Source organism: Mesorhizobium sp. M1273 (assembly GCF_040318195.1).
Lineage (GTDB): Bacteria > Pseudomonadota > Alphaproteobacteria > Rhizobiales > Rhizobiaceae > Mesorhizobium.
In genome coordinates this window covers 57672-114352 of the sequence record NZ_JAMYLV010000001.1, presented here as the reverse complement: position 1 = coordinate 114352, position 56681 = coordinate 57672, and the positions used below count along the sequence as shown (strand labels likewise).

General features: G+C 63.0%; 56 protein-coding genes and 1 pseudogene (2 of these 57 cut by a window edge). 38 read left to right on the top strand and 19 right to left on the bottom strand.

The features are described from left to right. Positions 1-564 carry the 5' portion of an adenosine deaminase gene (add, locus tag NKH30_RS00505; protein WP_352993776.1) on the bottom strand. The gene continues 477 nt to the left of window position 1, outside the view, so only the first 564 of its 1041 coding nucleotides appear in the window; the start codon lies at positions 562-564; its stop codon lies beyond the left edge, outside the window. A gap of 223 nt (positions 565-787) precedes the next feature. Here add and NKH30_RS00500 point away from each other — a divergent pair, with 223 nt between their 5' ends. The 21 genes from NKH30_RS00500 (at position 788) to NKH30_RS00400 (ending at position 23541) form a co-directional block, all read left to right on the top strand. Beyond that, the gene (locus NKH30_RS00500; protein ID WP_352470594.1) at positions 788-1090 is read left to right on the top strand and encodes a hypothetical protein; all 303 of its coding nucleotides are present in this window, start codon (positions 788-790) and stop codon (positions 1088-1090) included. Then, on the top strand, positions 1087-1809 hold the full coding sequence (locus NKH30_RS00495; RefSeq protein ID WP_352470593.1) for a Rieske 2Fe-2S domain-containing protein: 723 nt from the start codon (positions 1087-1089) through the stop codon (positions 1807-1809). Before NKH30_RS00500 ends, NKH30_RS00495 begins: the two co-directional genes overlap by 4 nt. Further along, a complete protein-coding gene (locus tag NKH30_RS00490; protein ID WP_352849849.1) occupies positions 1806-2441 on the top strand; it encodes a glutathione S-transferase family protein in 636 nt (211 codons plus the stop codon). The genes NKH30_RS00495 and NKH30_RS00490 overlap by 4 nt, the downstream gene beginning before the upstream one ends. A gap of 36 nt (positions 2442-2477) precedes the next feature. Beyond that, positions 2478-4280 carry an adenine deaminase gene (locus tag NKH30_RS00485; RefSeq protein WP_352993772.1) on the top strand — a complete coding sequence of 601 codons (1803 nt, stop codon included), beginning with the start codon at positions 2478-2480 and terminating at the stop codon, positions 4278-4280. Continuing rightward, positions 4281-5201 (top strand): LysR family transcriptional regulator, encoded by a 921-nt coding sequence (locus NKH30_RS00480; RefSeq protein WP_352470590.1) that lies wholly within the window; start codon positions 4281-4283, stop codon positions 5199-5201. 90 nt (positions 5202-5291) lie between these two features. Next, positions 5292-5792 carry a thiamine pyrophosphate-binding protein gene (locus NKH30_RS00475; protein WP_352470589.1) on the top strand — a complete coding sequence of 167 codons (501 nt, stop codon included), beginning with the start codon at positions 5292-5294 and terminating at the stop codon, positions 5790-5792. Beyond that, positions 5789-6397 carry a thiamine pyrophosphate-dependent enzyme gene (locus NKH30_RS00470; RefSeq protein ID WP_352993769.1) on the top strand — a complete coding sequence of 203 codons (609 nt, stop codon included), beginning with the start codon at positions 5789-5791 and terminating at the stop codon, positions 6395-6397. The genes NKH30_RS00475 and NKH30_RS00470 overlap by 4 nt, the downstream gene beginning before the upstream one ends. 7 nt (positions 6398-6404) lie before the next feature. Further along, positions 6405-7973, top strand: a complete 1569-nt coding sequence (locus NKH30_RS00465; RefSeq protein WP_352993766.1) for a GMC family oxidoreductase — start codon at positions 6405-6407, stop codon at positions 7971-7973. A 39-nt stretch (positions 7974-8012) separates the two neighbouring features. Continuing rightward, positions 8013-9386 carry an amidohydrolase family protein gene (locus NKH30_RS00460; protein ID WP_352540083.1) on the top strand — a complete coding sequence of 458 codons (1374 nt, stop codon included), beginning with the start codon at positions 8013-8015 and terminating at the stop codon, positions 9384-9386. A gap of 14 nt (positions 9387-9400) precedes the next feature. Continuing rightward, the gene (locus NKH30_RS00455) at positions 9401-10267 is read left to right on the top strand and encodes an aromatic ring-hydroxylating dioxygenase subunit alpha (RefSeq protein ID WP_352470585.1); all 867 of its coding nucleotides are present in this window, start codon (positions 9401-9403) and stop codon (positions 10265-10267) included. Next, a complete protein-coding gene (locus NKH30_RS00450; RefSeq protein WP_352993763.1) occupies positions 10264-13410 on the top strand; it encodes a molybdopterin cofactor-binding domain-containing protein in 3147 nt (1048 codons plus the stop codon). Before NKH30_RS00455 ends, NKH30_RS00450 begins: the two co-directional genes overlap by 4 nt. After that, positions 13407-13895 carry a (2Fe-2S)-binding protein gene (locus tag NKH30_RS00445; RefSeq protein WP_352470583.1) on the top strand — a complete coding sequence of 163 codons (489 nt, stop codon included), beginning with the start codon at positions 13407-13409 and terminating at the stop codon, positions 13893-13895. The genes NKH30_RS00450 and NKH30_RS00445 overlap by 4 nt, the downstream gene beginning before the upstream one ends. Next, positions 13892-15397 carry an aldehyde dehydrogenase family protein gene (locus tag NKH30_RS00440; RefSeq protein ID WP_352470582.1) on the top strand — a complete coding sequence of 502 codons (1506 nt, stop codon included), beginning with the start codon at positions 13892-13894 and terminating at the stop codon, positions 15395-15397. The genes NKH30_RS00445 and NKH30_RS00440 overlap by 4 nt, the downstream gene beginning before the upstream one ends. Before the next feature lie 207 nt (positions 15398-15604). After that, positions 15605-16777: a galactonate dehydratase gene (gene dgoD / locus NKH30_RS00435; protein ID WP_352470581.1), complete on the top strand. Its 1173-nt coding sequence runs from the start codon at positions 15605-15607 to the stop codon at positions 16775-16777. A gap of 5 nt (positions 16778-16782) precedes the next feature. Then, positions 16783-17559: an SDR family oxidoreductase gene (locus tag NKH30_RS00430; RefSeq protein WP_352470580.1), complete on the top strand. Its 777-nt coding sequence runs from the start codon at positions 16783-16785 to the stop codon at positions 17557-17559. A gap of 30 nt (positions 17560-17589) precedes the next feature. Further along, positions 17590-18573 carry a substrate-binding domain-containing protein gene (locus NKH30_RS00425; RefSeq protein ID WP_352470579.1) on the top strand — a complete coding sequence of 328 codons (984 nt, stop codon included), beginning with the start codon at positions 17590-17592 and terminating at the stop codon, positions 18571-18573. A 94-nt stretch (positions 18574-18667) separates the two neighbouring features. After that, positions 18668-20191 carry a sugar ABC transporter ATP-binding protein gene (locus NKH30_RS00420; RefSeq protein WP_352470578.1) on the top strand — a complete coding sequence of 508 codons (1524 nt, stop codon included), beginning with the start codon at positions 18668-18670 and terminating at the stop codon, positions 20189-20191. Between the two features lie 53 nt (positions 20192-20244). Next, positions 20245-21189, top strand: a complete 945-nt coding sequence (locus NKH30_RS00415) for an ABC transporter permease (RefSeq protein ID WP_352540082.1) — start codon at positions 20245-20247, stop codon at positions 21187-21189. Between the two features lie 2 nt (positions 21190-21191). After that, complete coding sequence (locus NKH30_RS00410; RefSeq protein WP_352470576.1) at positions 21192-21992, top strand: FadR/GntR family transcriptional regulator; 801 nt, start codon at positions 21192-21194, stop codon at positions 21990-21992. A 5-nt stretch (positions 21993-21997) separates the two neighbouring features. Further along, positions 21998-22873 (top strand): aldose 1-epimerase, encoded by an 876-nt coding sequence (locus NKH30_RS00405; protein ID WP_352470575.1) that lies wholly within the window; start codon positions 21998-22000, stop codon positions 22871-22873. A gap of 203 nt (positions 22874-23076) precedes the next feature. Next, positions 23077-23541: a cupin domain-containing protein gene (locus NKH30_RS00400; RefSeq protein ID WP_352470574.1), complete on the top strand. Its 465-nt coding sequence runs from the start codon at positions 23077-23079 to the stop codon at positions 23539-23541. A 65-nt stretch (positions 23542-23606) separates the two neighbouring features. On the opposite strand, the gene NKH30_RS00395 is transcribed toward NKH30_RS00400, so the two are convergent. The 6 genes from NKH30_RS00395 to NKH30_RS00370 form a co-directional block, all read right to left on the bottom strand. Next, complete coding sequence (locus NKH30_RS00395; RefSeq protein ID WP_352993760.1) at positions 23607-24110, bottom strand: aminomethyltransferase family protein; 504 nt, start codon at positions 24108-24110, stop codon at positions 23607-23609. Beyond that, on the bottom strand, positions 24103-27057 hold the full coding sequence (locus NKH30_RS00390; RefSeq protein WP_352540081.1) for a sarcosine oxidase subunit alpha family protein: 2955 nt from the start codon (positions 27055-27057) through the stop codon (positions 24103-24105). Before NKH30_RS00390 ends, NKH30_RS00395 begins: the two co-directional genes overlap by 8 nt. Then, a complete protein-coding gene (locus NKH30_RS00385; protein ID WP_352470571.1) occupies positions 27054-27335 on the bottom strand; it encodes a sarcosine oxidase subunit delta in 282 nt (93 codons plus the stop codon). Before NKH30_RS00385 ends, NKH30_RS00390 begins: the two co-directional genes overlap by 4 nt. Before the next feature lie 13 nt (positions 27336-27348). Then, entirely contained in the window at positions 27349-28605 is a 1257-nt protein-coding gene (locus tag NKH30_RS00380; protein ID WP_352470570.1) for a sarcosine oxidase subunit beta family protein, read from the bottom strand. Positions 28606-28615: 10 nt separating this feature from the next. Further along, on the bottom strand, positions 28616-29764 hold the full coding sequence (locus tag NKH30_RS00375; protein ID WP_352470569.1) for a M24 family metallopeptidase: 1149 nt from the start codon (positions 29762-29764) through the stop codon (positions 28616-28618). Between the two features lie 74 nt (positions 29765-29838). Next, positions 29839-31029, bottom strand: a complete 1191-nt coding sequence (locus NKH30_RS00370; RefSeq protein WP_352470568.1) for a M24 family metallopeptidase — start codon at positions 31027-31029, stop codon at positions 29839-29841. A 242-nt stretch (positions 31030-31271) separates the two neighbouring features. Here NKH30_RS00370 and ehuB point away from each other — a divergent pair, with 242 nt between their 5' ends. The 5 genes from ehuB to NKH30_RS00345 are packed head-to-tail and all read left to right on the top strand — an operon-like array spanning position 31272 to position 35084. After that, a complete protein-coding gene (gene ehuB / locus NKH30_RS00365) occupies positions 31272-32141 on the top strand; it encodes an ectoine/hydroxyectoine ABC transporter substrate-binding protein EhuB (protein WP_352470567.1) in 870 nt (289 codons plus the stop codon). A gap of 54 nt (positions 32142-32195) precedes the next feature. Further along, on the top strand, positions 32196-32924 hold the full coding sequence (gene ehuC, locus NKH30_RS00360) for an ectoine/hydroxyectoine ABC transporter permease subunit EhuC (RefSeq protein ID WP_352993756.1): 729 nt from the start codon (positions 32196-32198) through the stop codon (positions 32922-32924). Continuing rightward, the gene (ehuD, locus tag NKH30_RS00355) at positions 32921-33580 is read left to right on the top strand and encodes an ectoine/hydroxyectoine ABC transporter permease subunit EhuD (RefSeq protein ID WP_023674259.1); all 660 of its coding nucleotides are present in this window, start codon (positions 32921-32923) and stop codon (positions 33578-33580) included. Before ehuC ends, ehuD begins: the two co-directional genes overlap by 4 nt. Then, on the top strand, positions 33577-34356 hold the full coding sequence (gene ehuA / locus NKH30_RS00350) for an ectoine/hydroxyectoine ABC transporter ATP-binding protein EhuA (RefSeq protein WP_023717024.1): 780 nt from the start codon (positions 33577-33579) through the stop codon (positions 34354-34356). The genes ehuD and ehuA overlap by 4 nt, the downstream gene beginning before the upstream one ends. Continuing rightward, entirely contained in the window at positions 34353-35084 is a 732-nt protein-coding gene (locus NKH30_RS00345; protein WP_352470565.1) for a GntR family transcriptional regulator, read from the top strand. Before ehuA ends, NKH30_RS00345 begins: the two co-directional genes overlap by 4 nt. 145 nt (positions 35085-35229) lie before the next feature. On the opposite strand, the gene NKH30_RS00340 is transcribed toward NKH30_RS00345, so the two are convergent. Together NKH30_RS00340 and NKH30_RS00335 are read right to left on the bottom strand one after the other, a co-directional pair. Further along, on the bottom strand, positions 35230-35661 hold the full coding sequence (locus tag NKH30_RS00340) for a VOC family protein (RefSeq protein ID WP_352470564.1): 432 nt from the start codon (positions 35659-35661) through the stop codon (positions 35230-35232). A gap of 92 nt (positions 35662-35753) precedes the next feature. Then, positions 35754-36425: a helix-turn-helix domain-containing protein gene (locus tag NKH30_RS00335; RefSeq protein ID WP_352470563.1), complete on the bottom strand. Its 672-nt coding sequence runs from the start codon at positions 36423-36425 to the stop codon at positions 35754-35756. A 380-nt stretch (positions 36426-36805) separates the two neighbouring features. On the opposite strand from NKH30_RS00335, the gene NKH30_RS00330 reads away from it, so the two are divergent. Further along, positions 36806-37171: a VOC family protein gene (locus tag NKH30_RS00330; RefSeq protein ID WP_352470699.1), complete on the top strand. Its 366-nt coding sequence runs from the start codon at positions 36806-36808 to the stop codon at positions 37169-37171. After that, a complete protein-coding gene (locus tag NKH30_RS00325) occupies positions 37168-37533 on the top strand; it encodes a DoxX family protein (RefSeq protein WP_352470562.1) in 366 nt (121 codons plus the stop codon). The genes NKH30_RS00330 and NKH30_RS00325 overlap by 4 nt, the downstream gene beginning before the upstream one ends. A 379-nt stretch (positions 37534-37912) precedes the next feature. Here the strand turns inward: NKH30_RS00325 and NKH30_RS00320 are convergent, their stop codons facing one another. Together NKH30_RS00320 and NKH30_RS00315 are read right to left on the bottom strand one after the other, a co-directional pair. Then, positions 37913-38305 (bottom strand): GFA family protein, encoded by a 393-nt coding sequence (locus tag NKH30_RS00320; RefSeq protein ID WP_352452141.1) that lies wholly within the window; start codon positions 38303-38305, stop codon positions 37913-37915. A gap of 167 nt (positions 38306-38472) precedes the next feature. Continuing rightward, positions 38473-39321: a beta-keto acid cleavage family enzyme gene (locus tag NKH30_RS00315; RefSeq protein ID WP_352470561.1), complete on the bottom strand. Its 849-nt coding sequence runs from the start codon at positions 39319-39321 to the stop codon at positions 38473-38475. A gap of 96 nt (positions 39322-39417) precedes the next feature. Between NKH30_RS00315 and NKH30_RS00310 the strand changes: the two genes are divergently transcribed. The 10 genes from NKH30_RS00310 to NKH30_RS00265 all read left to right on the top strand — a co-directional run bounded on the left by NKH30_RS00310 (position 39418) and on the right by NKH30_RS00265 (position 51415). Next, on the top strand, positions 39418-40323 hold the full coding sequence (locus NKH30_RS00310; protein ID WP_352470560.1) for a MurR/RpiR family transcriptional regulator: 906 nt from the start codon (positions 39418-39420) through the stop codon (positions 40321-40323). Beyond that, positions 40320-41651 carry an aspartate aminotransferase family protein gene (locus tag NKH30_RS00305; RefSeq protein WP_352470559.1) on the top strand — a complete coding sequence of 444 codons (1332 nt, stop codon included), beginning with the start codon at positions 40320-40322 and terminating at the stop codon, positions 41649-41651. The genes NKH30_RS00310 and NKH30_RS00305 overlap by 4 nt, the downstream gene beginning before the upstream one ends. Before the next feature lie 93 nt (positions 41652-41744). Further along, positions 41745-42698 (top strand): TAXI family TRAP transporter solute-binding subunit, encoded by a 954-nt coding sequence (locus tag NKH30_RS00300; protein WP_352502597.1) that lies wholly within the window; start codon positions 41745-41747, stop codon positions 42696-42698. 56 nt (positions 42699-42754) lie between these two features. Beyond that, positions 42755-45355 (top strand): TRAP transporter permease, encoded by a 2601-nt coding sequence (locus NKH30_RS00295; RefSeq protein ID WP_352993753.1) that lies wholly within the window; start codon positions 42755-42757, stop codon positions 45353-45355. An 82-nt stretch (positions 45356-45437) separates the two neighbouring features. Next, a complete protein-coding gene (locus tag NKH30_RS00290) occupies positions 45438-46349 on the top strand; it encodes a DMT family transporter (RefSeq protein WP_352502598.1) in 912 nt (303 codons plus the stop codon). A 147-nt stretch (positions 46350-46496) separates the two neighbouring features. Further along, positions 46497-47216 (top strand): FadR/GntR family transcriptional regulator, encoded by a 720-nt coding sequence (locus tag NKH30_RS00285; protein WP_352470556.1) that lies wholly within the window; start codon positions 46497-46499, stop codon positions 47214-47216. A 51-nt stretch (positions 47217-47267) separates the two neighbouring features. After that, entirely contained in the window at positions 47268-48242 is a 975-nt protein-coding gene (locus NKH30_RS00280) for a sialic acid TRAP transporter substrate-binding protein SiaP (protein WP_023717039.1), read from the top strand. A gap of 144 nt (positions 48243-48386) precedes the next feature. Further along, positions 48387-48959, top strand: coding sequence for a TRAP transporter small permease (locus NKH30_RS00275; RefSeq protein ID WP_352470555.1), 573 nt, complete (start codon positions 48387-48389; stop codon positions 48957-48959). A 3-nt stretch (positions 48960-48962) separates the two neighbouring features. Beyond that, positions 48963-50369 (top strand): TRAP transporter large permease, encoded by a 1407-nt coding sequence (locus tag NKH30_RS00270; protein WP_352455844.1) that lies wholly within the window; start codon positions 48963-48965, stop codon positions 50367-50369. Beyond that, the gene (locus NKH30_RS00265) at positions 50366-51415 is read left to right on the top strand and encodes an L-idonate 5-dehydrogenase (protein WP_352470554.1); all 1050 of its coding nucleotides are present in this window, start codon (positions 50366-50368) and stop codon (positions 51413-51415) included. Before NKH30_RS00270 ends, NKH30_RS00265 begins: the two co-directional genes overlap by 4 nt. Positions 51416-51604: 189 nt before the next feature. On the opposite strand, the gene NKH30_RS00260 is transcribed toward NKH30_RS00265, so the two are convergent. The 8 genes and pseudogenes from NKH30_RS00260 to NKH30_RS00225 form a co-directional block, all read right to left on the bottom strand. Next, positions 51605-51913 carry a type II toxin-antitoxin system RelE/ParE family toxin gene (locus NKH30_RS00260; protein ID WP_352470553.1) on the bottom strand — a complete coding sequence of 103 codons (309 nt, stop codon included), beginning with the start codon at positions 51911-51913 and terminating at the stop codon, positions 51605-51607. A gap of 21 nt (positions 51914-51934) precedes the next feature. Next, a pseudogene (locus NKH30_RS00255) lies at positions 51935-52172 on the bottom strand (CopG family ribbon-helix-helix protein). A gap of 453 nt (positions 52173-52625) precedes the next feature. After that, complete coding sequence (locus NKH30_RS00250) at positions 52626-54368, bottom strand: relaxase/mobilization nuclease domain-containing protein (RefSeq protein WP_352993748.1); 1743 nt, start codon at positions 54366-54368, stop codon at positions 52626-52628. Further along, entirely contained in the window at positions 54365-54616 is a 252-nt protein-coding gene (locus NKH30_RS00245) for a hypothetical protein (protein WP_352470551.1), read from the bottom strand. Before NKH30_RS00245 ends, NKH30_RS00250 begins: the two co-directional genes overlap by 4 nt. Positions 54617-54682: 66 nt before the next feature. Next, positions 54683-55654: a lytic transglycosylase domain-containing protein gene (locus NKH30_RS00240; protein ID WP_352993745.1), complete on the bottom strand. Its 972-nt coding sequence runs from the start codon at positions 55652-55654 to the stop codon at positions 54683-54685. A 4-nt stretch (positions 55655-55658) separates the two neighbouring features. Then, complete coding sequence (locus tag NKH30_RS00235) at positions 55659-55985, bottom strand: DUF736 domain-containing protein (protein WP_352470549.1); 327 nt, start codon at positions 55983-55985, stop codon at positions 55659-55661. 44 nt (positions 55986-56029) lie between these two features. Continuing rightward, the gene (locus NKH30_RS00230) at positions 56030-56590 is read right to left on the bottom strand and encodes a S26 family signal peptidase (RefSeq protein ID WP_352993741.1); all 561 of its coding nucleotides are present in this window, start codon (positions 56588-56590) and stop codon (positions 56030-56032) included. Next, positions 56587-56681, bottom strand: the end of a protein-coding gene (locus NKH30_RS00225) for a replication initiator protein A (RefSeq protein ID WP_352470547.1). 337 nt of this gene lie beyond the right edge of the window; only the last 95 of its 432 coding nucleotides appear in the window; the start codon falls outside the window, past its right edge; it ends in the stop codon at positions 56587-56589. Before NKH30_RS00225 ends, NKH30_RS00230 begins: the two co-directional genes overlap by 4 nt.

Here is a 56681-nt window from a genome sequence, read left to right as displayed (position 1 = left end):
GGCAGCCCGCGCTCGCTCGACGATGCGCGCAAACATCGGCGGTGGGTTCGGGCGTTCGTCGTAATCGAAGCCGATGCCGATCACCTCAGCCGGGCGCTCGGCCAGAACCATGTCCAGGAAGCGCTCGCCACCTGCCGCGCCGAGCGGCTTCGCATGCGCCGGTATCAGCTTTGCCATAAGCCCATAGCGCTCCTTTGCGCGGTGAAAGCCGTCGAGGATGCCTTCGAGCATAGTCGAATAGGCCACGCCATGAGCCAGATGCGCATGCGGGCTGAAGAACAGTTCGACGTAGCGCGCACCGGCTTTAGCGCAGCGCTCCAGTGCCTCGAAGGTGATGCGAGAGAAATCGTCCGCAGTCCTGATCGAGGCGCAAACCAGATCGTAAATCTTCAGGAAATCCAGCAGGTTGCCGTAGCTGTAGAGCTCCGATGTCGGTCTGCCGTCCGGCAGCGGCACCGCGTTCAGCGCCGCCAGCTCGGCGAATGTCTCTGTGGATACGGCGCCCTCGAGGTGCAAGTGCAACTCGACCTTCGGCATGAGCTGAATGAAACTTGACAACGACATCGACGCTCACTCGCCCGGATTGGCAATCCCAAGCCGCACCTGGTTTTCTTGGGCGACGGACGGCTGCCGAGTTGTTCGATAATCGCGGCTTTTTCCAACTGTCCGATCACCTGATACGCAACAGATGTCAGGGAAACGGGGCTTGCACAAGCCAAAAAATGATGCCTAACTAGACACATTCTAAAACTGCTTAAAAAATGTGCAGGCCGGGAGAAATATAGGCATGAAGCACCTACGGGAAGCGCAGAACCCTGCGCCTCCGCCTCAAACAACGCGCCTGCGCTTCATCGGCCGACTGGTGTCGTCGAGCTTTGGCGAGTTCGCCGACAGGCGTGCCGCTCGGCTCAATCTCGATCTGCTGGTGCACGAAGCCGCGGACGATTTTTTTGTCGTCCAGGTTTCGGGCCAGCCCGATCTCATCGATGCCTTCGAGATGGCATGTAGCTTGGGGCCAATCGACTGTCTGGTGATGGACTGCGAACGGGCCGAAATTTGGGAATATTCCAGAGGGAAAGACGCAGAATGACGATACAGGCTGGATGGCACCCAGTGGCGCTGTCGGGATCGATCGAGCCGGGCAGTTCGGCCGGAATCCGCCTTGGCGGAAACGAGCTGGTGGTCTGGCGCGACAACAGTGGCGCAGCGCATGTGTGGGAGGATCGCTGCCCGCATCGCGGTATGAAGCTGAGCTTCGGTTTTGTCCGCGGCGATCATATTGCCTGTCTTTATCACGGCTGGCAGTACGATGCGGCCGGCCAGTGCCGATACATTCCGGCCCACCCCGATCTCAGGGTGCCGGCGTCCATTACCGTGTCTGCCCACAGATCGGCCGAGGCGGCTGGGATAGTCTGGACGGCACTGGATCCGGCAGCAGCATTGCCCGAATTGCCTGCCTTGGCAGAGGAGGTGGTGCCGGTCCGCAGCCTGCATCTCGACAGTCCCGCCGCAATGGTGATCGATGTCGTGAGGGCCATGCCGCCCAGGCCCTTCTCCCGCGGATCCGGGCTCGCTGAGCTGAAGGCGCTGAGCGGGATGCTGTTCAGCCTGACGGTCGGCGAAGACACGCTGCTTCTTGGCCTGCAGGAACTGACCGACAAACGATCGGCCCTACACATCGTGATTGACGGACCGGCAGCCAAGTATGCCGGCAAGGGGCAGAAGCATTTCTTCGCTTGGACGAGCGAGCTGCGTCATCATCTCGAGACCGGGCGTACCGGCGCGACCTCGACGACGCGGGCTGCATGATGGCGAGGATCACGCTCTACAACTACGAGCTGGACGAAAACTGCTACAAGGTGCGGCTGGCGCTTTCCATGCTCGGCCTGGAATGGCAGACCGTTGCAGTCGATGCATTTCCGGGGGCGGAGCAGAAGACGCCGCCATTCCTGGCCATGAACCCGGCGGGCAGCCTGCCCATTCTCCGCGACGACGAGGTGACGATGTTCGGCGCCGAGTCCATCATCGTCCATCTTGCGCGCAGCCACGATTCAACGGGTGCATGGCTGCCGGCGGATGGTTCGGATTTCGCCAAGGTGATGCAGTGGCTTTTCTTCGCGGCCGGCGATCTCGGCGTTGCCGGCGCCGCGCGCCGCCATGCCATGTTCGGCGCCGGCGGCGACGAGGCTGCGCTGCGGGCCGGTGCCGCGCACGCACTCCGCGCCATGGACGACCATATGACCGCGCGGGGTTTCGAGAAGAAAGAATGGTTCGCTGCGGACCGCCCGACCATCGCCGACATCGCGCTTTTTCCGGCGTTTGCGCTGAGCCGCGATTTCGGCGTCGACCATGACGAGTATCCGGCGCTGCGCCGCTGGGTGCGTCGCTTCCGCGCGCTTCCGGGCTTCACGACCATGCCGGGCATCCCCGATTACCATTGACGCCCAACATTCGACGAGAACGAGGCAAGCAACAGAATGACCTCTCTCACGCGCTTTTCCGTCCAGCCGCTCTCGTCCATGACCCGGCGGCTGGCCGGCGTCGCTTCCGGGCGAGCCGATCCCGATCTGGTCATTGCCGGCGCACGCGTGTTGTCGACCTATTCGGAGCGCGTGCTTCCAGGCCGCGAGATCTGGTTGTCGGGAGGGCGGATCGCCGCTGTGAAGCCGGCCGGCACTTATAAGGGCGGCAGCGCCAGGATATATGACGCCAGGGGCGGCATCGTCGCCCCCGGCCTGGTCGATCCGCACGTCCACATCGAATCCTCGATGGTGACGGCCTGCGCCTATGCCGAGGCGGCGCTGCTCAACGGCACCACGACCCTCTTCTGCGACAGCCACGAGATCGGCAACGTCATGGACGTTGCTGGCATCGAGGCGATGCTGGAAGACGCGCGCCTGGCGCCGTTGTCCATTTTCCTGACGGTTCCGAGCACCGTCCCGGCAACTTCGCCGTTGCTGGAGACGGCCGGTGGCGACCTGACAGCCGAAAAGATCGGCGCATTGTTCGACAAATGGCCGGAAGCCGTGGCGCTAGGCGAGAAGATGGATTTCGTGCCAGTGGCTATGGGCGATGAACGCAGCCATGCCATCCTCGCTGCGGCGCTGAGACGCGGCCGCCCGGTGTCGGGACACGTCTATGGACGCGAATTCGTGTCGGCCTATGCGGCCTCCGGCGTCACCGATACCCATGAGGCGATCGACCGCGAGATCGCCGACGACATGCTCGAGGCCGGCATCTGGCTGTTCCTGCGTGGCGGCCCGCCGACGACACCGTGGCACAGCCTGCCCGCAGCGATCAAGACGATTACGGAACTCGGAGCCTCGCATAAGCGCATCGCGGTCTGCACCGACGACCGCGATGCTGACGACCTGATGCTCTTCGGCCTGGACTGGGTGACGCGCGAGGCGATGAAGGCCGGCATGACGCCGGAGCAGGCCTGGTCGATGGGCTCGCTGCATGGCGCGACGCGCTTTGCAATGGAAGGCGAAATCGGAGGCCTCGGTGGTGGCCGCCGTGCCGACCTGGTGCTGCTCGACGACGGCTTCGATCCCGTTAGCACGTGGTATGGCGGCGAACTCGTCGTCGATGACGGCAAGATCATGCCGCTGCTCGACCAGGCCCTCTCGACCCGCTACCGCTATCCGGACACGGCCTACCACACAGTGAAGCTGCCGAAGCAGATCAAGCTGACGCCGGAGCTGCCAACCGGCAAGGTGGTGGCGCATACCATCCGCACCGAACTGCCGGGGATCACGCTCGGCCACCAGAAGATCACGCTCGATCCGTCCAACGATTGGCAGAACCATTTCGACCGCCACGGCCTGTGCTTCGTCACTGTGGTCGAGCGCCATGGCAAGTCGGACGGCAACGTCGCCTACGGGCTGCTCAGCAATTTCACGCTGCGACGCGGCGCCGTCGCATCGTCTGTCGGTCACGACAGCCACAACATCATCATCGCCGGCCTCAACGAGGCCGACATGCAGGTGGCGCTGCGGGCGATCGAGGAAACGCAAGGCGGCGTCTGTGTCGTCGTCGACGGCAAAGTGACTGCCATGGTTGAACTGCCGATCGCCGGCCTTTTGTCCGACAAGCGCGTCACTGAGGTCGCGGAGGAGGTGAAGATCCTCAAACGGGAATGGGAGGCGGCCGGCTGCTGCATTCCCTATATGGGCTTCAACCTCATCCCGCTCTCGGTCATCCCCGAAATCCGTATCACCGACAAAGGTCTCGTGCTGGTGCCGGAAATGGAGATCGTCCCCGCCTTTGAGGCCGCCTGAGTGGATCCCTTCCGACTTGGGCTGGTCTCACCGCGCATCCATTATTTCCAAATGGTCGCGCGGCTGGGCTCGGTTCGCCAGACCGCGCAGGCGCTCAACGTGGCGCCATCCTCCATCAGCCGCGTCATCAAGGGCCTGGAGGACGAACTGGGCACGCCGCTCTTCGAGCGTGTGCGCCAGCGACTGAAACTGACCAGCGCAGGCGAGCTTCTGCTCTACCACGCGCGTCAGAGCATCACCGAGTTGGCGCGCGCCTCGTCCGAGATCAATGATCTCAGTGGCCTCAACCGCGGCTCGTTGTCCGTGGCGATCGTGGAGAGCGCGGCGCGCGGGCTCGTGCCGAACGCGCTGAAGGAATTCTGGAAGCGCCACCCGCAGATATCGGTCGACGTGCATGTCGCCGGGTCGCAGCGCGCCTGCGATGCGGTTGCCGACGGCGAATGCGATCTGGCGCTTGCTTTCGACGTGCGCGTGCCGCGCAACGTGCGCAAGATCGCGAGCACGCCTCTGCCGCTGGGCGTCGTCGCTCATCCGGGCAGCCGCCTTGCCGGCCGCAAGGAAGTGAAGCTGTTCGATCTTGCCGGCGAACAGGTCATCGTCTCGGACAACAGCCTTGCTTTGGGCATTTCGATCGACGATGCGATCGGGCGCTCCATGATCGACATCACGCGACGGTCACGGACCAACTCGATCGGACTGATGACCGAGATGGTGCGCCTCAACCTCGGCGTGGTGCTTCGCACCAAGCTCGGCATCGAGCCGGAAGTGGCTGACGGATCGCTCGTTTTCGTGCCGTTGCGCGATTCTCGCATGAACCCGCACCGGCTGATGCTGCTCGCCCGGCTTGAACGCGAAATGTCGGATGCGGCCTCCGCATTCGCGGCGCTGCTGGCCCGCATGGTCGAGGCGTTGCATGATTAGTTGTTGCATTTTGCGCATCGATAAAGAGAGTAATTTGTCCCTATCTCGAACAACTGAGCTTTGCGAGACTTCCCGGCCGAAGGGGATGTCATGAAGCAGAGTGCGGTCGACGCGGTCATTCGGGGGCTTAAGCGGGCGGGAGTGAGCATCGTCTGCTATCTGCCCGATTCGTTGTTCAAGGAGCTCTACCCGGCCCTTGATGCCGATCCGGATATCCGCACGATCCGCGTCACCAACGAGGGTGAGGGCGCGGCGATATGTGGCGGGGTCTTCCTGTCGGGCAAGCGCGCGGCGCTGGTCATGGAAAATTCCGGCTTGCGCGCCTCGGTCGAGCCGCTGGCCCGCATGGGCCTTGGAGCCGGCATCCCGGTCATGATGCTGATGAGCTATCGCGGCGAGCTCGGCGAGAACAACTGGTGGGCAGTCCCGCATGGCATCACCATGGAGCCGGTGCTGAACGCGCTGCGCGTGCCGTACCGGATCGTCACCGAGGAGGCGAAGATCGAGCGCGCCATCCTTGACGCCTATTCCTGGTCCTATGCGTCCTATTACCATTCGGCTGTGGCGCTCGGCGGCGAGGTGGTGCGGTGAGACGCTTCGACTGCATGAAGGCGCTCGCCGCGCGGCTGAAGGATGAGCTGGTGGTCCTTTCGCTCGGCGGCAGCGTCGACGAGTGGTACAACGCCGCGCCGCATATGCGCGAGGCGAGCCTGTTCCAGCAGCAACTCGGCTGCGTCACGCCGCAGGCCTTCGGGCTCGCCGCCGGCCTGCCGCACCGCCGCGTCATTTCGCTCGATACGGATGGCGGCCTGCTCTTCAACCTGGGCATTCTGGCCACGCTCGGAAACGAGCAGCCGAAGAACCTCTTCGTCGTGGTCTGGGACAATGAGTGCTACCAGTCGATCGGCGGCCCGCCGACCCATACGGCGCTGGGCCGCGTCGACCTTGCCGCGATCGCGCGCGGCGCCGGCGTCGAGAACGCCTATACGGCGCGCACGGTGGAGGAGTTCGACGCACATTGTGCAAGGGGGCTCGCTGTGGATGCGCCCTATATCGTGGTCGCCAAGGTCTCGGGAACGGTCCAGCCGGACATCAAGCGCAAACACAGCGACGGCCGCGAGGACAAGTATATCTTCGTCCGCCATGTCGAGGCGAGCGAAGGCATCGTCATCATGGGCCCGAGCGAGCACAACTGACGAGATCATGGGCACCCTCGGACCTGTCGTCCCCCGACGCGCACTGAAACGCAGCTACGATTACGTGGTGGTCGGCTCGGGTTCCGGTGGCTGTGCGGTGACGCGGCGACTGGTCGATGCCGGCGCCGACGTCCTCCTGATCGAGGCCGGCCCGACGGGTCTTGGGTTCGAAGAGATCGAGGACCCCGGCAAGTGGGTGCCGCTTGGCCGCAGCACCTATGACTGGGGCTATGATTATGCTCCGACACTGAGGGTGAATGGGCGTACCATCGGCATCCCGCGCGGGCGCCTGCTTGGCGGCTCAAGCGCCATCAACGCGATGATGTGGTATCGCGGCCATCCGCAAGATTACGATGCCTGGGAGGCTGGCGGCGCCAAGGGCTGGAGCTTCGCCGACGTGCTGCCCTATTTCCGGCGCTGCGAGGACTGGCGCGACGGTGCAAGCGAGTTTCGCGGGGCGGGCGGTCCGCTCCACATCGAGCGGCCGGCGGCACTGCACCCGGTCGCGCATGCGCTGATCGATGGCGCGGCCGAGATCGGCATCCCCGTAATCGACGATCCGAACGGCCCCAGCAACGAGGGGGCGGCGGCCGCGAATTTCAACATCTGCGACGGCAAGCGCTGGAGTTCGGCGACGGGCTATCTCGTGCCGATCCTGGATCACCCGATGCTGACGGTGCTGACCGAATCCGCGGCCATCGGCCTGACGGTCGAAGGCAGCCGATGCGTCGCGGTCAAGCACCTCGTCGGCGGCGAAATCTGCGAAACGCGCGCGCAAGAGAGCATCGTGCTCGCGGCCGGGGCCATCGACACGCCACGCCTGCTGATGCTGTCGGGCATCGGCGATCCGATCGAACTGCAGCGCCTTGGCATTGCGCTCGTTCGCGCCCTGCCGGGTGTCGGCAGGAATCTTCAGGACCATCCGCTGGCGCAGGCCTGCGTCTTCCGCGCGAAACGACCGATCGGACCGATAGTGGGCAATGGCGGTGGCTCGATGGTCAACTGGAAGTCGCGGCCGGACCTGCCGCAGCCCGACCTGCATGCCTTCCCCGTCCAGGGCAACAGCGCCGAACCGGCGATCCGCGCGCGCTACGATCTATCCGGCGATGTCTTTTCCTTCGGTGCGGGCCTGATGCGCTCGAAGAGCGTCGGGCACTTGAAGTTGCTCGACGGCAAGCCCGGCGGGCCGCTCGAAATCCAACCGAACTTTCTGGCGGAACCGGAAGACCTCGACGCCATGGTCACTGCGATCGAGATGGTGATGGAGATGGCGGCTGCAAGGGCGAACGCCGGTGTCTTCCGCAACTTTGCCGCACCTGACCGCCGACTGACCCGCACCGAGACAATCGCCTTCATCCGCGAGGCGTGCACGACGTTCTTCCACACCTGCGGAACAGCCAAGATGGGCGAGGACGCGATGGCCGTCGTCGACAGCCGTCTCGCCGTGCACGGGCTGGACGGTCTGCACGTTGCCGATGCCTCGGTGATCCCAACGATCCCGACCTGCAATACCCACGCGCCCGCCACGATGATCGGCGAGCGCGCCGCCGATTTCCTGCTCGCGGCGGCAGCTTGAGGATGTCATGACCGACGGACCGCACACGGAGTACCCGCGATGACCCAAAGCCTCATCCTTGCTGCCGACACGCTGCTCACCATGGATGAAGATAACCACGCGTTGCCTGATGGCGCCGTGCTGGTCGAGGATGGTCGTATCGCCGCGGTCAGCGCACTCGCAGCATTGCGCGCTGCGTATCCGGCCGTGGCCGTGAAGAAACTCGACAATGCGGTGCTTTTGCCTGGGCTGGTCAATGCGCATGCGCATTCCGGTTTTTTGCGCGGCACGGCGGAGCACCTGCCGGTTTGGGACTGGCTGACGCTCCATATCAATCCGATGCATCGCGTGCTGCAGCCGCACGAGGCCGAGGCGGCATCGTGGCTCTGCTACGCGGAATCCGTGCTCGGCGGCACGACCACCGTCGTCGACATGTGGCGGTTCATGGAAGGCAGCGCCAGGGCGGCCGAGGCGATCGGCAACCGCCTGGTCGCCGTGCCTTACGTCGGCGAGCATCCCGACTACAACTACTTCGACACGCTCGACATGAACGAGGCGATGATCGAGGGCTGGCATCGCAAGGCGGGCGGCCGTATCAATGTGTGGGTCGGGCTGGAGCATCTGTTTTATGCCGACGAAACCGGCCAACGCCGGGCGATCGAACTCGCAAGGAAACACGACACCGGCTTCCACACGCATTGCAGCGAGGCCGAGATCGAGATCGCGGAATTTAAGCGGCGCTACGGCAAACGCCCGATGTTCGCGCTGGACGACCTTGGCTTCTTCGAAACGCCGCGCGCCATGATCGCCCACGCCGTCTGGCTCGATCGGGAAGAGATCGAGCTTATTTCCAAGCGCCGCGTTTCGGTGGCCCACAATCCTGTTTCCAACATGAAGCTGGCAAGCGGCATCGCGTTGGTGGCCGAGATGCTGAAGGCCGGCGTGCCTGTCGGGATCGGCACCGACGGCGAGAAGGAGAACAACAATTTCGATATGTTCGAAGAGATGAAGGTGACTTCGCTGCTGGGCAAGCTGAAGGACTTCGACGCCGCCGCCATGGATAGCTGGCAGGTGCTGCGCATGGCCACCATTCTCGGCGCCAGGGCGATCGGTCTCGACCACGAGATCGGCTCGATTGAAGTCGGCAAGCGCGCCGACATCATCGCGGTCCGCACCGATACGCCGCGCATGACGCCGGTCTTCCGCGACGGACCTTATTTCAACTTCCATCACAATCTTGTCCACGCCGTGCGCGGCAGCGACGTGTCTTTGACGATGGTCGATGGCGAGATCCTGGCCGAGGACGGCGCGCTGCGCACCGGCGACCTGCGCGAGATCATCGCCGAAATCCATCGCGTCGCGCCTGGCCTGTTCGCCCGGCGCGCCGCTTTCCTTGCCCAGAATTCCGGCGGCAGCCTGCAATGGACTCAATAAGGCGAGCCCCGGTCATGAAGACGACGGACAGGGCGGCACTGGACGATTGGTACGCGGTGGAGACGGTCGCCGACCTGGATGGCGCGCCGAGCCATACGCGGCTGCTCGGCCAGGACATCGAACTGGTCCGTGACATCACGGGCGAAATCACGGTTCGGGAGGTCCTGGACGACGGCAACCGCGGCCCCGCGCTGCCCGTCCGGCAGCGCTACGGCTGCGTCTGGACGACGCTGGGCCTGCCCGGGAAGGAAATCTTCGAGATCGCCGAGGCATCGGAACCCGACCGCCGCTACGTGCCCTGCGGCTGGGTGACGATGCGGGCGTCGGGTTTGCGTGTCGTAGAGAACTTCCTCGACATGGCGCATTTCCCCTTCGTGCATACCGACATTCTCGGCTCGGAGCCGCACACGGAAGTACCGGCCTATCTGAGCGAGATACGTCGCGAAGTAGACGAGGTCTGGGCGACCAACTGCACGTTTTTCCAGCCGCGCATTGCCGCCACGGAAAGCTCCGGCGCGTTCGTGCATCTGACCTATCGCGTGCCGAGCCCATTCGTGGTGATGCTCTATCGCGTGTGCCCCGTGGCGCCGGACCGGCTCGACGCAATCGCGCTGTTCATCCAGCCCATCGAGGAAGACCGCTGCCGCGCCCAGCCGGTCATGTATCTCGTCGACTCGGCTTCGACGCAGACGGCGTTGCTCAACTTCGAACAGGTCATCTTCCTGCAAGACCGGATCATCGTGGAGAACCAGCGGCCGCTGCGCCTTCCACTCGAGCCGCGGATGGAAATCCCGACCCGCGCCGACGGGTCCTCCATCGCCTACCGCCGCTGGCTGAAGGAAAAAGGCATCCGTTTCGGCACGACCGCGAGAGCCACATGACCGAATCGGGTCTCCAGGTGCTTCGCCCGACCTCCGTTGCCGAGGCGCTGTCATTGGCAGGCGAGGGCGCGTCGCAACTGGTCGCCGGGGGCACGGCGCTGCAGCTCGGCTGGGCGAAGGGCCTGCCAAAGCCGCGGCGCCTCATCGACATCGGCCGTATCGCCTGCCTGAAGGGCATCCAACTGGCCGGCGACGGGTTTCGGATCGGCGCACTGACGACCCTGGGTGCCTTGGAGCGTGACCGGGCGATAGGCGAGACTTTGCCTCTGCTCGCAGCCGCAGTCCGCGCCACGGCGGGACCCGCCGTCCGCAATCTCGCAACGCTGGGCGGCAACGTCGCGGGGGGCACGGGTTGCCTTCTGCCGGCCCTGCTCGCGATCGATGCGAAGCTGGAGATCGTCTCACCGGCTGGGCGCGCCGTCGTGCCGCTCGCGCAATGGTTGGCCGACGCACCGTCAGCGGGCCTCATTGAGACGGTCATCGTTCCACCGCAGCCTGCCGCTCGCTGGACCCATCGCAAAGTCGGCCTGCGCGCCGCCTTCACCCCAAGCGTGGCCGGTGTCGCCGGGTTGATCGAAACGAAGGACGATCGTGTCACGATCGCGCGGCTCGCGGCCAGCGGCGGCGGGGAAGCAGCCCGTCTCGGTCACGCCGAAGCGCTGCTCATCGGCCGGCGCCTCCAAGAGATCGATTGGGCCGAGCTGCACGCCGCAATTCTCGAAGAGGCGCCGGCGATCGATGATGCATGGCGGTCCGACCGCTATCGGCGCAGTGTCGTGGCGAATGCGCTGGTCTTCGGGCTCGGCGGAAAGTTGTCCCAAGGAGCACATTCGCCGCGCCGGCGGACCGTGCCGTCCGGAAATCCACCTGCCGAAATTCTCGTGTCGCGATCGGAGATCGGCGCACGCTGGCACCAGCGGCCGGACGTTGCGCCGAAAATCGCAGGCAGGCTCGAATACCTGACCGACCGTCGCGAGCCCGCCATGCTGGTCGGGCGCATTCGGCGTGCCGGCATTCCCCATGCAAGGATCGTTTCCATCGATACGAGCGCGGCCGAGGCGCTGCCAGGAGTCGCGGCGGTTGTAACGCACCGCGACATTGCCGGCAGCAATGCCTTCGGCATTGTCGTGCAGGATCAGCCGGCACTGTGCTTCGACAAGGTCCGCTATTTCGGCGACGCTGTTGCTGCCGTTGCCGCTGTTGACACACGGACGGCCGAACGCGCGCTTGCTCTCGTCAGCGTCGAATACGAGCCGCTGCCAATTGTGAGCGATCCCCAACAGGCACTCGCCGCTGGGGCCGAGCCGGTCCACGCCTCAGGCAATCTGCAGTGCAGCTTCGAGTTCACGCGTGGCGATGCCGCCGCGGCTTTTGCCAAGGCAGCTCATATCGTCGAGGCTGTCTACGAAACGCCGAGCCAGATGCACGGCTTTATGGAGACGGAGGGCGGCTACGCTTTCGTCGGCACGGATGGTACCCTGAACGTCTTTGCCGGTGGGCAGCATGGCCGCCGCGACCGCATGCAGCTCTCGCGCATCCTCGGTATGCCGCAAGAGCGGATACGGGTGGTCACCAGCCCGACTGGCGGCGCTTTCGGCGGCAAGGACGAGCTGACCGTGCAGCCGGCCCTGGCCCTGCTGGCGCTGAAGACCGGACGCGCCGTGCGGCTGCATCTCGACCGGGCGGAATCCGTCATCGCGGGTACCAAGCGCAATGCCATGCACATCCATATGCGCACCGCCTGCGACGCCGAGGGTCGTCTGCTCGCCCAACAGGTGGATGTGATCGCGGATGCCGGCGCCTACGCGTCGCTCGGTCCGGGCGTGCTTGAGACGGCGCTCGAACACGCCTGCGGGCCATATGTCGTTCCCAACGTCCTCAGCTCGGGGAGGCTCGCCTATACCAATAACGGCGTCTGCGGCGCGTTTCGTGGCTTCGGTGCCAACCAGATGGCCTTCGCGGTAGAGTGCCAGCTGGACCGGCTGGCCGAAGCCGCCGGCATCGACATTATCGAGATACGGCGCCGCAATTTGCGCGAGCCTGGCACGCGAGGCCATCTCGGCCAGCAGGTCGCGCCGTCCGAACGTCTGGCCGAGATGCTGCAAGCCGCCGCTGCTGACCCGATCTGGGCCAAGCCGCGTGGTCCGTCGTTCGACGGCTCTGAGACGATCGGCGTCGGGATGGCGATGAACTATCAAGGCAATGGACTAGGCACGCTGCCGCCGGACCCGGCCGGAGGCGCGTTGCGCTTGGCTCCGGATGGCATGATCGAAGCGCTCTATGGCCTGGACGAGATGGGACAAGGCCTGCTCACCTCGGTGAAGGCCGCGGTCGCCGGAGCGCTCGGCTGCGGCCGCGACGATGTCCGGCCGGTCACCGGTGATACGGCGGCGACGCCCGAATCCGGCTCCTCCACCGCCTCGCGCGGCACTCACGTGGTTTGGCGGGTCGCGGCAGTCGCCGCACCACCTTTTACGCGCGACCTGCTGGCAGCAGCGGGCCAGCTGCTTTGCCGCGAAGCCGGGACGCTGGCGCTGGCAACCGGCGGTATCGTCGAGCGACATTCCAACAGCGGCTCACTGCTCATGAGTTTCGCCGAGCTTGCCGAGGCGTTGCCTCCCGACCGGCTGCCAGCTGCTGCCGTCAGCTTCGAGTTTCCGAAATCGGACTATCTGGAAGGCAATGCACGCCTGATCTTCGCCTTCGGCGCGACACTGGCGCGCGTTGCCGTGAGCCGCATCACCGGACAGGTACGTGTGCTCGACCTCCATCAGCACACCGCGGCCGGACCGATGCTCGATCCCGCCGCCTATCTTGGCCAGATCGAAGGCGGCGGCGTCCAGGGGCTGGGCTTCACCCTCACTGAGGACGCGGCGATGCGGGATGGCCGGTATCTTGCCGGCAACCTCGACTTCTACATGCTGCCAGGCATTGCCGACACGCCGGAAAGCTTCGCGACCTTCGCATTGGAGGATCTGGACGAGGACGACCCGTTCGGCCCGCGCGGAGTTGGTGAGCTTGGCATTGGTGCCGTGTCGCCAGCCGTCGTCAACGCGATTGCGGACGCCACAGGGGCTTGGCCCGAGCGCCTCCCGGTCGATCCTGAATGGGTACTCGACGCCCTGCAGAGGAGTGCAGCGTGAGTGGCGAGATCGCGATTACCTTTAACCTCAACGGCTGCCGCCAGGCGCTGGCCGTGCCCGCCGAGTTGCGCCTGATCGACCTGCTGCGCGATCATTTCGGCATGACTGCCGCCAAGATGGCTTGCGGCATCGGCCGCTGCGGCGCTTGTTCCGTGCTGATGGACGATCGCGCGGTCAATGGCTGTCTGCTCATGTCGTGGCAACTCGACGGGGCCACCATCATCACGCCGGAGGGTTTCGACGACCTTCCCGAAGCCATTGTCCTGCGCCAGGCTCTGGCGGCCGAAAACGCCTTCCAGTGCGGCTACTGCGCACCCGGCATTACTGTTGCGCTGACCGCTCTGCTGCTGGAGAATCCGGCTCCAGACGAGTCTCAGATCCGCACTGCGCTCGAAGGCAATATCTGCCGCTGTACCGGCTATCATTCCATCATCCGCGGTGCCCTCGCGGCGGTCGAGGCGTTCGCTTGCGGAGCACGGACATGACGGTCATCATTCGAAACGGTGCAGCCAGGCACGCAGGCGTCGAGGCGTTCCTGGCCAAACCCAGAATGCGGCACCTGATCGGCGGCGGCTGGTGCGACGCCAGCGATGGCGCAACCTTGCCCGCGACCGATCCTGCGAATGGCGACACGCTCGCGCTGCTGGCGCAAGGCACAGCCGATGACGCCGGGCGCGCCGTTGCTGCGGCGCGTGCTGCTTTCGAAGGCGAGAGCTGGCGCGACATGACACCGTCGGCACGCGGCAAGCTGCTATGGCGCATCGCCGACCTGATTGAACGCCATGCCGATGAGCTTGCAGAACTCGAGACGCTTGACCAAGGAAAGTCGCTGAAGACCTCGCGCTTCGCCGAGATTCCCGCCTCGGCCGAGCAGTTCCGCTATTTTGCCGGTTTTGCCACGAAAATCCTCGGCACGACCATCCCCACCTCCATCAGCTACCAACCGGTGGGCAGCAAGATTTTCGCCTACACGGTGCGAGAGCCGATCGGTGTCGTGGCTGCCATAACGCCCTGGAATTCGCCGCTGCTTATGGCCTCGATGAAGCTCGCCCCGGCGCTTGCCGCCGGCTGTACGATCGTGCTCAAGCCAGCTGAGGAAACGTCGCTCACCGCCCTCAGGCTGGGCGAACTGATGATCGAAGCCGGCTTGCCGGACGGCGTCGTCAATATCGTGACCGGTCTCGGTGAAACCGTGGGCGCAGCATTGGCTGCACATCCCGATGTCGATAAGGTCGCCTTCACCGGCTCGACGGAAGTCGGAAAGATGATCGTCTCCGCAGCGCGCGGCAATCTGAAGAAGCTGACGCTCGAGCTGGGCGGCAAGTCGCCGGCCATCATCATGCCCGATGCGGACATGGGGCTCGCAATCCCCGGAGTGGCTCGGGGGATCTTCGCCAATGCCGGCCAGGTCTGCGTCGCCGGCTCGCGTGTCTATGCGCATCGCTCGATCTACGACCGTCTGGCGGAGGGGCTGGCGGAAGAAGCGCGAAAGCTGCGTCTCGGACACGGGCTTGACCCGGATACCGACCTTGGTCCGCTGGTCAACGGAACCCAGGCTGCGCGCGTCGCCTTCTACGTCGGCGATGGTGCTTCCAGCGGCGCCGAGATCATCGCCGGCGGCCGGCGCTTCGACAACTTCTTCGAGCCGACCGTGGTTACCGGCGTGCGCCCGGACATGCGCATGATGCGCGAGGAAATCTTCGGCCCAGTCGTTGCCGTGACACCGTTCGACGATGTCGCGGAGGCGATAAGCCTTGCGAACGACTCGCCCTACGGCCTCGCCGCAAGCGTCTGGACCCGCGACCTATCCACTGCGCATCGCCTTGCCGCAAGTATCCGGTCGGGCACCGTCTGGATCAATTGCCATTCCTACTTCTCGCCGGAACTGCCGAAGGGCGGCCACAAGCAATCCGGTTGGGGCTATGAGAACGGCGCACCGGGCCTGGAGAACTATCTCGAAACGAAAACGGTCTGCGCGGTGATTTAGCCGCGCCTTTTCCGCGATGTTCGCGGATCGGAGGCTGACAGCCCTCCATCGGCGGACAAGGATTGATCGAAAATTGCTCGGATCCTCCTGAGGACCAGTCCCTTGGCGGCGCTGGTCCACATCGACGTTGCGCTTGACTCGTCCATATTATCCGTAATAAATCATACATATTGCCATCGAAAAAAGGCGGCAGGTCTGGGAGGACCGATGAAAATCACGGCCATCAAGGCGCGCGTCTGCAATGCGGAAATGCGCAACTGGGTCTTCGTCCGGGTCGAAACCGACGAGCCCGGGCTGTTTGGCTGGGGTGAGGCAACGCTGGAATGGAAGACCCGAGCCGTCGTTGGGGCGCTTCAGGACCTTGAGGCCCTGCTCATCGGGCAGGATCCGCGCAACGTGGAGCAGTGCTACCAGATACTTACGCGCCACGGATTTTGGCGTCTTGGCGTCGAGGGAATGTCTGCCGTCAGCGGCATCGAGATCGCGCTCTGGGACATCCTGGGCAAGTCATTGGGCGTCCCCGTCTGGCGCCTTCTGGGCGGACAGGTTCGCGACTATCTGCGCACCTATACGCATCTCGGCCTCGGAGACATGAAGGCGGTCTATGAGACCGGATCCGCGGACGCGATCGTGGAACGCGGACGCATCGTGACGCAGGCAGGCTACGATGCGGTCAAGGTCGTCTGCATTCCCTACACCCACTACGCATCGCCTGCGAAAGCCGTTGATTCTGTCGCCAACATGGTTGGCTCACTTCGCGAGGCCATAGGTCCGGACATCGACATCATGGTCGATTTCCATGGACGCCCTGCATCCGTTAACGCTGCGATGGACTACCTCAGAGCAATCGAGCCGGCCCGCATCATGTTCGCGGAAGAACCCGTGCCGCCCGAAGATGTTGCCGGACTGGCGCATATCACGGCGCGATCGGCCGTGCCGATCGCTTCCGGCGAGCGGCTGATCGGGCGTCGCGAATTCACGCACTCGATCGCAGCCCGTGCCTTCAACATTGCCCAGCCTGATATTTGCCACACTGGCGGTCTGCTGGAGACAAAGAAGATCGCGGCCATGGCGGAAACGGCAGGCATCGGCCTTGCGCCGCACAACCCGCTCGGTCCGATCGCTGGCGTCGCTGCTCTTCACTTCGGCATATCGACGCCAAACGTCGTCATTCAGGAGGAGATGTCCGGTGCCGTCGCCTGGTACGACGACGTCGTTACCTGGCCAATTCGGCGTAAACCAGGCCGCTGGGACCTGCCCGATCTGCCGGGCCTTGGCGTCACCGTCAATGAGGACGTCATCGCGCGTCACCCCTTCAAGCAGGAAGTGCTGCATGCCCGCAATGCCGTCATGCCGGACGGCACCGTGGTCGACTGGTGAATGCAATGGCAGGCCGGCTGCAAGGAAAGATCGCAATCATCACGGGCGCCGGCCAAGGCATAGGTGCCGCCACCGCCCGGGCTTTTGCAACACATAGGGCAAAGACCGTCATTGCCGAACTGAATGCGGCAAGCGGCAAAGCGGTCGCCGACGAATTGCGTGCCGGAGGCGCCGACGTATTGTTCGTCGAGACGGATGTCACGGACACATCCGCGGTCGCGGACATGGTCGCTGGCACGATCACGGCCTATGGCGGCGTCGACATTCTGGTCAACAATGCCGGTGCCAACGTGTTCTACGAACCATTGCTGATGCCGGATGAGGAATGGGAGCGCTGCCTCAAGCTCGACCTCCAGGCCGCGTGGTTCTGCGCCAAGGCGGTTTTGCCGACGATGCTGGCGAAGGGCTCGGGGTCCATCGTCAACATAGCGAGTTGCCACGCCTTCCAGATCATTCCCCATACGTTCCCGTATCCGGTCGCCAAGCATGCACTTTTGGGCCTGACCCGTTCGCTGGCCATCGAATATGCCGCACGCGGTATCCGGGTGAACGCGATAGCACCCGGCTATATCGAGACGCCGATCGCGGAAGCCTACTGGAACACATTCCCGAACCCCGCCGAGGAGAAGCGGCGAGCCTACGACCTCCATCCGCCCAAGCGAATTGGCCGGCCGGACGAGGTTGCAATGACGGCGGTTTTCCTCGCTTCGGACGAAGCGCCGTTCATAAATGCCGAGACGATCACCATCGATGGTGGGCGCTCGGTTCTCTACCACGACTAGCAACCACCATTGAGCTCAGGGAGGATCTTCATGAAAACCACAACAAAGGCTTTGGCGACATTTGCGGTACTGGCTGCCGGACTGATGAGTGGCGCAGCAAGCGCAGACGACATCAAGATCGGCTACATCAACAAGATGGGAGACCACCCATGGTTCGTCGCCGAAGTCGGCGGCGCCAAGAAAGCGGCTGAGGCGGCAGGGGCCGCGTTCGTGTCGCAGGACGTTCAGTTCGACGCCAATTTGACGATCACGACCTTCGATACGATGGTCGGCGATGGCGTGAAAGGCATCGCCATCGTTGTCCCCGACAAGGCACTGGGACCGGTCATCGCGGAGAAAGCAAAGGCCGCAAAAATTCCCTTGGTGGCGGTGGACGACGATATCTACTACCAGGATGGCACCCAGGTCCCCTATGTCGGCATGAATGCTTACAATATCGGTGCGCGGGTGGGCGAAGAGCTTGCCAAGCTCTACAAGGCTGAAGGCTGGGCGGGCAAAGAGGTGCGCATCGCCTCGATCGAGGACCGCAAGGCCGATACCTGCATGCAGCGCAACAAGGGCGCGGAAGAAGCGTTCCTGAAGGCGGTGCCCGATTTCAAGCCGGGCAACATCGTTCGCGTCCCCTACGACAACACGATGGTCAACGCCATCGACGTGATGACCACCACACTGACGGCCAATCCCAGCGTCACGAACTGGATATTCTATTCATGCAACGATGACGGCGTGCTGGGTGGTGCGCGAGCACTGGAGAATGCTGGCTATTCCGCAGACCAGGGCATGGGGATCGGCATCGACGGGAGCCGCGCCTGCGATGCCTTCGGATCCGGAAAGCCCTCGGCGTTCCGTGGTACGATGTGGCTCAATTCGGAAAATCATGGCGCGCTGGCGGTGAAGATTCTCTTGGCCTCCATCAAGGACGGAACCAAGCTTCCCGTTCAATCCTTCACTGACCCGGAATACATCACCGCCGACAATTTTGCGTCGGACTACAAAGCCAAGCTCTGCCACTGAACCAGATATGCGTCATGCGCCGCAGTGCGCATGACGCTCTTTGGGCCGGCAGTTCGTCGACGGGCACACGGGATCGATCCTCGGGAGTGAGCTTTTGACGCAATCGGATTTCTTCTCGCTCGACAGGATATCGAAGCGCTTCGGCGTCGTGCAGGCGCTCGACAATGTCTCGATTGCCTTTCGGCCAGGAGAGGTGCTTGCCCTGGTTGGCGAGAATGGCGCCGGCAAGTCGACAATGATGCGAATTCTCGAGGGCGTGTTCGCACCGGACACCGGCACCGTGCTGCATGGCTCCACGCCGATCGTTTTCAGCGAACCGCGCGACAGCCACAGAGCCGGAATACGCGTCATCCATCAGGAGCCGGAGATCGTTCCGAACCTGACCGTGGCCGAGAACATTTTCGTCGGCGAACTGCCGCGGCTGGCAGGCGTCCTGCTCGACTGGCACAGGCTCGAGGACCAGACCGATAAGGTGCTTGCGACCTTCGGCATGCAGCAGGATATGCTGCCGCGTCAACTCTGCAGCACACTCGGTCCGGCACAGCGCCAGATGATCGAAATCATGCGCGCCATACGTGCCGGCGGCCGGCTGATCGCATTCGATGAGCCGAGCTCGTCACTGACCGACGACGAAGCGCGCCGTCTGTTTTCAGTAATTCGCCGGCTGCGCGGCGAGGGCACTTCGATCGTCTACATCTCTCACAGGCTGAACGAGGTCATCGACCTTGCGGATCGCATTGTCGTGTTGCGGGACGGCCGGCTGGTCGATGATTCCCCCGCTGCCGGTGCCAGCGAGCAGACCATAGCCAAGCTCATGGTGGGCCGCGACATAGCCGATCTGTTTACGCGCGAGACGTGGCAATCGGGGCAACCGTTGCTGGAGGTGGCGGGCCTGACCACCGATCACGTCACCGATGTGAGCCTCAAGGTCCGCCGTGGCGAGGTGCTCGGCATTGCCGGCCTTATGGGTGCGGGTCGATCCGAACTGGCAAAGGCGATTGTCGGCTATGATAGGCGCCTCGACGGAACCATAACGATGAATGGTGTGCCCGTTGGCCCCAACAGTCCGCATGCAGCGATCGTGGCGGGCATCGGCTTTGCCCCAGAAGACCGCAAGCACGAGGCGCTGCTGTTGTTCCGAAGCATTCTTGATAACGCCTCGCTTTGCGTGCCCGACAGAACGTCGACCTTCGGCTTCTTCAACCGGCGCAAGGCACTGGAGATCGTCTCACCGCTTGCAGCAAAGATGTCGATCAAGGCGCCTAACCTCGACGAACAGGTTTCGAAATTATCGGGTGGCAACCAACAGAAGGTCGTTCTCGCGCGCTGGCTTGCGCGGCAGCCGATGCTTCTCATCCTCGACGAGCCGACCCGCGGCATCGACATCGGCGCCAAGGCGGAAATCTATCGCCTGATCGACGAACTCGCCGCCAGCGGCATCGGCATAATCCTGATTTCCTCGGAAATGCCGGAACTGATCGGGCTGGCCGACAGGGTGCTTGTTATGGCTGGAGGCCGGATCACGGCCGAACTTTCCCGCCCTGACATCGACGAGGCCACGATCCTGAGACATGCCATGCCTCAATCTGCAGCATCGCTTGGAGGACAAATTCAGTGAACAGCCTTGAGCTCAGGACAGCAACAACGCAAACCGGCAAAAGGCGCGCTTCCTTGCGCATCGCAGAGCGCATCGGCATTCACAACATAAGCCTTCTTGTTGCTCTCGCCATTCTCGTGCTCATTTTCGGCACCCTGAGAGGCGACGTGTTCTTCTCCAGCCGAAACCTGCTGAACATCGGTCTAGGCATTACCATCCTGGGCGTTCTGGCGATGAGCCAGACCGTGGTTATTGTCGCCGGAGGGCTCGATATTGCCGTCGGCGCAATTGTCGGTCTGACCACAGTATCGACGGCAATGGCCATCCAGGCCACCGGATCACCCGCCGCGGGCATTCTTGCCGGCCTGGTCCTGGGCGGTCTTGCCGGCCTCGTGAACGGCATCATCATCACCTATGGGCGGGTCAACGCTGTCATCGCGACTCTCGGTACGATGGCGATCTTCCGCGGCATCGCGTTCATCATGTCCGACGGGCAATCGATCGCGATTTTCAGCGAGACTTTCCGCTTCATCGGGATCGGACGAATCCTCGGCCTGCCTCTGCTGATCTGGATTCTCTTGCTGACCGCGATCGTGTTCCATCTCTTCCTTGCCCGCTCGATCGTTGGCCGCAACATCTATGCCCTGGGCGGCAATCCCGTTGTCGCACGCTTCTCCGGCATCGACATCAACCGCTACCGCGTCGGCATCTATATCATGAGTGGAGTGGCGGCCGGATTGGCCGGGATTCTGTTGGCTGCCCGTACCGGCTCCGGGCAGCCCGTATCCGGATCCCAAGGCCTGGAACTCGAGGCCATCACAGCGGCCGTTCTTGGTGGCTGCGCCTTGCAGGGCGGCAAGGGCACGATCGTCGGCGCACTGCTGGGCGTCGCCATCATTGGCGTCCTCAACAACGGAATGATACTGACGTCCGTGCCAACCTTCTATCAGTTGCTTGCCAAGGGCTCGCTGCTGATACTTGCTGTGGTAATTGCCGAGTACCACTTGAACAGGACATGACGATGGACGCGGCGATCGCTTCGACTGGCCAAGGCAAGCAGGACATTCCTGCCGCAGATGGCACCACGTCATCGCTCAAGGATCGCATCGCACGCGATCTCGGACAGCGCATCCTCGCCGGCTCCTACGCCCAGCACTCCGTCCTGCCGACGGAAGCCGAGCTTTGCGTTATCTACGGGGCCAGCCGCACCGCGCTTCGCGATGCTCTTCTGACGCTTTCGGCGAAAGGATTGATCGAGGCGCGCAAGCGGGCCGGGACGCGTGTGCGCGTGTCGAGCGAATGGAACAGGCTGGATGCACAGGTTCTGGAATGGATGCGCGATATCGAGCCCGATCTCGATTTCGTCCGCGGATTGATCGAGGCGCGGCTGGTCATTGAACCCGCTGCCGCCCAACTTGCGGCCAAGATGGCGACGTCAGGCGATCTCGCGGTCATCGAAGCGGCCTATGAAGCCATGCGCATTGCTCCGCAGGATGATCTCGCTGCGTGTCTCGATGCCGACGTCAGGTTTCATACGGCCATCCTGCGTGCCAGCCGCAACCCGGTGTTCGCCAATCTCGGCAATATGCTTGCGGCCGCCCTCAGCTTCTCCTTCCGCTTGACCACATCGGCCACCGCTAATTACCAGCAGACGCTGAGCGCGCATGGCGACGTGCTGGAGGCAATCAGGATGCGGAGGGCCGACGATGCACACGATCAGATGAAGGCGCTCATCGGGATCGCGTCGAACGACCTTCTTGCAGTGGCTCGCAAAGGCCGCCATCAACAGCCGATCGCCGCTGCCAAGGCCAATACCGTCTGAAGCGGATGGTCGGGACGATCAAGATCAGAAGCGGAGACCTGTCTGCTGAAATCGTCCCATCGCTTGGGGCAGGTCTTGCGAGACTGGACCATGGACGCGTGCCGCTCTTCAGGCCTTGGCCGAACGGCGGGAGCAGCAACCCGTTCGACCTTGCCTGCAACCTGCTTTTGCCATGGTCAAATCGCATCTCGGGCGGCGGGTTCACATTCGACTCCAAATTCCACGAACTGCCTGCCAATGTTGCACGCGAGCCATTTCCCATTCACGGCAATGGATTTTCGAGCGAGTGGGACGTCGACAGCGTAACGCAGGACAACGCAAAGCTGTCGCTCATCAGCAACGGGCCTGGCCCATACCGATATCGCGCCGAGGTGAGCTACGCGCTGGCCGGACAGGGGCTCGAGCTGAAACTTCGCATCGTCAATCGGGCATCGATCAGATTGCCGTTCGGGCTTGGCATCCATCCATGGTTCCCGAGAACAGCGTTGACCACGCTTCACGCCGCGGCATCACAGGTTTGCCTCGAACGGCCCAACCACCTCCCTGAACGGTTTGTGGATATCAAAACCCATCCCGATTGGAATTTCGGCGCCCCGGCCGCCTTGCCGAGCGGATGGATAAACAATGTGTTCGCTGGCTGGGATGGTGTCGCCTCCATATCTTGGCCAGAGCACAGTTGCAGCCTGCGGATTGAAGCTTCATCGCCCTTGAATTTGTACCTGGTCTATTCGCCATCGGACGAGAGCGACTTCTTCTGTTTTGAACCGGTCAGTCATGTTGTCGATGCTCATAATCGGGGTTCGATCGACAAATGGAATGGACTGTCGGTGCTTGGGCCCGGCGAGAGCCTGGCAGCACGTTGCAGCTTTGCCGTCAGTTAGGCGGACCTCTGCGGCGCCCTCGAATTGGCGGATGTCGGCCTGCATGTCCGGTGACAACGAAGCCGTCTTTTCGTCCAAACGGAGCTTGGGAAGAGGGAACTCCGGCGACCGGGAACCCGCGAGCCAGTTCGACGTTTGCCGGATGTCGCTGCGCAGCTCGTCTGCTTGACGGCCCACCAAATGTGCCTGGCAGGATTGGATCAATGACGGATGTTGAACCAAAAGAATTCGTGCTCGCGGGCATCGTCATGAAGCGACTGGTCTCCGGCGAACAGACGGGAGGCTTGTTGAGTCTGTTCGAAAACAGAAGCGACGGGCACACCAAAACGCCAATCCATGTTCATGCGAATGACGACGAGACGGTCTACGTCATCGAAGGGCACTTGACCGCAATTGTGGACGGTGTGGTCCGAACGCTCTCGCCCGGCGAGAGCATGTTTTTGAAGCGGGGCATCCCGCACCAGCTTATGAATCCCGGCAACCAGCTCGTTCGCTATATCCTGATAGACACGCCAAGTGTGTTCGAGCAGTTTCTTGCCGAAGGTGGCCATGAACGCAGCAAGGGAGAGGTGGTCGGGCCGCCGACGCCTGCCGATATCGAGCGGCTCAAAGTAGCCGCGCCGAAGTTTGGGATTACGCTCCTGCAGGACTGGCCGGCAAGAGAGTAGATGGCTTCGTGATGGCGGCTTGGATCGCCGCTAAAGCCGGCCCTTGCCCGAAGAACCGGTATTGGCTAGCCGTCGGCAATCCAATCCGAGAGGCTTCGCGAAAAACTTCGCGGCACGATGAGTTCGCACGCGGTCTCGCCGGTGCGCAGGAAGAGCACGGGCACGTGATGGAAGGATGTTTGCACGGCGCGGCCCGGAGCGGCGGTCGGCGCGTGCCAGTTGACGGCAATGCAGCCGGACAGAAGCCTAGCGATACCAGGGCCGGCCATTTTCAAACGAACACGACCTTCCCCAAGGGGCACGGAACAGCCGAGATCGGGGTCGACGACAAGGGCTGGCGCTTCTGTGCCTTCGTCGAGAGCCAGCCAAAGGCGGCGAGGTGCAACGCGGATGGTCAAAAGGCCCTTGTGGCGAACCGTCTCTCCCACCGAAGCGGGAAGTTTCGTGTTGAGCGACGCCGCGACGCTCTTTTCGAATTGTCTCAGTGTCGCGTCCCAGCCCTCGATCTGGATAAGCGGACAATCCGCCACGGACAGACTGAAATCCCGAGAAGAGGTCAAGCTAGCCATGCAGCCGTTCTCCCTGCGGATCGATGAATACCGGCGAGACAACGCGGGCGCGAACCGTTTCGGCCTTCATCGGATAGACCGCCACGACCTCGCTTCCTTCTGCCGCGACATCACCGGCAAGCAGGGCCAATCCGACATAGCGGTCGAGTTCTGGGCTAAAGGTGATCGAGGTCACCCGGCCGCGGCCATGGCCCTCGATCTTGTCGTCGGGCAGGAACAGGATCGCCCCGCCGCGGAGGCGCTTGCCGTCTTCGGCGCATTCCAGTCCGACCAGCCGCTGGCGCTCAGGCGCCTGATAGGCCTGGCGGCGGCGCAGTACATCGCCGACGAAGCCGCTGCGCTTGCCGGCCATGCGGCCGAGGCCGAGATCGTCGAGCGTCGTGCGCCCATCGATCTCCGGTCCGGCGACATGGCCCTTTTCGACCCGCAGCGCGCCGAGCGCCTCGACACCGTAAGGCTTCAGGTCGAAGGGTCTGCCGGCTTCGAGCAAGCGGCTCCAGAGCTGTTCACCGGCAGTGGCGCCGACATAGACTTCGTAAGCGCGCTCGCCGGAATAACTGAGGCGCAGGATGCGGAGCCCACGGACCTGCCACTCGCTTTCGAGTAGCCCCATATGCGGAAGCGCCGCGTCGGAAACGTCGAGACCAGGAAAAGCAACACCGAGGATTGCGCGGCTGTTGGGCCCGGCAACCGACATCGCCGCCCATTCATCGCTGACCGAGGTAACGGCCACGCGCAAATCCGGCCAGGCCGTGTCGAGCAGGAATTCGAGACGCGACAGCACATCGGCGGCCTTGGCGGTCGACGTGGTCATGAAGAACCGGTTTTCCGCTAGCCGCGTCGTGGTGCCGTCGTCGAAGACGATGCCGTCGTCGCGCAGCATGACGCCGTAGCGGGCGCGGCCTATCGCCAGTTTGGCAAAGCCGTTGGCATAGACGCGGTCGAGGAAGATTGCCGCATCCGGGCCCTGGACATCGATCTTGCCGAGCGTGGAGATGTCCATCAGCCCCGCGGCCTGACGCACGGTACGCATTTCGGCAACATAGGCCTCGTTCACGTCGCGGCCCGACTGCCGGTAGAAATAGGGCCGCATCCAGAGCCCGACCTCGAGCATCTCGGCGCCATTCGCCATGTGCCAGTCGTGCATCGGCGTGCGGCGGATCGGCTTGAAATGATGGCCGACGGCGCGTCCGGCAAGCGCGCCGATCGCCACCGGCGTATAGGGCGGGCGGAAGGTCGTGGTGCCGGTCTCGGGAATCGTTGCGCCGCGCAGCGCTGCCATGGCGGCAAGTGCGGGAAAATTGCTGGTCTTGCCCTGATCGGTGCCCATGCCGAGCGTGGTGTAGCGCTTCAGATGCTCGACCGATTCATAGCCCTCACGATGGGCGAGCTCGATATCCCCGGTCGTCACGTCCATCTGGAAATCGACGAAGGCCTTTCCGCGTCCAGCGGGCAGGGCTTCGCGAAGCACGGTCGAGGCGGTCTCATCGAGATCGAGTTTCGATGGAGCGGGCACCGGCGCCGACTTGCCGCAGGAGGCTGCCGCTTCGATGCCGGCCCGATGGCCGTGCTCGACGGCAGCGGCGGTCGCATAAGCTCCTATCATTGCGCCGGCGCCGAACTGGCTGGCTGAAAAGACGCCCGGCACGAAGCCGTCAATGTCGTCGCGATAGACAGGTTTGACACCGAGGTGGGAGGTGAGATGCACGGTTGGCGACCAGCCGCCGGAGATGCAGACCAGGTCGCAGGCGGCCGAGGATTGTCCCTCCGGTCCATTGAGCGTTACGCGCCTGACGGTATGGCGGCCGTGCAGGTCGACGATGCGCGTTGCGGCCCGCACCACCACGCCGAGCCGTGCGGCTTCCGCGGCAAGTGCTGCGGGCGGGACGGCGCGCAGATCAGCAACCGTCACCTCCGCGCCGGCTGCGGCATAGTCGAAGGCGGTGCGCCAGGCACCGTCATTGCTAGTGGCGACGACGATTTTCCTGCCCGGCAGGACGGCGAAACGGTTGAGATAGGTCCGGGCGGCCGAGGCAAGCATCACGCCGGGCCGGTCATTGTTCGAGAACACGATCGGCCGCTCGATGGCGCCGGTGGCGAAAACAATCGAGCGGGCGCGCAGCATAGTGACCGTTTGCCGGGCCTCGCCGGCCGGCTTCGGATCGGTCGGATCGCGCTGTTCGACCAGTCCAAGGACATTGCCGTCATAGCTGCCGAAAGCCGTCGTCCGCTTCATCAGCGTGATGGTTTCGAAGCCCTCCAACTCGGCCGCGGCCTGCCTCAGCCATGCGGCCGCTGCGCTGTCGGACGGTTCCGCCAGAAGCTGGCCGCCAAGCAGGAAATCCTGCTCGATCAGCGCGACCCGCGCGCCGGCCGCGGCGGCCGCCCGCGCCGCCGACAATCCCGCCGGGCCGCCGCCGACGATAGCGACATCGGCGAAGGCATGATGAACCTCGTAGCGGTCGGGATCGGGGCCGGTGGCGGCTCTGCCCAGGCCGGCCGCCTTGCGGATGAAATGTTCGTAAAACATCCAGGCGCGGCGCGTCGGGCCCATGAAGGTCTTGTAGTAGAAGCCGGCGGACAGAAACGGCGCGAAAAGGCCGTTGACGCTTTGCACGTCGAAGGCAAGCGACGGCCAGCGGTTCTGGCTCTCCACGACCATGCCGTCGGCGAGTTCCAGCGTCGCCGCCGGCAGGTTCGGCTCGCGCCTGCCGGCGCTCCCGAGCGTAACCAGCGCATTCGGCTCTTCGGGCCCGGCGGAAAAAATGCCGCGCGGGCGATGATATTTGAAGCTGCGACCGACCAGGGTGACGCCATTGGCGAGCAGCGCGGAGGCGAGCGTGTCGCCGCGATACCCAATCAGCTTGCGGCCATCGAAGGTGAAATCTACCGGCACCTCGCGACTGATGCGGCCACCCGCTGGCAGGCGTTTGCGGTTCGAACTCATGCCGGTTGTTTCCTGACAGTCGATTTCCTGGCGAAGTCGACGGATGCGATCGCGTGGTTGCGGGTGTCGCGTTCGACCACCAGCCATTGCCGGCAGCCGGTCACGTGCTGCCAGAATTCACGGTGCGGGCCGGCCGGGTTTGTCCTGATATAGACGTAGCGGTACCAGGCCTCCGGATCGGCATCGTCATGGGTTGGACGCGTGACCGAGGCATCGCCGCCATAGCGGAACTCGTCATGGTCGCGCGGGCCGCAGCAGGGGCATTCGATGCGCAGCATTTTGTCCCGCCTCCTATTGCAGCCAGGCGGAAGGGCCGACACCGGCCTCATCGAGCGTGTGGCCGGTGCGGAAACGATCGAGTCCGTAGGCCGCGATCAGGGGATGCGGCTTGCCGGTGGCGATCGTGTGGGCGAAGCACCAGCCGGAAGCCGGCGTCGCCTTGAAGCCGCCATAGCACCAGCCGCCATTGAGATAGAGGCCGTCGATCGGCGTCGGGCAGATGATCGGGCTGGCATCGGGAGTCATGTCCATGACGCCGCCCCAGTGGCGCAGCAGACGGACGCGCGAAATGCACGGCATCAAAGCAATCGCCGCCTCCGCCACCTCGCGCACGACGCCGAGATTGCCGCGCTGGGCGTATGAATTGTAGCCGTCGAGATTGCCGCCGAAGACCAGTCCGCCCTTGTCGGACTGGCTGACGTAGAAATGGTCGGCGCCGTAAGCGACGACGTGATCTACCAGCGGCTTCAGCGGCTCGGTGACAAAGGCTTGCAGGACGTGGCTTTCGATCGGCAGGTCAAGGCCGGCCTTGGCACCGAGCACGGATGTATGACCGGCAACAGCGAGGCCGACCTTGCCGGCGCCGATCCGGCCTTTCGTCGTTTCGACGCCGACGATACTGTCGCGGTCGCGGAGGAAGCCTGTCACTTCGCAGTTCTGGATTATGTCGACGCCATGGCTGTCGGCGGCGCGCGCATAGCCCCAGGCGACGGCGTCGTGGCGCGCCGTGCCCGCCCGGCCCTGGAAGATGGCACCATGGATCGGAAAGCGGGCGGTGTCGGAAAAATCGAGATAGGGCACGAGACGGCGCACCTCGTCGCGGTCGAGGATATCGGCATCAATGCCATTCAGCCGCATGACATTGGCGCGGTGGCTGAAGCCGTCGAGCTGATCGGCCGAATGCGCCGTGACGAGCTGGCCGCGCTGCGAGAACATGACGTTGAAGTTCAGCGCGCGCGACATGCCCTCCCAGAGCTTCATCGAGAATTCGTAGAACTGGGTGTTGCCGTCGAGCAGGTAGTTGGAGCGGATGACGGTGGTGTTGCGGCCGACATTGCCGCCGCCGACATAGCCCTTTTCGAGTACGGCGACGTTACGGATGCCGTGGTTCTCGGCGAGGTAAAAGGCGGTGGCGAGGCCGTGTCCGCCGCCGCCGATGACGATCACATCATAGGACGGTTTTGGCTCCGCCGCACGCCAGGCGCGCTGCCAATTCTTCTGGCCGGCGAGCGCGTTGCGGAAAATCGAGAGTGCCGAGTAGCGCGCCATGCGTGCGGGCCTATCGAACGATCGGGCCGGCCGGCGTGCGGGTGAGCACTTCGGCGCCCGCGTCGGTCAAAAGCACCGTGTTGGAGACGAAGTCATTGCCGTGACCCGTTCCCATCAGCCATGACAGGATGTGGAAGCTCATCCCCGTTTCGATCTCGAGGTCGGAATCGTGTCGCAAGCCGGTCACCGAATTGCCGCCGGTCCATGACGGCGGCTGGCCGGCGCCGACAAGGTAGCCGCAGTGATGGCGGCGATAGTGGGAAAGGCCGGCCTCGTCGGCGACGGCCTGCCAGGCGGCGTAAACATCACGCGCCTTGGCGCCCGGGCGCAGCGCCTCGACGACCGCGTTGAAGGCCTTGGCGGTCACCTCCGCCATTGCGGCGTCTTCATCGCTGATGTGGCCGATGCGAACGAGCCGGCCGAGCGGGGCATGGTAGCGCGAGATGCACCCGGACAGTTCGACAAAGACCGGCTCGCCCTTGCGGTAGATTCCGTCGCCCCAGGTCGTGTGCTCTTCACCCAGGCGCGCGGCCGGGCGGATGAACGGTCCGAAGCCCGGCGCATGACCGCCGGCGCGGATCATTGCCGAAACACATTGGGCGGCGACCTCCTGTTCGGAAGCGCCATCGGAGATCGCGGCGATCGCGGCACCGGCGGCGGCGTCCGTCACCTTTGCGGCACGCCGCATCAGCGCCTGTTCTTCGGCGCTCTTCACCCGCCGCATCTCGTCGATCAGACCGGAGACATCGCTCCACGTTGCATCGGCTTGCGTCTGGAGCGCCACGGCAAGTCCATGGCTAAGGCCGGCCGTCCAGTATTCGAGGCCGATCCGCTTGCCCGACAGGCCGAGCTCCGCAAGCACCCGCGCGGCAAGGTCGGCCGCCGTTTCGCTGTCGGAGTGGCCGCGGAATTCCGCTGCCTTCACCTGCTTCTCGATCGTCACCTTCTCCATCGAGCGGGTGACCAGGACGGGGTTTCCCTGGAGTGGAACGATCAGCAGGTGAGGGGCAAAATACCCCCAGTGATCAAGCCCGGTGAGATAGAAGACGTTCTCCGGCGAGGCAAACACCGCCGCGTCGAGCTCCCGCTCGATCAGTGCAGTACGGACCTTTGCCAGGCGGCCGGCGATTTCGGCTTCGGAAAACGGATTGCGGTCCATCGGGCGTCCTCGTGCTTGTTGCCGGCTTGCTGGCGGGCATGGTCTTTTCGGCAGCCGGTTTCCCGGCCGCCATGTCAGTCGATGACGATGAGGTCGCGCGCCACGTCGCAGAGGCGTTCGCCGCCGCGTTCCGTGACGACGAACGACTCCGAGATGGCGATGCCGAAATCGTCGAGCCAGACGCCGGCCATGAAATGGAAGCACATCCCGGACTGCATCTCGGTAGTATCGCCGGGACGAAGGCTTGCGGTGCGTTCACCCCAATCGGGCGGGTATGCGAGCCCGACCGGATAGCCGACCCGGCTTTCCTTCTTCAGCCCGTTCCGTCGCAGGACTGCCTGCCAGGCGGCTTCCACCTGTTCGGCGGTGTAGCCGGGGCGCGCCTTCTCGAGGCCGGCGTCGACACCCTCGACGATTGCCTTGGCCATGTCGAGGATGGCTAGCGGCGGCTTGCCGAAATGTATGGTCCGCGTCAGCGCCGCGTGATAGCGGCGCCTCACGCCGGCAATCTCCAGAATGGCGGGGCCGCTGTCCGGCAGCGGCGCGTCGGACCACGTCAGATGCGGCGTGCTGGTGCCCTCGCCGACGGGCATCAGCGGACAGATCGCGGCATAGTCGCCGCCCGCTCCGGGCACCCCCATGATCTGCGCGTGATAGATTTCCGCAATGACATGGTTCTGAGGCACACCGGGCCGCATTTTCCCGATGGCGCGGTTCATGGCATGCGTGCAGATCGCACCCGCCTCGCGGATCAGCACCAGCTCGGCTTCGGATTTGACCAGCCGCGCCCAGTTAACGAGATCGTGGTTGTTGGCGAAATGCGCGTCGGGCAGCCCCTCGACAAGGTGGGCGTGGCAGCGCGCAGTGTAATAATGCGCGTCCATCTCGACGCCGATACGGGCCTTTCCCCAGCCGCGCGACCGGATCAGTTGGGCGAGTTCGTCATAAGGGTGTTCGACGGGCTGCTGCACCAGCCGTTCCGAGAACGGCACGATGTTTGTCTCGGGCAGGCCGGTGGTCAGGCGTGCGCTCTTGGCATCCTGCGCCCTGCCGAACCAGATCGGCCGGTCCTCCTCCAGATGGACGAGCACGCACTGCGGAACGTAGAACGACCATCCGTCATAGCCGGTCAGCCAGCACATGTTGGCTGGATCCTGACAGACGATGAGATCGAAGCCGGCTTGTTGCATGCGTGTCTTCACGCCGGCGAGGCGCTGCCCATACTCCGCTTGCGTGAATGTCCCGAAGCCCTTCGCGGTCGCCACCGAAATCCTGCCTTCCAGTACGCCGCTTGCCCTTTGATAAAATATGGGCAAGCAGGCCCAAATTGTGCACAACTCGACGTCAATTTGTTGGCTAACTACGAATTATCGCCGAATTTCCATGGTTTCTATATCTCTGCTTGCGAAATGTCTAGGGCAGTTGTATACGTCTGATCAAGCAGGCGCCGACCTCGAAGAAGGCCGCGCCCTGGGAACCATCCACAGTTGTCCAATGGGAGAAAAGCATGTTCAATTCATCGATATCGCGCCGCATGGTCGTGAAAGCGGCTGCCTGCATCGCGCTCGCCGCGACGTCATTGACCTCGCTGTCCGCTCACGCGGAAACCACCCTCGAACGGGCCAAGAAGGACGGCTACATCCGCGTCGGTTTCGCCAACGAGGCGCCGTTCGGTTACGCCACGCCAGACGGCAAGCTGACCGGCGAGGCGCCGGAAGTCGCCAAGGCGGTGCTCGCCAAGATGGGCATACCGCAGGTCGACGGTGTTTTGACCGAATTCGGCTCGCTCATTCCAGGTCTCAAGGCCGGCCGCTTCGATATCATCGCCGCCGGCATGTTCATCACCCCGAAGCGCTGCGCCGAGATCAACTACTCCGAGCCGTCCTACGGCATCGGCGAGGCTATGCTGGTGGCAAAAGGCAATCCGAAAGGCATCAAGGATTTTTCCAGCATCAAGGACAATCCGGATCTCAAGCTTGCCGTGATGGCCGGCGCCGTCGAAGGCGGCTTCGCCAAGGAAGCGGGCGTTGCCGATGGGCAGATCGTCTCCTTGCCCGACCAGTCCAGCCTGGTCGCCGCCGTCCAGTCGGGCCGCGCCGATGCTGCCGCGCTTACCGCCCTTTCGATCGCCGACATGGCCAAGAAGGCCGACGGTGTCGAATCGACCAAGCCCTTCGGCGAGGTCGCCGGCAAGTCGGTGAAAGGCCATGGCGGCTTCGGCTTCCGCAAGGAAGACACCGACCTGCAGCAGGCTTTCAACGCCGAGCTGAAGAAGTTCATCGGTTCGCCGGAGCATATCGCGCTGGTCGAGCCACTCGGCTTCGGCAAGGATTATCTGCCCAACAAGACCACCGCAGAGCTCTGCGCTGGCAAATAGGTTCCCAACTGCTGGCGGCGCGAAAGCGCCGCCCTTTTTTCCCGGGGGAATCGCATGGGAATCCGTACGCTCATTGCCATGCTGGTCATCGCGCTAGTCGTGATCGGCGCGTTGGCAACACAGGAAAGCTATAGAGTGTTCATGCCGGGGCTGCTGCAAGGCGCGGTCCTGACGGTCGAGATCGCCGTCCTCGGCAGCCTGCTGGCAATTATCATGGGCGTGCTTGCGGCACTTGCAAGGATGTATGGCCCGACGCCGCTCAGATGGCTGGCCACGGTTTACGTCGAGATCTTCCGCGGAACGTCGGCACTGGTGCAATTGTTCTGGCTGTTTTTCGTGCTCCCGCAATTCGGCGTCACGATCAACGCATTCGTTGTGGCGGTGCTGGCGCTCGGCCTCAATGTCGGCGCTTACGGATCGGAGTGCGTGCGCGGCGCGATCCAGTCCGTCGCCCGCGGCCAGTGGGAAGCGTGTACTGCATTGAACATGAGCCGCCCGCAGATGCTGCGCCGGATCATCCTGCCGCAGGCCTTTGTCGCGATGATCCCGCCCTGGGGCAATCTGTTCATCGAGCTTCTGAAATCGACGGCGCTGGTCTCGCTGATCACGCTTTCGGATCTCGCCTTCAAGGCGCAGCAAATGAACCAGAACACGTTCAAGACCATTCCGATCTTCATCCTCGTTCTTTTGATGTACCTGGCAATGTCGCTGGTTGTGACCATCGGCATGCGGCTTCTTGAAAGGCGAGCGTCGCTCGGACTGGCGCGGGGGAAGGCGGCATGATCTGGGATTGGGGATTTGCCCTGGAAATCCTGCCGGTGCTTGCCCGCGCCGCCGTCATTTCCATCGAAGCGACGCTGATCGGCTTTGCGCTTGCCGCCTCGCTCGGCCTGGTGCTGGCCGTTGTCCGCATCGCCGTGCCATGGACCAGCTGGACGATTTCGGTGCTGGTCGAGCTGATCCGCTCGACCCCGCTGCTCATCCAGATATTCTTTCTCTATTTCGTCTTTCCGAAATTCGGTGTCGTGCTCGACGCTTTCACCGCCGGGGTGCTGGCCATCGGCATCCACTACGCCGCCTATTGCTCCGAGGTCTATCGCGCCGGTTTCGACAACATCCATCGCGGCCAGTGGGAAGCTTCGATCGCGCTCAATCTCTCGTCCTGGACGACGTTCCGCGACATCATCATTCCGCAGGCGATCCCGCCGATCGTTCCGGCGCTCGGCAATTATCTGGTGGCCTTGTTCAAGGAAACGCCGTTGCTTTCCGCAATCGCCGTGATGGAACTGATGCAGACCGCCAAGATCATCGGCTCCGAAACGTTCCGCTACACCGAGCCGATCACGCTGGTCGGCCTGTTTTTCCTTGCCATGAGCCTGGTTTCGGCGGCGCTCATCCGCTCCCTCGAAGGGCTGCTCAACCGGAGGACCACCCGATGACTGAACAACCGATGGTCCGCTTCGACAATGTATCGAAACGCTACGGCACGTTAACCGTTCTCGACGGGCTCAATCTCGAAATAGCGCGCGGCGAAAAAGTCTCCGTCATCGGTCCGTCGGGTTCGGGCAAGACGACGGTGCTGCGCATGCTGATGACGCTGGAGACGATCAATGACGGCGTCATCTGGGTCGAAGGCGAGCCGCTGACCCATATGGAGAGGAACGGCAAGCTTGTTCCCGCCGATCTCGCCCACATCCGCAAGATCCGCGCCAAAATCGGCATGGTGTTCCAGTCGTTCAACCTGTTTCCGCATATGACAGCGATGCAGAACTGCATCGAGGCGCCGATAACGGTGCTCGGAATGAAGCGGGCGGACGCCGAGGCAAGAGCGGCCGAACTGCTGGAGCTGGTCGGTCTGGCCCAGAAGAAGGACCACTATCCGTCACAGCTTTCTGGCGGCCAGCAGCAGCGCGTCGCCATCGCCAGGGCGCTGGCAATGCGGCCCAAGATCATGCTGTTCGACGAGGTGACGTCGGCGCTCGACCCGGAGCTTGTCGGCGAAGTGCTGCAGGTGATAAGGCAAATCGGGCGCGAGCATGATCTCACCATGCTGATGGTCACCCATCAGATGGGCTTCGCCAAGGAGTTTTCCGACCGCGTTTGTTTCTTCTATCAAGGCAAGATCTGCGAGCAGGGGCCGCCAAGCGAACTGTTTGGTGCTCCCAAGAACGAGCGGACACGGCAATTCCTGCATGCTGTCCTGGAGGCTGGGTGACGATCGAGACAGAGGCCAAGCCGCCCACGACGGTGACCGCCGCGCCGCCGCGCCCGCTCTCCGCGCGGGAGCGGTTCGAGCGCATCTACCGGATATTGCGCGACCGCATCTGCCTGCTCGATTATGCGCCGGGAAGCCACCTGTCCGAGGAAGAACTTGCCCAGGAATTCCAGATCAGCCGCACGCCGGTCCGGCGCGTGCTGGCGCGCCTTGAATCCGAGGGTCTGGTTCAATCCGTCCACGGCGTCGGCACGATCGTCACCGACGTCGACATCGAGGAATTGCAGCAGGTCTATCATTTGCGCCTGGAGCTGGCGCTCCTCGTCGGCAAGCTTTCGCCGATTCCGCGCACGGCGGACGATCTTGACCGGATACGGGCGCTCATCGCGCGCTGCGATGCCGATATACTCAATCCCGACCAGCGCGCTTTCCTACGCCTCAACATGGATTTTTTCTACGAGCTCACGGCGATGACCGGCAACCAGCCACTGCGCGAGATCAGCGAGCGCCTGTATTTTCAGGTCGCGCGCGTCGTCCTGAAGCTGATGCCGCAATTGGGCCTCGTCGAGGAATTCACCGCATTCCGCCGCGAAATGGAAGAGGTCCTTGCCGCGGCCGAAATCGGCGACTGGGAGTCCATCGGGCACATAAGGCGGGCGCATATCTCAATGAGCTTCCGCCGCATGATGCGCCATGCAGGCGAGGCGAATCTGGATAGAGCTACATAATCAGCCCCGTAAGATTATGCTGGTGGACTGCCGTCGAACTGGCTTCGTTTGCCAGGGAAAGCAGGCCGCCCGCCCCGATGCCGATAGAATTTGCCAGCACCGGGAATGACCGGAACGGCCCGATCCTACAGGGCCATACCTGCCCTCAGAGAGCGTCCTCATTCGGTATGTTGGCGGGGTTCCAGACGACCTCCCACAGGTGTCCGTTCGGATCGCGGAAGTATCCGGCATATCCGCCAAAGAACGTGTCCCGGGCAGGCTTGATGATCTCGGCTCCGGCGCGAGCGGCCTCATCCATCACTTGATCGACTTCTTCGCGGCGCACAACGTTGTGTCCGACTGTGAACGAGGTCGAGCTGATCGGCGCCTTGGGCAGGCCAGTGTCGTAGGCGAGGTCGTCCTGCGCCCAGATCGCGAGCTTCAACCCGCCGGACAGCGTGAAGAACGCGACGGCGCCATGCTCGAACTCGCGGCCGATGATCCCTTCCGTCGGCAAGCCGAGACCGTCGCGGTAGAACGCCAGAGAACTCTCGAGGTTGGCGACAGCGATAGTCAAAACCGAAATGCGCGGTTTCATGGCGATCTCCTCTGGTTGTCGGAGACACCAGGATAAAGTCGGGCGACAGTGACGAATTGAACAAAACGGCCAATGAAGAGCGCGACGTGGTTTCACCCGTTCTGCAGCAGGTGATGAATCTGTCGCGGGGTGCTTCCCGTCAGGCGTCGGCTCTCGCGGACAAGATGCGCCTGATCGGAATAGCCCGCCTCGGCTGCCAGGATGGCCGTGGCGCTGTTTGATTGGCTCGAAAGCCGCAGAAAGCGCTGGTAGCGGAGGATACGGTCAAGCGTCTTGGGGCCATAGCCGAAGCTCTCGTCGAAGCGCCGGCGCAACGTCCTTTCGCTCATCTCGAGTGCGCGCATCAACCAAGGGACGAGCGGCGCGTCGGGTGGCGGCCCGCGCTCGATCAGGCGATATGCCGCCTGCATGGGAACGTCTGGCGCGCGGGAGGCCGCCTCCTCGGCGACGACCTGTTCGAGCGAACAGGCCAGATCCTCGAGATTGTCGCCTGCGCGCACGCGGCTGGCGAGGCGCCGGGCTCGCGCGCCCCATAAATCGTCGAGCAACAGCCTCTGGCCGACAAGCTCGATTTGTGGCACGCCGAGCCATGCCGCCGCCGTGGCAGGATGAAAGCGCAAGCCGATCACGATCTCGCCTGCCGCCAGGACCTCGGTCTGCGGCTCCTTGTCGGGGCCGGCAATTCGGAAGCTGCCTCCGATCCATTGCAGGTCGATCGTTGCATCGGGCATGACGACGATTGGCGGTGCGCCCGCCGGGTCCATTCGATGCGCCCACACCGAAGCAAAGCTCCCGTGAAGCCGCGCCGACGCTGGACGTTGCTGAAATGAACCCGTTGCCTGCGCTGGGACGGGATCGCTCATCTCGCTCCTCTTCGGATTACCGGCGGTGAACCGACGCAGTGGCTGCGCCCGCCGTCGCTCGAGACAACAATCTGCACGACGGACAACGTCTGCCAATCGAAAACGGTTGCAAGAATCGGTTGTTTCTTCCGGCCGGAAGGAAGAGGGTAGGTGAATAATCATGTCAGATGCATCGCCTCGGCGGCGCCGTGTGAAGCCATACGTCGATGGCCGTTTTGTTCAATCCGGCAGGCGAGATGCGTGCTTATCTTTCGCCGTCGTACACCACACGAGAGGTATGCATCATGAGCAACAACAACGATCAACGGATCGACTACGTCGAATTCAACGTGAAAGACATTCAGCGGTCACGCGACTTCTACGGAAAGGCCTTCGGCTGGACCTTCACTGACTACGGCACGCAATATTGCGAGTTCAACGACGGGCGCTTGTCAGGTGGCTTCGCCGCTGGCCCAGCGAGGTCCGGAGGAGGCCCGCTCGTCATTCTCTATGCCGATGATTTGCCGGCAACGGTCAAGCGGGTCGAGGAAGCGGGAGGCACGATCGTCAGGCCGATTTATGGGTTCCCCGGCGGCCGGCGCTTTCATTTCGCGGATCCGGATGGTTACGAGCTAGCGGTTTACACCGAGGACGGCAGCAAGGAATGATCGCGTTCCTCCACCACCTTGGATTGGTTTTGCTCGGCGGCGTCTTTATCTGGGCGGGCGCCGAGCATTTCCTCAGGTTCCGGGCAGTTACAGCGTCCCTGGCCGAGCGGGGCTTTCCTGCTCCCAGGCCTCTTCTCGCGGCCGGATCGGTGCTGGAGATCGCAGGCGGCTTTTGCCTAGCAGCGGGCCTTGGTGGACCCTTTCCCGCCGCGACCTTGGCCGTATTCACCATTGCGGCGTCGTTCATGGCGCTCAACTTCTGGCGCTACAGCGGCGATGAACGCGAAGCGCTTCGTACCGGCTTCACCATCAATGTCGCCGTCTTGGGCGGGTTGATTGTCGCCGCGACCACTAGCCTGTGATCATCGTTTCGAGGCGGCGGGCCACTGGACCACGACAGAGCCATTCCACGACGCTGCGCTGCTTGGGCATTTCGTTGATGGCTTCCGCAAGGCCGATCTTCCGGCGTGACCTCCTAAACGGCCAGCTTTGAACGCGGCGCTCTGTACAAAGCCTGCGTCAGGATCGCGACGATGAATCCCATCCCCTGCGATCCTCCTCTAAGGTCCGGCGCCTTGGCTGTCACGGGTCGCCTTAGGCGCTCACGAATGCCCATGGGGCAATGTGGATGAAGGCAGCGCACCTTGTAAGCATGCAAGTTCACATTTTAGCGGCGTGAGCAGGCGGCCTGTGAAAATCCATGTTCTGATGTCGTTGCCTCCTCGGCACCGTTCCTGCGACCTATTCCTCAAAGCGACCCGTGGCGTCACGATCGCGCTCGTACCGTCTGGTGAGCGGAAACGGCGGCAACCAGGACTCGCGTCGGATGATCCAGCTTTCGTAGGTTGGCATCAGCTGGTCAGGCGCATCCAGGGACCCCAGGTTTACTTCGATTTCGTCTGCGGTGCGTCCGAAAACGGAGGAGCCGCAGCGGGGACAGAAAAACCGCCCGGCGTAGTCGCGTGTTTCGCCGTCGATCGTCACCGCATCCTCAGGAAAAATCGCGGAAGCGTGAAAAAGGGCGCCATGATGCTTGCGGCAGTCGAGACAGTGACAAAGGCCGACCCGGTATGGGCGCCCTGACGCGACAATTCGGACGTTGCCGCACAGGCAACCGCCGGTGAATCGGTCCATGCTGCGTCTCCTCCAATATCAAGCGGCCGGAATGGTTACAACGACCGGCACTGTTGTTGCAATCGCCGCGCCGCGGGCGGGGACACGTCGTTCTTCCGTGGCGATGACATTGCAGCCGCCTCTCTATGTCTTGCGCGAGCTTGCCGCCGAAAATAGGCTTTGGTTTGTCATATGGAACGAAACGGCGCGTTCCATTGAGCCGCCAACTCGGCGGCCGAGGCGATCTTGACGCCGCAGTCGGCGAGTATGCGTGCGACGGTCGCTACCAGTTCGGCGTTGGACGAGGCTATGCTGCCGTCCGGAAGGAAAAGATTGTTTTCGAAGCCGACCCGGACATGGCCGCCAAGCAACGCGGCGGCGGTCACGCACGCCGCTTCGTTGCGGCCGAAGGCGCAGACGCTCCAATGGTCGAAGCGCGGCATGTTCGCCGCGAGGAATGGCAGGAGATCGGCAGGAACGGACGCCTGTCCCGGCGTGTATCGGCCCAGCACGTAGAGAACCGGTATGCTTGCCCAGGGGATCAGTCCGCGCTGCTGCATGTCCGAAAGCCTGACGGCCTCCTCGGGCGAATAGAGGATGATCTGCGGCGCAACCCCCTCGGTGTGCAGCCAGGCCATGAAGCGCACACAGGCGAGTTCCGATCCGGCATCAGGAACGATTTCGCGAAGCGCCAACGAGACAGCTTGCGGCTTCACATCTTGTACGACGGCCATCTGTTGGGCCGGCGAATAGATACCGAGCGCTTCGGAGGTGATCTGAATTATCAAGCGGTCGCCGGCAGCACCGCGGATGGCGGCGATCGTCTGGCGGTAGGCGTCGGGGTCGAGCAGATGATTGCCGCTTCTGTCGCGGACATGGACGTGGATCATAGCCGCACCGGCATCGGCGCATTCCGCGGCCGTCCTCGCAAGTTCGGCTGGTGTCAGTGGAATCGCCGGATGGTCGGCCTTGCTGCGACGTCCCCCATTCGGGGCGACGGCTATGGCGATGCGGTCGAGACCAGTGGCCGGCTTCATGGGGACGTTCTGTGAGCGACAAGATTCATATGAATCAATCTTTGATCACACTGAAACAGACGTTGCAATCGCTGGGCTGGCGAGCTAGCAATATCCATGGACCAGGGAGAGCTTGCTGGACAGATCGTCACTGCCTTCGACGGCATGTCGGCGCAGCTTCGGTCCGCTGCGCGCTATGTCCTTGACAAGCCGTATGATGTCGCGCTGTTGTCCATGCGCGAGCAGGCCCGGCACGCAGGAGTGCAGCCGGCGACGATGACGCGGCTGGCCCAGCATCTCGGCCTTGATGGCTACGAGGCGGTACGCGATATCTACGCCGCCGCGATCCGGGACGGCGAAATCGGTTTCGCCGGCAAGGCGGGCCTTCAGGTGGCCAGCCAAAAGCTCAAGGGCGACCACGCGCTGGCGGCCGATATTCTGGATTCGATTTCCAGCCAGCTTGCCCATCTCGCCGAAAGCAGGTCGATCCACCGTCTGGTCGAGACGGCCAGGGCGCTGAGTGCGGCAAGGCGCGTCTATTGCCTCGGCCTGCGCTCGAGCCATGCGGTGGCCTGGCATCTGCATTACATCCTGTCGCTGATCGGCGAGAAGTCGGTGCTGTTGCACGGCATCGGCGGAACCGATGGCGACGCTCTGGCCCATGCGACCAAGGACGACGTGCTGATCGCCGCCAGCGTCCTGCCCTACACGCGCTTCACCATCGAGCTTGTCGAGTATGCTGCCGGCCGCGGCGTACCGGTCATTGCGATCACCGACAGCGGGGTAGCCCCCTTGGCGCTGCTTGCCGATCACCTGGTCGTCGTGCCGACCGGCAGCCCGTCCTTTTTCCACACCATGACGCCAGCTTTCATCGTTGCTGAGATCCTCGGTGCTCTTGTCGCAGGACAGGCAGGCGAGGGCGCCGTTGAATCGCTGCGACGCTTCGATGAGCAGGGCGCCGCCCTCAAGACCCACCTGAACCAGCGTGCGCCGAAGAAAATGCCCCTGAGGGACCGTCGATGACACACATTCTTCATCGAACCATCCACTCGACGCTGCCGGTCGCCGTTCGCGGCCAAGGCATCGAACTGTTCGACGCAGAGGGCAAGTCCTACATCGACGCATCGGGCGGCGCGGCCGTGTCCTGTCTCGGCCACGGCCATCCCGACGTGATTGCCGCGCTGCACGCCCAGCTTGACCGCATCGCCTACGCCCATACCAGCTTCTTCACCACCGAGGTGGCGGAGCGCTTGGCGGACCGGCTGGTCGAGGACGCGCCGAAAGGGTTGGACCACGTCTATCTGGTTAGCGGCGGCTCGGAGGCGGTCGAGGCCGCGCTCAAGATGGCCAGGCAATATTTTGTCGAGAAAGGCGAGCCGCAACGGCGCCATCTCATCGCACGCCGGCAGAGCTATCACGGCAATACGCTCGGCGCTCTCGCCACCGGCGGCAACGAATGGCGGCGCGCCCAGTTCAGGCCGTTGCTGATCGAGACCCACCATATCGACCCCTGTTACGCCTATCGCTATCAAAAGCATGGCGAAAGCGACGAAGCCTATGCGGCGCGCGCCGCCCAGCAGCTCGAAGACAAGATCCTCGAACTCGGCCCGGACGAGGTCATCGCCTTTGTCGCCGAGCCGGTGGTGGGTGCCACGCTCGGCGCGGTGCCGCCGGTCGCGGACTACTTCAAGCACATTCGCGCGATTTGCGACCGCTACGGCGTGCTGCTCATTCTCGACGAGGTGATGTGCGGCATGGGCCGTACCGGCACGCTGCATGCGTGCGAGCAGGACGGCATCGCTCCCGACCTGCTGACCATCGCCAAGGGACTCGGCGGTGGCTACCAGCCGATTGGCGCGGTGCTGCTCGGCCGGCATATATTCGATGCCTTTGCCCAAGGCTCGGGCTTCTTCCAGCATGGACATACCTATATGGGCCATCCAATGGCAGCGGCGGCCGGCCTTGCCGTGCAGGAGGTCATCCGGCGTGACGGTTTGCTCGACAACGTCAGCGCAATGGGCGCGCAGCTGGACGAACGCCTGCACCAACGCTTCGATAACCACCATCACGTCGGCGACATTCGCGGGCGGGGTCTATTCAGGGGAATCGAGCTGGTGGTTGATCGCGCCAGCAAGGAACCATTCGACCAGAGGCTTGAACTCAACGCCCGCATCAAGCGCGAAGCAATGGCCCGCGGCCTGATGATTTATCCGATGGCCGGGACGATTGATGGTGTGCGGGGCGTTCATGTGCTTGTGGCGCCGCCATTCATCATTTCCAAACAGGATATCGATCGGATCGTCGAACGGCTCGGTGAGGCGATCGACGCTGCGATCGCTTCAGCGGCCTGAGCCGCACGACGCGGACCGCCTCAACCAGTTCCAACGCGTCATCGGCGACGGGCCGGGACACCCACCAGAGAGGTAGCAACCATGTACAGTTCAATGAAAACCCTGATCGGCGCGGCGGCCTGCATGCTGCTGGCGCTGCCATCCGTCGGAGCCGAGCAGCGCTTCGTCACGGTCGGCACCGGCGGGGTCACCGGCGTCTACTACGCCGTCGGCGGCGCCATTTGCCGACTGATGAACAAGGACCGGCAGAAAACCGGCATCCGATGCTCGACGGAGTCGACCGGCGGTTCGGTCTTCAACGTCAACTCCATCCAGACGGGCGACCTCGATTTCGGCTTGACCCAATCGGACGTTCAGTACCAGGCCTATGAGGGGACCGGAAATTTCGACGGCAAGCCGTTCAAGGATCTGCGGGCCGTGTTCTCTGTCCATCCCGAGCCGTTTACCGTGCTGGCGCGGCCAGACGCCGGCGTCACCAAATTCGAGGACTTCAAAGGCAAACGCTTCAACGTCGGCAATCCCGGGTCAGGCACCCGCTCGTCCATGGAGGAGTTGCTCAAGCAGATGGGCTGGACGCTCGGCGATTTCTCGCTTGCCGCGGAGCTGAAGGCGGACGAGCAGGGCAGCGCGCTGTGCGACAACAAGATCGACGGTTTCTTCTATGGCGTTGGTCATCCTTCCGCGGCGATCCAGGATCCGACCACGGCCTGTGGTGCCAAACTCATCGCGCTGACCGGTCCGGCAGTGGACGCGCTGCTGGCAGCTCATCCGTACTATTCAGTCGCCACCATCAAGGGCGGCATGTACGCCAACAATCCGGACGACGTGACGACATTCGGCGTCCGCGCGACCGTGGTGACGAATGCCAGCACGCCCGATGAGGTGGTCTACGAACTGGTGAAGTCGGTCTTCGAAAATTTCGACGACTTCAAGAAACTGCATCCGGCTTTCGCCAATCTCGATCCCAAGGAGATGATCAAGACCGGTCTGTCGGCGCCAATGCATCCGGGCGCGGAGCGCTATTACAAGGAGAAGGGCTGGCTCTGAGGCCTTCAATGCGAGGCGCCACAGGCGCCTCGCATTGCAAATAATTGTGGGGAACGATGACAGACCAAAGCCAGCGGGCGGCAGGGCCTGACCAACCCGTTATCGACGTTGACAAGCTTAGCGAGATCGTCGCCGAGGCCGACACCGGTGGGCGCAAGCCGACCGGCCGCACCGCGAAGCTGATCCTCGGCGTATCGCTGGCATGGTCGCTGTTCCAGCTCTGGTATGCCTCGTCCCTTCCGTTCATGCTCAATTTTGGTGTCGTCAGCGACGGCATCGCCCGCTCCATCCATCTGGCCTTCGCCCTGTTTCTGGCGATGCTGACGTTTCCGGCCTTCAAGACCTCGTCGCGCAGCCGGGTGCCGCTGCCCGACTGGGTGCTAGGCATCGCCGGGGCGGCGTCCGCCCTCTATCTGTTGGTCTTTTACAGCGATATCGCCCATCGGCCGGGCCTTCCTACTATGGCTGACCTGGTCGTCTCGATCGCCGGCGTCCTCATCCTGCTCGAGGCCGCCCGTCGCGCCGTCGGGCCTGCCATCACCGTCATCGCGGCGATCATGCTGATCTATATCTTCGCCGGACCTCACCTACCTGGCCTGCTCGGCCACAAGGGCGCGACATTATCGCGCGCAGCCTCGCAGATGTGGCTGACGTCGGAGGGGGTCTTCGGTGTTGCCCTTGGTGTGTCCACCAACGTCGTCTTCATGTTCGTTCTGTTCGGAACATTGCTGGAGCGCGCCGGCGCCGGCGGCTTTTTCATCCAGCTTGCCTTCTCGCTGCTCGGCAGATACCGCGGCGGTCCGGCCAAGGCCGGTGTCGTGGCTTCCGGCCTGACCGGCATGATTTCCGGGTCGTCGATCGCCAATGTCGTGACCACCGGAACCTTCACCATCCCGCTGATGCGCCGGGTCGGATATTCTGCGGTGAAGGCGGGCGCCATCGAATGCGCGGCCGGCGTCAATGGTCAGCTGATGCCTCCGGTGATGGGCGCCGCCGCGTTCTTGATCGCGGAATATGTCGGCATCTCCTATGCCGAGGTGGTCAAGCACGCCTTCTATCCGGCGCTGCTGACCTACGGCTCGTTGTTCTACATCGTCGATATCGAGGCGATGAAGACGGGGATGAAGGGCCTGCCGTCACGCAGCACGCACTCCGCATTTCAGGGCGCGCTGCGCGGGCTGATGGGCGTATGCGGTTTCATCATCCTCGCAGGGCTTGTCTATTACGGCATTGGCTGGACGAAGATCGTTTTCGGCACGGCCGCGACCTGGATGATCACTGCCGCGCTGATCGCCGTTTACATCGGCCTTGTCGCCTACCGGGCGCGTTATCCCGACCTGCCGCTGGAGGATCTGGAGGGCGAGATCGTCAGGATTCCCCACTTCGGCGAGACGGCACGCACCGGCCTGCATTTTCTGCTGCCTGTGATCCTGCTGATCTGGTGCCTGATGGTGGAGGAGTTGTCGCCCGGCCTGTCGGCATTCTGGGGCGCTGTCGCCCTTATGGCGCTGATCGTCACGCAGCGGCCGCTCACCGCCTTTTTCCGCAAGGACCGCGCGCTGGCGCAGCATTGGCTTCACGGTTTCGACGATCTGGTCGGTGGTCTGTCCGCCGCCGCACGCAACATGACGACGGTCGGCATTGCCACTGCGACGGCCGGCATCATCGTCGGCACGGTTCTGCTCACGGGCATCGGGCTGGTAATGACCGAGCTGGTCGAATTCATCTCGGGCGGCAGCTTCATCGTCATGCTTTTGTTCACCGCGGTGATCTGCATCATTCTCGGCATGGGCATGCCGACCACTGCAAGCTATGTCGTCGTCGCCACCTTGATGGCGCCGGTCATCGTCGATTTGGCGGCGCAGAACGATCTTGCCGTGCCGCTGGTCGCCGTCCACATGTTCGTTTTCTATTTCGGGCTGATGGCGGACGTGACGCCGCCAGTGGGCCTGGCGGCTTATGCAGCTGCGGCAATTTCCGGCGCCGATCCGGTGAAGACCGGCATTCAGGGCTTCAAGTACGAGATCCGTACCGGCCTGCTGCCGTTCATCTTCATCTTCAACACCGGACTGCTGATGATCGATCTCGAAGGTCCGTTCGATTTCGTCGCGATGGTGGTGACATCGACGCTGGCCATGGTCTCGTTTGTAGCAGCGACGCAGAATTGGATGCTCGTGCGCAACCGCTGGTACGAGACGATTGCGTTGCTTGTGGCCTGTTTCATCTTGTTCAGGCCGGGATTGTTGCTCGATCAGATGAGTGAACCGTATCGGGCAGTACCCGCCACCGAACTCAGCCGTATCGTCGACGAGACGGCCGAGGGAGGCGCGGTTCGCTTGCGCCTGACGACACTGAACCTCAACGGCGATGAGATATCGAAGCTGGTTCGGCTGCAGCTCGGGCCTGCAAATTCATCGGCCGAACGCCTGAAGGCTGCGGGCCTGGACGTCAGTGCGCTTGGCGATAGCGTGACGGTCGGCGTGGTGCGACTGGGCAGTCAGGCGGCCAAATTCGGCCTGCAGCCCGGCGACGAGATCAACCAGGTGCTAGTCCCTGCGGAACGGCCATCGCGCTATTGGTTTACCATCCCGGCCCTGTTGTTGGTCGGTCTCGTCTTCTGGGTTCAGAAGCGGCGAAGGAGGACAATCGCTCCGTAAGCGTCTTGTGAGCGGAAGAGTCTTGGCCAGCATGTCAGTAACAAGAGAACCAAACGGCGCCGCGGAACCGGCTAGCGTGGAAATGCGCTTGACGACGCACGACCGCCCCTTCGAACCGGTCGACTACGGGCTTTACGCGCTGACGGTCATTGCCTGGAGCGCATCGTGGTTCGCGATCGAACTTCAGGTCGGCAGCGGCGTGTCGAACGAGGTCAATCTGGTCTGGCGCTTCGCCATCGCCACGCTGCTGATGTTTGCCTGGGCGGGCTTTTCCGGTCGGCGGCTCCGCTTTCCGATCACCGATCATTTGCGCTTTGCTGTGCTCGGCATCCTCATCTTCTCGTCGAACTTCCTGTTTTTCTATTACGGCGCCGGCTATCTCGTCAGCGGCTTGCTCTCGGTCGTCTTCTCGCTCGCCTCGGTCATCAACATGCTGCTCGCTGCCTTGGTCGTCGGCGAGCGCCCGGCGCCGCGCATTCTCGCCGGCGGCCTCATCGGCTTCGCCGGCATAGCGCTGATGTTCTTTCCCGAAATCGCCGCCAACGGGCTTTCCGGCGGCACGTTGGTGGGCCTTCTTCTGTGCCTCTGTGGCACGCTGAGCTTCTGCGCCGGCAATCTCGTCTCCGTCGCAAACCAGCGCCGCGGCCTGCCGCTCGTTTCAACGAGCGCCTGGGGCATGCTTTATGGCACTCTGTGGTCGACGTTCCTGGCCTTCCTGCTTGGTGAGCCGTTCGTGTTCGCGACGACCGCCTCTTATATTGGCTCGCTGGTCTTCCTCGCCGTCATATCGACCGTCGTCGCTTTCGCCGCCTACCTGACGCTGCTCGGACGCATTGGCGGCGCCCGCGCCGGCTATGCGACCGTCATATTTCCCGTCTTTGCGCTTTTGATCTCCACGGCGCTGGAAGGCTATGCCTGGACCGCTTACGCGGTTGCCGGGCTCGCCCTCGTCGCCGCCGGGAACGTCCTGGTCATTCGCGGGGGACGGCGCTGACGCATGGAATGCTTGCGCAATGCCGCCGCGTTCCGGTTGTGCGGGCCGCGGTTCCATCGAGCTTGACTCTCCGCGTCCTCTGTCTAAGCTGCGGTCAATGGGTCAGACCAATGTACCAGGGTTGGCCCGGGAGGGAACTAAACGCACATGCCGATCCAGGCCGTTGAACCACGCCGGCTTTACCGACAGGTCGCCGATCAGCTCAGGCAGCTGATCGATGCCGGCGAGTTTTCCGTCGGCGACCGCCTGCCGACCGAGCGGGATCTGGCCGACCAGCTCGGAATTTCCCGCCCGACAGTCCGTGAAGCGCTGATAGCGCTGGAGGTCGAAGGCCGCATACGCATCCGCGTCGGCTCGGGTATCTACGTCACCGATCCGCCGAGCGCCGCCGCCTCCGAACCCGAAGTCGAGGAAGGCCCGTTCGAGCTGTTGCGCGCGCGCGAATTTGTCGAAGGCGCGATCGCCGCCGAAGCGGCCCTCCATGTCCGGCCTGCAGATATCGAACGGCTCGACGACGTGCTGCGACGGATGGAGGCCATGCGTCACCCCAACAAGATGACCATTGCGCTCGACCGGGAATTTCACACCGCTGTCGCCGGCATTCTCGAGAACGCGGTGCTGGTGCGCTTCATCGGCGAGCTTTTCGACCAGCGCATGAACCCGTACTTCGAACGCCTGTCGATCCATTTCGAGACCAGCGATTCCTGGCAGGTCGCGGCAAAGGAACATCGTGCTGTGCGCGATGCAATTGCCGCGCGCGACCCCGAGCGGGCCAAGGCCGCCATGCAGCAGCATCTGCGCCAGTCGCAAATCAGATTCTCACGCAATTTCGATGAGAGAGCCGCGGCCAAGGAGGTTGCGGAATAGCAGTTGGCCGGGGGGAGATCCGGCCGTCAAGTTCAACCAGGGAGGAATTAGATGCTGAGAAAATACGCAGTTCTGCTCGGTGCGATCGCCGCAATTGCCATACCCATGGCGTCGGCCTCGGCGGAAACGGTCCTGAAATGGGCGCATGTCTACGAGACGACGGAGCCCTTCCACACCGAATCCGTGTGGGCGGCCGACGAAATCAAGAAGCGCACCCAGGGCCGCTACGCCATCGACGTCTATCCGGCCTCGCAGCTTGGCAAGGAAGCAGACATCAACCAGGGCCTGATGCTCGGTACCGTCGATATCATCATTTCCGGATCGAGCTTCGCGGCGCGCGAATATCCACCGATCGGCGTCACCTATTTCCCATACACTTTCCGCGATGCCGACCATTTGCTGAAATACACCAAGAGCGACGTCTACAAGGCCCTGACCAAGGGCTATGAGGACAAGACCGGCAATCACATCGCCGCCACCACCTATTACGGGACGCGGCAGACCACCTCGAACCGTCCGATCGCCAAGTGCTCCGACATGCAGGGCCTGAAGATGCGGGTTCCCGACGTGCCGGCCTATCTGGCCATGCCGCGTGCCTGCGGCGCCAACACCGCGCCGATTGCCTTCGCCGAGGTGTATCTGGCCCTGCAGAACGGCACGGTCGAGGCCCAGGAGAATCCGCTGACCACCATCGAGGCGAAGAAATTCTACGAGGTGCAGAAGAACATCGTGCTCACTGGCCATATCGTCGATCATCTCAACACCATCATATCGGCGTCGCGCTGGGCCTCGCTTTCCGACGAAGACAAGAAGATCTTCACCGAGGTGATGCAGGAGGCTGCCGCCCGCGCCACGGCAAAGATCGTCGCCCGCGAAAAGGAACTGGTGCAGGTATTCAAGGACCGCGGCATCAGCGTAACCGATGTCGACCGTGCCGACTTCGAGAAGAATGTGCTGGAGAAGGTCACCTTCGAGGAGTTCGGCTACAACAAGGCCGATTGGGAAGCGATCCGCGCCATCAAGTAGGCCATCGGCAAATCGAATGCTTAATCAAGAGGATAGAGCGGCAATCGGATTTGCTGCTTTAACCTGCTCTTCGGTCCGGCTCCAAATTGCGCCGGACGGCCTTTTCAATCCTTGACGACCCACCAGCTTCGGGAGCCCGCGCCGATGGCCGAGGAACACCACATCGAGATCACCGTCGGAGAGATCGCGCACGCCTTCGAGGAGGTGCCGGTACACGTCGACCTGTCGGACCACGGCATCGAGGACTGGATCACGCTTGCCGTATTCTGGGGCATGGTCGTGTGTGTCTTCCTGCAGTTTTTCACCCGCTATGCGCTGAACAACAGCCTTGCGTGGACCGAGGAGATCGCCATCAACGCGCTCGTCGTCGTCGTTTTTCTGGGCGCCGCCATGTGCGTGCGCCTTTCGCGCCATATCCATGTCGACGTGCTTTACCACTATCTGCCGGAGCGCGTCGGCCGCTGGCTGGCGCTCGCCGTCGATGTTATCCGCATTGCATTCTTCGGCTACGGGTCCTGGCTGATGTGGCGCTACGTCACGATCGTGGCGCATGAGCGCATGGTCACCGTCAACCTGCCGCGGCGCTGGTTTTTCTACGCCGTACTGGCCGGGTTCGTGCTGATGCTACTGCGCTCGATCCAGGTCTTCATCGGCAATTACAGGCGCGGCTATTCGGTGCTCGAGCGTCCTGGCGCGTTCGAGACGGCGGGGGTCTGAGCGATGCTGCTTCTGGTCGGGGGCTTTCTTGTCCTGATGCTCATCGGCGTGCCGGTCGCCGTTTCGATGGCGGCCGCGTCGATCCTTTACCTCGTCATCTACGGCGTCGCGCCCGATATCATCGCGGCCCAGCGCATGATCGCCGGGGTGGAGAGCTTTCCGCTGCTCGCCGTTCCGTTCTTCATCCTGGCCGGCAACCTCATGAACATCGCCGGCGTGACCGGGCGCATCTATTCCTTCGCCCTTGCCCTGGTCGGCTGGATGAAAGGCGGCCTGGCGCAGGTCAACATCATCGGATCGGTGATCTTTTCCGGCATGTCGGGCACCGCTCTCGCCGACGCCGCCGGCATCGGCACCATCGAGATCAAGGCGATGAAGGACCACGGCTATCCTATCGACGCCGCGGTCGGGGTTACCGCCGCTTCCGCCACGCTCGGGCCGATCTTTCCGCCCTCGCTGCCCTTCGTCATCTACGGCATGATGGCCAATGTCTCGATTGGCGCGCTGTTCATGGCCGGCATCCTGCCCGGCGTGGTCATGACCGTGCTGATGATGATCACGGTCGCCATCTTCGCCTACAGGCGCGGCTGGGGCTCCGACACATCCTTCGAGCTTCGGCGGCTGGCCGAAGCTGCGGGCGAGGTGCTGGTGGTGGCTGCCTTTCCGATTGGCTGCTATGTGCTGGTGCAGCTTGGCCTGTCGATCAATATCGCGGTCGGCATAGCGCTGCTGGTGCTGATCGTGGCGGACTGGTATTTCGATTTCTCCGCGGTCATGGCGCTGATGACGCCGGTTATCCTGATCGGCGGCATGACGATGGGCTGGTTCACGCCGACCGAGGCGGCGATGGCGGCTGTGATCTGGTCGCTTTTCCTCGGGCTGGTGCGCTACCGCACGATGACGCTGCGTTTGCTTGCCAAGGCCAGCTTTGACACGATCGAGACGACCGCCTCGGTGCTTTTCATCGTCACCGCCGCATCGATCTTCGCCTGGCTGCTCACCGTCAGCCAGGCAGCACAGCTGTTCTCGAACTTCATTTTCGCGCTCACCGAAAACAAGTGGGTCTTCCTGATCCTGGTCAACATCCTGATGCTGGTGGTCGGCTGCTTCCTCGATACGATCGCCGCGATCACGATTCTGGTGCCGATCCTGCTGCCGGTCGCCGCCGTCTACGGCATCAACCCTGTGCATTTCGGGCTGATCATGACGCTCAACCTGATGATCGGGCTTTTGCACCCGCCGCTCGGCATGGTGCTCTTTGTGTTGTCGCGCGTTGCCAAGCTCTCGGTTGAGCGCACCACCATGGCGATCCTGCCGTGGCTGGTGCCGCTTATCGTGGCGCTGCTTCTGATCACCTTCATACCCGCCATCACGCTTTGGCTGCCGACCGAGATGGGCTTGATCCGGTGAGTGGCCAGGCGATTGCCGCGACGCTGTTCGGCCCGCAGGACCTGCGCGTCGTGGAGCGTCCGCTTGAACCGCTGGCACCAGGTATGGTGCGGGTGCGCTTTGGGGCAGGGGGCATCTGCGGCTCCGACCTGCATTATTTCCGCCATGCCCGTACCGGCGACTTCGTCGTCACTTCGCCGCTTGTCCTCGGCCACGAAATCTCAGGCGAAATCGTCGAGATCAACGGCGCCGCGCCCGGCCTCGGCATCGGCGACCATGTCGCGGTCAATCCGTCGCGCTGGTGCGGGCGTTGCGCGCGATGCCTGGAAGGCCGCGCCAATCTCTGCGAGAACATCTATTTCATGGGCTCGGCATCGAAGACGCCGCATATGCAGGGCGGATTCGCCAGTCTGTTCGACGCCACGCCCGCGCAATGTTTCAAGGTTCCATCTGACGTGGCCTACCAGGCGGCCGCACTTGCCGAGCCGTTGGCGGTCAGTCTGCACGCCGTCGCGCGGGTGGGCGACGTCAGGGGCCGCAACGTCGTCCTGTTCGGTGCCGGCCCCATCGGTCTCTTGACCATGCTCGCGGCCAGGCTTGCCGGCTGCGCTGAACTGACCGTCGTCGATATCGCCGCCGCGCCGCTCGCCTTCGCCCGCCGGCTTGGCGCCGACAGGACGATCGACCTTTCCGGCGGCGACGCCGAACTCCAGGCGCTTGCTGCCGGGGATTCGCTTGATGTCGCGTTCGAGATTTCAGGCACTGCCGCCGGCCTTGCCGCGGCGATCGCCAGTGTCCGGCGCGGCGGCACGGTGGTCCAGGTCGGCAATCTTCCCGGTGGCCACATCCCGCTGCCTGCCAATGCAGTAATGGCCAAGGAGATCGACCTCAAAGGCACATTCCGCTTCGGCACGGAGTTCGGCCGGGCGGTCGATCTCATCGTGTCGGGGGAGGTGGACGTCCTGAAGCTGATGACAGCGGAGCGCACGCTTTCTTGCGCCACCGATGCCTTCCGACTTGCCGCCGACCGTTCACAGAGTGTCAAGGTCGTGCTGACCGCGGACTGAATCGTGGTTCTTGCCAGATCGTTAGCAGCCATAACTCATTGCGAACGGACGAAACTCAGAACGTGCTCGACGTATATGCTCCCACCCAGGTCTCCGGTTAAACTCGGGAGCAATACCCGGCAGCTTGCTGTCAAAATTGTTGGCAGCAAATCCGCTCGCGATTAAAGCCCCTTCGTCGCGAGATTTCGTTCAGTTCGGCCATTCCTCGTCCTGCCAATCGCGCGCTGCGTGGATCACCCGCAAAATTGAAATGCTTTCTCGGCCGCCCTTGGCGGTCACGGCATAAGCGATGATGTAGGGCAGGCGACTCATAGGCTTTTCATAGGTGCCGGATACACGGCCGGGCCGCCCGGTTGCCATTTCCCCAAGCGCGGCCCCTGCGTCCAGAATCCGGTCTGCTGCCAGGCGCGCAGCGCGCGGATTATCCTGCGAAATATAGGCGATCTGTTCCTTGATGTCGTCCAGCTCACCGCGAGACCACTGAACGGCTCGCGTCACACCTTGCGGCCCGTGCCGGCATCAATCGCGGCATACAATTTCTGCCATAGCCCTATCATGGGACACGATGCGCCCAGCTTCGACATCAGCAAGGCCGCGCTTGATACCTTCAATGATTTCAAGCTCGCGATCGACTTACGCTGCGACGGCTTCACCTGCGAGGAATGACTTGCTACGCCGGGTGTCGGTTTGCGATCCGGTCGAGCTTTTCCTTTACATCGGGACTGACGCGAATTGTCATAGTGGTGCTAGCGGCCATAGCGGTGTCCTGTGTTGATCGGTGTACACCTTAGCACAGAGCGCCGCGCTGGTTCATTATCCCCTGACCGCCGAGCCGACGATCGAATCCACAAAGAAGCGCTGCAGCAAGACGAAGAGCACCAGTGGCGGGAGCACGGCAAGCGTGGCGCCAGCCATCACCAGTCCCGTGTTTAGAGCGCCTCTGTTGTAGCTGAGCAGGCGACTAAGGCCGATGACGATCGGATATTCGTGTGCATTGCCCTGTAGAACGGTCAGCGGCCAGACATAGCTATTCCAGTGATAGACGAAGGCAAACAGCGCCAGTGCCGCGATTGCCGGCGCCAGACTGAATCGAGGATGCGCAAAGTCCCTGTTTTTTGCGAGGCAATCGGCGCTTCACTGTGCAGGTACAAATAGAATGTGCGACCGTGCTGGCTTCCCAGCATCAGGATAGAGCATACGCCTGGAACCTTCATAGCCCGATGCCGCGCTTCTTTCCCAGGTTCCAATCCACGCCCCCCATATCCGAGCACACGACCCCGATGACTTGATTACCCAATCGCTTTTCGAGCGACGGCGACCAGGGCACGAGCTTGAATTCGAGTCCATTGTCGATCATCGCGAGCCGGCCTGAAGCCAGCGAGAAACGCCGCCGGTAAATCCCAGCCACATGATCGCCGTTGGCAGCCTTCGTGAACGAGAGGCCCGTCTGGGCGGCGAGGCGGGCACCGAGCGATTCCACCTCATGATCGTGTAAAGTATCGATCAGATTGCGCACAAGAATGACGCGCTGTCCCTCGCGCTTGGCCAGATCGCGGCTGACAAGGTGGTCGACCCGATCTTGCAGTGCCTGTCTTACGTCCCTACCAAAGCCGCCGTCACCGAATTCGGCAGGCTCGCGTGCAACGAGTTGGCGATCGAGCCAAGTCGCGCCGGAAGCATGGACCTGCTGTTCGATTGACAGGTCGGAGCGGACCGCGAGCGTGACCCGGCCACCGCCATTTGCACTCGCATCGCGGCACAACTCCACGACCGAGCCCGGGTCGGAGTCTCCGGCCGCATCAGGGTCATCGAAGCGAATGTGGTGCGTGCGTCCATCAATGCCATCGACGATGGCATAGGCCGCGCCGCGCCGTTCGTCATAAAGACCGCGTTCGAGCAGTCGGCCGATCACGGGCGCATCAATCCTTTCGGCGGCTAGCACATAGTCGGCCGTCCCTTTTTCTAGCCCATGCACAGTGAGGCTGCGGTGCATGCGCTTGATGATGTCGCCGCGTTCACCGAGGGCGCGCAAAGTGGGCTCGGCCTGTTCGACCACTATCCACTGGCCGGGACGGATCTCGTTCGCGAGGCCCAGGCTTTCCAGTTGCCGCAGCCGGCCGACTTTGAGCCCCAGGAACTCGTCGGGCCGGCGATCAGGATGTGGCGCGAGATCAATGATACCATGACGGTCGGCGTCACGAACAAGCTGGCGATCGAGCTGCGTCCAGCGCTCAGTGTCGACCTGGCGCTCGATGGCCCGGCGGATGTCGAGGTCCATGCGGAGCCCAAGCGTCTGGGTGAGAATGTCGCTCGCCCGATCGCGCATGCCCTGGCGGATGTAGTCCCGCGAGATGACAAGGCTCTCGCCATCGTCGGCAACGCCGCGAACGAGGATGTGAACGTGCGGATGTTCGGTGTTCCAGTGATCGACGGCTATCCAGTCGAGCCTCGTGCCGAGGTCGCGCGCCATGTCGGCCATCAGGTCACAAGCGAAGTTCTTGAGGTCGCCGAGCTCCATTGCATCGTCTGGCGAAACGATGAAACGGAAGTGATGCCGATCATCCTTGCAGCGGTCGCAGAAGGCGTCATGATCTGCATCTTTGGTGTCGGGACCGAACATCCTCGCCTTCTCACCATCACGTGTAACACCTTCGCGGCGAAGATATTTGAGATGGGTGGCGAGTGGCCCAGACCCTCTGAACTGCCGTACCACACGGGTCTTGACGACGGCGCCGCGTGACCGGTCAGAGATGAGGCGACTGGCGCGGATGCTCGCTGACCTGCCGCGGCCAAACGTTGAAGCTCGCGGGGAGGTGATCCGACCCTGGCGTGTAAGGTGACCGCCGGCGCGCTGTGTGGCCGCAAGAGCCTGGAAGATGAAGGGTCGTGCGCGCTGGCCGGCGCGGGAGCGGATGCGACCAGGGCGGACGCGAAAGCTATCGTCACGCTTCATGCTAGACGGCCACGAGGTGCGGTTTCCATTGAAACACTGAAAAATTGGGAATAGCGCACATCGCTGATTGTGCCAGCACATTGCGAAATGAGACGAAAATTGTAAGGAAAACAATCGGCCGAACCGAGCCGCACCTCGCGGCCCTTTATCCTGCCAATCTCTCTGTTCTCATCCACAGCCAACCCTTCCGCCGGAATTTCCGCGACGGAACAGGCCGGAATGCAATTGAGGAGGAACGTGGCGATCATTGCGATATGGCTAAAGAGGGCTGAGCGAATAGGCCGGAACCAGCGTGGTTCGATTGGAAATCGGTTTCACCCGGCTGTGGCTCGATCGCGGTCAGGTCCGCAACAGGATTGCCCATTGGCGACCGCATTGCAGACGAATGAATCGCCGCAAAGATCGTCTCGGCATAACCATTGCCATCCGATCGCGTTCCGAATGTCATGGGGATGCGGAAAGATCGTTGCACGGAGTGAGCTGGCTCTGCCCCTTCCGTGCCGCGCGCGCCGCGGAGTGAGAACTGCACCATCGAGCAGCGGCGCAAGTTTCCTGACGTAGTCGACCGTCTCGCGTGGCAGCGGACGGCCGGTTAAGAGATGTTCCGTGTACCGACCAGGACCGGCATTGTAAGCGGCAAGAAAGCCGCTGCGCCCGAAGCTGTCGAGCATTTCGCGAAGATATGCTGCACCTGCAAGAATGTTGTCACGCGGTTGATACGGATCGTCACCGAGACGGTATTTGATGCGCAGTTCTTGCCACGTCGCCGGCATGATCTGCATCAAGCCCATTGCGCCCTTGCTTGAAAGCGCACGAACATCGCCGACGCTCTCAACATGCATGACGCCGCGCAGCAACTGCTCTGGAATGGCGAAGCGTTTTGACGCTTCCCGGATATGCCGCGACCACGGGCCAGCCGACAAGATCGTCGACTCGGAGTGCGCCGGCCGTTCACCAGCAGAGGAAGCCGCTGCACCAGTTTCGGGCGCCACGAAGCCGAGCATCACACATGCGGCAAACGTCGTCATGCCTCTGTGGGCTGCGTCCCGCAGACCGCAGAACCGATGCGCCGCCAGCCTGCGACGGTGTTCGCTTCCGTTAAGGGCAGGGGCTCGCCAATCGAACCGGCTTTGCCAAAATTGTGATGAAATCGGCGTCCGCAGCCACAAGCAAGTGTCCGGCCCCCTCTGGGCTGCCTCGCGGGCGGTCGGGTCGAAGGGTTTGACCGGCGCGCAATGGATCAAAAGGGTTGGCGAGAAAGATTCGTCGAAGGGCTCCAGAAGCATCTGTTCAGCCTCGCCCGTCGCGCTTCGATGATCGGTTCCAGTGCAGGCTCCAGACGCTGTTCTCTGCATCGGACCGAAACAGCTTGGCGCGGATCGGCTGCGTAAAGGACGGGTCGTCAATTGAGACGGAGAGGTAATCCCCAGCCTTGTCTCCGGCGCGGTCCCAAGCCGCACCGATCGCCATCCCTTCGCAATAGATCAGATGGTCGGGCGCGTTTTCGGTTTTGGATTTCTCGGCAGGCAGGATGGCAATCTTCGCCTCGATTGTTAGCGTGGAGAGATTGCCGAAGAAGCCGTCATCATTGCGCGTGAAGGTTCCGATCTGGGTCATTGCAGTGCTCCTTTCTGAGTGTTAGTGCGCGTCGAGCCGAGCCCTCACGGCTCGCTAGCGAGGGGATCGTTGGTGATATCCAGTACCGGAGTGGTGCGCTCCGTGGTCCAGACTGGAACCGCGCGGCCAACTATCGATGAGAGCGGGAGCGGGCCGAAATAGCGGCTGTCAAAACTGTCGGCTGCACCCGGGTTCATAAGGAAGACGTCGGCCTCGGCAACGTCGCGGCAGCCCTGCCAGATGGGCAGGGATCGACCACGACTGTCACGCTCGCGCGCATGTCCATACGTCTTGCCGTTGACGATGATCATTGTGCCTTGGCGACAGACGGTTGCGCCCCCGAGTGCCAAAACATGCTTGAGGAGCGGCACATTTTTCGGCAGATAGCCGCGTCTTGCCATGAAGGCCGCCAATGGCTCGGGCGGCATGATGACGGCGATATTGGCAATACCGATTTTGTCGGCCGGCTGGACGCGATAGAGCCCGACGGGGATGCTCGCCGATGAGTTCCAGATGGACAGCGGCGGATGGCTAATCCATGCCGGCGCCGCGGCGAGCACTGCGCCGCCAACCATGGTGGCGATGATCTTTGTGCGTTTGCTCATGACTCGATCCCGGGGCGCAGCAGGAAAGCTTTACGACGCTTGCCGGTGTATGGACTCGGCTGCTCGCGTGCGGCTATCCGGCTGTGGACGT

What these genes read in the sequence shown, in the direction of transcription:
- NKH30_RS00495 (WP_352470593.1), top strand. Translation starts at nt 1,087, where the DNA reads ATGACGATACAGGCTGGATGGCACCCAGTGGCGCTGTCGGGATCGATC.
- NKH30_RS00405 (WP_352470575.1), top strand. Translation starts at nt 21,998, where the DNA reads ATGGTCGGGACGATCAAGATCAGAAGCGGAGACCTGTCTGCTGAAATC.
- NKH30_RS00375 (WP_352470569.1), bottom strand. Translation starts at nt 29,764, where the DNA reads ATGGACCGCAATCCGTTTTCCGAAGCCGAAATCGCCGGCCGCCTGGCA.
- NKH30_RS00245 (WP_352470551.1), bottom strand. Translation starts at nt 54,616, where the DNA reads ATGATCGCCACGTTCCTCCTCAATTGCATTCCGGCCTGTTCCGTCGCG.
- NKH30_RS00290 (WP_352502598.1), top strand. Translation starts at nt 45,438, where the DNA reads ATGCGCTTGACGACGCACGACCGCCCCTTCGAACCGGTCGACTACGGG.
- ehuD (WP_023674259.1), top strand. Translation starts at nt 32,921, where the DNA reads ATGATCTGGGATTGGGGATTTGCCCTGGAAATCCTGCCGGTGCTTGCC.
- ehuA (WP_023717024.1), top strand. Translation starts at nt 33,577, where the DNA reads ATGACTGAACAACCGATGGTCCGCTTCGACAATGTATCGAAACGCTAC.
- NKH30_RS00295 (WP_352993753.1), top strand. Translation starts at nt 42,755, where the DNA reads ATGACAGACCAAAGCCAGCGGGCGGCAGGGCCTGACCAACCCGTTATC.
- NKH30_RS00380 (WP_352470570.1), bottom strand. Translation starts at nt 28,605, where the DNA reads ATGGCGCGCTACTCGGCACTCTCGATTTTCCGCAACGCGCTCGCCGGC.
- NKH30_RS00335 (WP_352470563.1), bottom strand. Translation starts at nt 36,425, where the DNA reads ATGGACCCGGCGGGCGCACCGCCAATCGTCGTCATGCCCGATGCAACG.
- ehuC (WP_352993756.1), top strand. Translation starts at nt 32,196, where the DNA reads ATGGGAATCCGTACGCTCATTGCCATGCTGGTCATCGCGCTAGTCGTG.
- NKH30_RS00440 (WP_352470582.1), top strand. Translation starts at nt 13,892, where the DNA reads ATGACGGTCATCATTCGAAACGGTGCAGCCAGGCACGCAGGCGTCGAG.
- NKH30_RS00400 (WP_352470574.1), top strand. Translation starts at nt 23,077, where the DNA reads ATGACGGATGTTGAACCAAAAGAATTCGTGCTCGCGGGCATCGTCATG.
- NKH30_RS00270 (WP_352455844.1), top strand. Translation starts at nt 48,963, where the DNA reads ATGCTGCTTCTGGTCGGGGGCTTTCTTGTCCTGATGCTCATCGGCGTG.
- NKH30_RS00230 (WP_352993741.1), bottom strand. Translation starts at nt 56,590, where the DNA reads ATGAGCAAACGCACAAAGATCATCGCCACCATGGTTGGCGGCGCAGTG.
- NKH30_RS00390 (WP_352540081.1), bottom strand. Translation starts at nt 27,057, where the DNA reads ATGAGTTCGAACCGCAAACGCCTGCCAGCGGGTGGCCGCATCAGTCGC.
- NKH30_RS00425 (WP_352470579.1), top strand. Translation starts at nt 17,590, where the DNA reads ATGAAAACCACAACAAAGGCTTTGGCGACATTTGCGGTACTGGCTGCC.
- NKH30_RS00500 (WP_352470594.1), top strand. Translation starts at nt 788, where the DNA reads ATGAAGCACCTACGGGAAGCGCAGAACCCTGCGCCTCCGCCTCAAACA.
- NKH30_RS00410 (WP_352470576.1), top strand. Translation starts at nt 21,192, where the DNA reads ATGGACGCGGCGATCGCTTCGACTGGCCAAGGCAAGCAGGACATTCCT.
- NKH30_RS00475 (WP_352470589.1), top strand. Translation starts at nt 5,292, where the DNA reads ATGAAGCAGAGTGCGGTCGACGCGGTCATTCGGGGGCTTAAGCGGGCG.
- NKH30_RS00250 (WP_352993748.1), bottom strand. Translation starts at nt 54,368, where the DNA reads ATGAAGCGTGACGATAGCTTTCGCGTCCGCCCTGGTCGCATCCGCTCC.
- NKH30_RS00310 (WP_352470560.1), top strand. Translation starts at nt 39,418, where the DNA reads ATGGACCAGGGAGAGCTTGCTGGACAGATCGTCACTGCCTTCGACGGC.
- NKH30_RS00240 (WP_352993745.1), bottom strand. Translation starts at nt 55,654, where the DNA reads ATGCTTCTGGAGCCCTTCGACGAATCTTTCTCGCCAACCCTTTTGATC.
- NKH30_RS00300 (WP_352502597.1), top strand. Translation starts at nt 41,745, where the DNA reads ATGAAAACCCTGATCGGCGCGGCGGCCTGCATGCTGCTGGCGCTGCCA.
- NKH30_RS00395 (WP_352993760.1), bottom strand. Translation starts at nt 24,110, where the DNA reads ATGGCTAGCTTGACCTCTTCTCGGGATTTCAGTCTGTCCGTGGCGGAT.
- NKH30_RS00455 (WP_352470585.1), top strand. Translation starts at nt 9,401, where the DNA reads ATGAAGACGACGGACAGGGCGGCACTGGACGATTGGTACGCGGTGGAG.
- NKH30_RS00275 (WP_352470555.1), top strand. Translation starts at nt 48,387, where the DNA reads ATGGCCGAGGAACACCACATCGAGATCACCGTCGGAGAGATCGCGCAC.
- NKH30_RS00285 (WP_352470556.1), top strand. Translation starts at nt 46,497, where the DNA reads ATGCCGATCCAGGCCGTTGAACCACGCCGGCTTTACCGACAGGTCGCC.
- NKH30_RS00385 (WP_352470571.1), bottom strand. Translation starts at nt 27,335, where the DNA reads ATGCTGCGCATCGAATGCCCCTGCTGCGGCCCGCGCGACCATGACGAG.
- NKH30_RS00450 (WP_352993763.1), top strand. Translation starts at nt 10,264, where the DNA reads ATGACCGAATCGGGTCTCCAGGTGCTTCGCCCGACCTCCGTTGCCGAG.
- dgoD (WP_352470581.1), top strand. Translation starts at nt 15,605, where the DNA reads ATGAAAATCACGGCCATCAAGGCGCGCGTCTGCAATGCGGAAATGCGC.
- NKH30_RS00325 (WP_352470562.1), top strand. Translation starts at nt 37,168, where the DNA reads ATGATCGCGTTCCTCCACCACCTTGGATTGGTTTTGCTCGGCGGCGTC.
- NKH30_RS00340 (WP_352470564.1), bottom strand. Translation starts at nt 35,661, where the DNA reads ATGAAACCGCGCATTTCGGTTTTGACTATCGCTGTCGCCAACCTCGAG.
- NKH30_RS00485 (WP_352993772.1), top strand. Translation starts at nt 2,478, where the DNA reads ATGACCTCTCTCACGCGCTTTTCCGTCCAGCCGCTCTCGTCCATGACC.
- NKH30_RS00280 (WP_023717039.1), top strand. Translation starts at nt 47,268, where the DNA reads ATGCTGAGAAAATACGCAGTTCTGCTCGGTGCGATCGCCGCAATTGCC.
- ehuB (WP_352470567.1), top strand. Translation starts at nt 31,272, where the DNA reads ATGTTCAATTCATCGATATCGCGCCGCATGGTCGTGAAAGCGGCTGCC.
- NKH30_RS00430 (WP_352470580.1), top strand. Translation starts at nt 16,783, where the DNA reads ATGGCAGGCCGGCTGCAAGGAAAGATCGCAATCATCACGGGCGCCGGC.
- NKH30_RS00490 (WP_352849849.1), top strand. Translation starts at nt 1,806, where the DNA reads ATGATGGCGAGGATCACGCTCTACAACTACGAGCTGGACGAAAACTGC.
- NKH30_RS00315 (WP_352470561.1), bottom strand. Translation starts at nt 39,321, where the DNA reads ATGAAGCCGGCCACTGGTCTCGACCGCATCGCCATAGCCGTCGCCCCG.
- NKH30_RS00320 (WP_352452141.1), bottom strand. Translation starts at nt 38,305, where the DNA reads ATGGACCGATTCACCGGCGGTTGCCTGTGCGGCAACGTCCGAATTGTC.
- NKH30_RS00305 (WP_352470559.1), top strand. Translation starts at nt 40,320, where the DNA reads ATGACACACATTCTTCATCGAACCATCCACTCGACGCTGCCGGTCGCC.
- NKH30_RS00465 (WP_352993766.1), top strand. Translation starts at nt 6,405, where the DNA reads ATGGGCACCCTCGGACCTGTCGTCCCCCGACGCGCACTGAAACGCAGC.
- NKH30_RS00460 (WP_352540083.1), top strand. Translation starts at nt 8,013, where the DNA reads ATGACCCAAAGCCTCATCCTTGCTGCCGACACGCTGCTCACCATGGAT.
- NKH30_RS00235 (WP_352470549.1), bottom strand. Translation starts at nt 55,985, where the DNA reads ATGACCCAGATCGGAACCTTCACGCGCAATGATGACGGCTTCTTCGGC.